This is a genomic window from Aminobacter sp. HY435 (genome assembly GCF_027568395.1).
In the GTDB taxonomy this organism is placed as follows: Bacteria; Pseudomonadota; Alphaproteobacteria; order Rhizobiales; family Rhizobiaceae; genus Aminobacter.
Genome location: NZ_JANKZL010000013.1, coordinates 113202 through 170647, shown reverse-complemented (window position 1 = coordinate 170647; position 57446 = coordinate 113202). Strand labels below are relative to the sequence as shown.

50 protein-coding genes and 1 pseudogene (2 of these 51 cut by a window edge) are annotated in these 57446 nt (G+C 64.4%); 32 read left to right on the top strand and 19 right to left on the bottom strand.

Annotated features, from left to right (window positions below):
• Both PCJ21_RS19610 and PCJ21_RS19605 read right to left on the bottom strand, forming a co-directional pair.
• Nucleotides 1-1498: the 5' portion of a hypothetical protein gene (locus PCJ21_RS19610; protein ID WP_269933117.1), read on the bottom strand. It extends 224 nt beyond the left edge of the window; 1498 of the gene's 1722 nt are visible here — the first part of the coding sequence; its start codon is at nucleotides 1496-1498; its stop codon lies off the left edge, out of view.
• A 1-nt stretch (nucleotide 1499) separates the two neighbouring features.
• Nucleotides 1500-2216 (bottom strand): IclR family transcriptional regulator, encoded by a 717-nt coding sequence (locus PCJ21_RS19605; RefSeq protein ID WP_269933116.1) that lies wholly within the window; start codon nucleotides 2214-2216, stop codon nucleotides 1500-1502.
• A gap of 225 nt (nucleotides 2217-2441) precedes the next feature.
• Between PCJ21_RS19605 and PCJ21_RS19600 the strand changes: the two genes are divergently transcribed.
• The 4 genes from PCJ21_RS19600 (at nucleotide 2442) to PCJ21_RS19585 (ending at nucleotide 7568) form a co-directional block, all read left to right on the top strand.
• Nucleotides 2442-3086 carry a cupin domain-containing protein gene (locus PCJ21_RS19600; RefSeq protein WP_333474414.1) on the top strand — a complete coding sequence of 215 codons (645 nt, stop codon included), beginning with the start codon at nucleotides 2442-2444 and terminating at the stop codon, nucleotides 3084-3086.
• A 76-nt stretch (nucleotides 3087-3162) separates the two neighbouring features.
• The gene (gene gabT / locus PCJ21_RS19595; RefSeq protein WP_269933115.1) at nucleotides 3163-4452 is read left to right on the top strand and encodes a 4-aminobutyrate--2-oxoglutarate transaminase; all 1290 of its coding nucleotides are present in this window, start codon (nucleotides 3163-3165) and stop codon (nucleotides 4450-4452) included.
• Between the two features lie 96 nt (nucleotides 4453-4548).
• Nucleotides 4549-5988: an NAD-dependent succinate-semialdehyde dehydrogenase gene (locus PCJ21_RS19590; RefSeq protein WP_269933147.1), complete on the top strand. Its 1440-nt coding sequence runs from the start codon at nucleotides 4549-4551 to the stop codon at nucleotides 5986-5988.
• Between the two features lie 29 nt (nucleotides 5989-6017).
• Nucleotides 6018-7568 carry an acetolactate synthase large subunit gene (locus PCJ21_RS19585; protein ID WP_269933114.1) on the top strand — a complete coding sequence of 517 codons (1551 nt, stop codon included), beginning with the start codon at nucleotides 6018-6020 and terminating at the stop codon, nucleotides 7566-7568.
• 77 nt (nucleotides 7569-7645) lie between these two features.
• On the opposite strand, the gene PCJ21_RS19580 is transcribed toward PCJ21_RS19585, so the two are convergent.
• The 3 genes from PCJ21_RS19580 to PCJ21_RS19570 form a co-directional block, all read right to left on the bottom strand.
• Nucleotides 7646-8344, bottom strand: coding sequence for an IS6 family transposase (locus PCJ21_RS19580; protein WP_269933113.1), 699 nt, complete (start codon nucleotides 8342-8344; stop codon nucleotides 7646-7648).
• A gap of 199 nt (nucleotides 8345-8543) precedes the next feature.
• Nucleotides 8544-10340: a DegT/DnrJ/EryC1/StrS family aminotransferase gene (locus PCJ21_RS19575; protein WP_269933112.1), complete on the bottom strand. Its 1797-nt coding sequence runs from the start codon at nucleotides 10338-10340 to the stop codon at nucleotides 8544-8546.
• A 70-nt stretch (nucleotides 10341-10410) separates the two neighbouring features.
• Nucleotides 10411-12060 (bottom strand): B12-binding domain-containing radical SAM protein, encoded by a 1650-nt coding sequence (locus tag PCJ21_RS19570; protein ID WP_269933111.1) that lies wholly within the window; start codon nucleotides 12058-12060, stop codon nucleotides 10411-10413.
• 88 nt (nucleotides 12061-12148) lie between these two features.
• Between PCJ21_RS19570 and PCJ21_RS19565 the strand changes: the two genes are divergently transcribed.
• The 5 genes and pseudogenes from PCJ21_RS19565 to PCJ21_RS19545 all read left to right on the top strand — a co-directional run.
• Entirely contained in the window at nucleotides 12149-12811 is a 663-nt protein-coding gene (locus PCJ21_RS19565) for an acetyltransferase (RefSeq protein WP_269933110.1), read from the top strand.
• Nucleotides 12812-13007: 196 nt separating this feature from the next.
• On the top strand, nucleotides 13008-13850 hold the full coding sequence (locus PCJ21_RS19560) for a hypothetical protein (RefSeq protein ID WP_269933109.1): 843 nt from the start codon (nucleotides 13008-13010) through the stop codon (nucleotides 13848-13850).
• Entirely contained in the window at nucleotides 13847-14800 is a 954-nt protein-coding gene (locus PCJ21_RS19555; RefSeq protein ID WP_269933108.1) for a hypothetical protein, read from the top strand. Before PCJ21_RS19560 ends, PCJ21_RS19555 begins: the two co-directional genes overlap by 4 nt.
• Before the next feature lie 60 nt (nucleotides 14801-14860).
• Nucleotides 14861-15478 carry a WbqC family protein gene (locus PCJ21_RS19550; protein WP_269933107.1) on the top strand — a complete coding sequence of 206 codons (618 nt, stop codon included), beginning with the start codon at nucleotides 14861-14863 and terminating at the stop codon, nucleotides 15476-15478.
• A 49-nt stretch (nucleotides 15479-15527) separates the two neighbouring features.
• Nucleotides 15528-15686 (top strand): annotated as a pseudogene (locus PCJ21_RS19545) (IS6 family transposase); the annotation flags it as partial.
• Nucleotides 15687-15757: 71 nt separating this feature from the next.
• Here PCJ21_RS19545 and kynU read toward each other — a convergent pair.
• The 4 genes from kynU to PCJ21_RS19525 form a co-directional block, all read right to left on the bottom strand.
• Complete coding sequence (gene kynU, locus PCJ21_RS19540; protein ID WP_269933106.1) at nucleotides 15758-17005, bottom strand: kynureninase; 1248 nt, start codon at nucleotides 17003-17005, stop codon at nucleotides 15758-15760.
• Nucleotides 17006-17023: 18 nt separating this feature from the next.
• Nucleotides 17024-17947, bottom strand: coding sequence for an ABC transporter permease (locus PCJ21_RS19535; RefSeq protein WP_269933105.1), 924 nt, complete (start codon nucleotides 17945-17947; stop codon nucleotides 17024-17026).
• A gap of 5 nt (nucleotides 17948-17952) precedes the next feature.
• On the bottom strand, nucleotides 17953-18732 hold the full coding sequence (locus PCJ21_RS19530) for an ABC transporter ATP-binding protein (RefSeq protein ID WP_269933104.1): 780 nt from the start codon (nucleotides 18730-18732) through the stop codon (nucleotides 17953-17955).
• Between the two features lie 65 nt (nucleotides 18733-18797).
• On the bottom strand, nucleotides 18798-19784 hold the full coding sequence (locus PCJ21_RS19525) for an ABC transporter substrate-binding protein (protein ID WP_269933103.1): 987 nt from the start codon (nucleotides 19782-19784) through the stop codon (nucleotides 18798-18800).
• A gap of 151 nt (nucleotides 19785-19935) precedes the next feature.
• Between PCJ21_RS19525 and PCJ21_RS19520 the strand changes: the two genes are divergently transcribed.
• The 3 genes from PCJ21_RS19520 (at nucleotide 19936) to PCJ21_RS19510 (ending at nucleotide 22309) form a co-directional block, all read left to right on the top strand.
• Nucleotides 19936-20715, top strand: coding sequence for a GntR family transcriptional regulator (locus tag PCJ21_RS19520; protein ID WP_269933102.1), 780 nt, complete (start codon nucleotides 19936-19938; stop codon nucleotides 20713-20715).
• Entirely contained in the window at nucleotides 20712-21680 is a 969-nt protein-coding gene (locus PCJ21_RS19515; RefSeq protein WP_269933101.1) for a threonine ammonia-lyase, read from the top strand. The genes PCJ21_RS19520 and PCJ21_RS19515 overlap by 4 nt, the downstream gene beginning before the upstream one ends.
• A gap of 98 nt (nucleotides 21681-21778) precedes the next feature.
• The gene (locus PCJ21_RS19510) at nucleotides 21779-22309 is read left to right on the top strand and encodes a MarR family winged helix-turn-helix transcriptional regulator (protein ID WP_269933100.1); all 531 of its coding nucleotides are present in this window, start codon (nucleotides 21779-21781) and stop codon (nucleotides 22307-22309) included.
• A gap of 16 nt (nucleotides 22310-22325) precedes the next feature.
• On the opposite strand, the gene PCJ21_RS19505 is transcribed toward PCJ21_RS19510, so the two are convergent.
• Complete coding sequence (locus tag PCJ21_RS19505; protein WP_269933099.1) at nucleotides 22326-23300, bottom strand: GlxA family transcriptional regulator; 975 nt, start codon at nucleotides 23298-23300, stop codon at nucleotides 22326-22328.
• Between the two features lie 105 nt (nucleotides 23301-23405).
• Between PCJ21_RS19505 and PCJ21_RS19500 the strand changes: the two genes are divergently transcribed.
• From PCJ21_RS19500 to PCJ21_RS19465, 8 genes are all read left to right on the top strand, one after another.
• A complete protein-coding gene (locus PCJ21_RS19500; protein WP_269933098.1) occupies nucleotides 23406-23954 on the top strand; it encodes a cysteine hydrolase family protein in 549 nt (182 codons plus the stop codon).
• Between the two features lie 198 nt (nucleotides 23955-24152).
• Complete coding sequence (locus tag PCJ21_RS19495; protein ID WP_269933097.1) at nucleotides 24153-26480, top strand: bifunctional salicylyl-CoA 5-hydroxylase/oxidoreductase; 2328 nt, start codon at nucleotides 24153-24155, stop codon at nucleotides 26478-26480.
• Nucleotides 26477-27268, top strand: coding sequence for an SDR family NAD(P)-dependent oxidoreductase (locus tag PCJ21_RS19490; RefSeq protein WP_269933096.1), 792 nt, complete (start codon nucleotides 26477-26479; stop codon nucleotides 27266-27268). Before PCJ21_RS19495 ends, PCJ21_RS19490 begins: the two co-directional genes overlap by 4 nt.
• 2 nt (nucleotides 27269-27270) lie before the next feature.
• Complete coding sequence (locus PCJ21_RS19485; protein WP_442866051.1) at nucleotides 27271-28113, top strand: enoyl-CoA hydratase family protein; 843 nt, start codon at nucleotides 27271-27273, stop codon at nucleotides 28111-28113.
• Between the two features lie 3 nt (nucleotides 28114-28116).
• Nucleotides 28117-29310, top strand: coding sequence for an acyl-CoA dehydrogenase family protein (locus PCJ21_RS19480; RefSeq protein WP_269933094.1), 1194 nt, complete (start codon nucleotides 28117-28119; stop codon nucleotides 29308-29310).
• Nucleotides 29311-29320: 10 nt separating this feature from the next.
• Nucleotides 29321-29737: an acyl-CoA thioesterase gene (locus tag PCJ21_RS19475; protein WP_269933093.1), complete on the top strand. Its 417-nt coding sequence runs from the start codon at nucleotides 29321-29323 to the stop codon at nucleotides 29735-29737.
• Nucleotides 29730-30125, top strand: coding sequence for a RidA family protein (locus tag PCJ21_RS19470; protein WP_269933092.1), 396 nt, complete (start codon nucleotides 29730-29732; stop codon nucleotides 30123-30125). The genes PCJ21_RS19475 and PCJ21_RS19470 overlap by 8 nt, the downstream gene beginning before the upstream one ends.
• 6 nt (nucleotides 30126-30131) lie before the next feature.
• Nucleotides 30132-32105 (top strand): 3-hydroxyacyl-CoA dehydrogenase NAD-binding domain-containing protein, encoded by a 1974-nt coding sequence (locus PCJ21_RS19465; RefSeq protein WP_269933091.1) that lies wholly within the window; start codon nucleotides 30132-30134, stop codon nucleotides 32103-32105.
• 36 nt (nucleotides 32106-32141) lie between these two features.
• Here the strand turns inward: PCJ21_RS19465 and PCJ21_RS19460 are convergent, their stop codons facing one another.
• The 6 genes from PCJ21_RS19460 to PCJ21_RS19435 are packed head-to-tail and all read right to left on the bottom strand — an operon-like array spanning nucleotide 32142 to nucleotide 38666.
• Complete coding sequence (locus PCJ21_RS19460) at nucleotides 32142-33056, bottom strand: carbohydrate kinase family protein (protein WP_269933090.1); 915 nt, start codon at nucleotides 33054-33056, stop codon at nucleotides 32142-32144.
• Entirely contained in the window at nucleotides 33053-34090 is a 1038-nt protein-coding gene (locus PCJ21_RS19455) for an ABC transporter ATP-binding protein (protein WP_269933089.1), read from the bottom strand. The genes PCJ21_RS19460 and PCJ21_RS19455 overlap by 4 nt, the downstream gene beginning before the upstream one ends.
• A complete protein-coding gene (gene argH / locus PCJ21_RS19450) occupies nucleotides 34090-35604 on the bottom strand; it encodes an argininosuccinate lyase (RefSeq protein WP_269933088.1) in 1515 nt (504 codons plus the stop codon). Before argH ends, PCJ21_RS19455 begins: the two co-directional genes overlap by 1 nt.
• 3 nt (nucleotides 35605-35607) lie before the next feature.
• The gene (locus PCJ21_RS19445) at nucleotides 35608-36459 is read right to left on the bottom strand and encodes a carbohydrate ABC transporter permease (protein WP_269933087.1); all 852 of its coding nucleotides are present in this window, start codon (nucleotides 36457-36459) and stop codon (nucleotides 35608-35610) included.
• On the bottom strand, nucleotides 36456-37400 hold the full coding sequence (locus tag PCJ21_RS19440; RefSeq protein WP_269933086.1) for a carbohydrate ABC transporter permease: 945 nt from the start codon (nucleotides 37398-37400) through the stop codon (nucleotides 36456-36458). Before PCJ21_RS19440 ends, PCJ21_RS19445 begins: the two co-directional genes overlap by 4 nt.
• A 12-nt stretch (nucleotides 37401-37412) precedes the next feature.
• Complete coding sequence (locus tag PCJ21_RS19435; RefSeq protein WP_269933085.1) at nucleotides 37413-38666, bottom strand: extracellular solute-binding protein; 1254 nt, start codon at nucleotides 38664-38666, stop codon at nucleotides 37413-37415.
• 303 nt (nucleotides 38667-38969) lie between these two features.
• Between PCJ21_RS19435 and PCJ21_RS19430 the strand changes: the two genes are divergently transcribed.
• From PCJ21_RS19430 to PCJ21_RS19420, 3 genes are read left to right on the top strand one after another with little or no spacing between them, the layout of a single operon-like run.
• Nucleotides 38970-40184, top strand: coding sequence for an ROK family protein (locus PCJ21_RS19430; RefSeq protein WP_442866050.1), 1215 nt, complete (start codon nucleotides 38970-38972; stop codon nucleotides 40182-40184).
• A gap of 25 nt (nucleotides 40185-40209) precedes the next feature.
• The gene (locus PCJ21_RS19425; RefSeq protein ID WP_269933083.1) at nucleotides 40210-42615 is read left to right on the top strand and encodes a PIG-L family deacetylase; all 2406 of its coding nucleotides are present in this window, start codon (nucleotides 40210-40212) and stop codon (nucleotides 42613-42615) included.
• Nucleotides 42599-43519, top strand: a complete 921-nt coding sequence (locus PCJ21_RS19420; RefSeq protein ID WP_442866049.1) for a DMT family transporter — start codon at nucleotides 42599-42601, stop codon at nucleotides 43517-43519. Before PCJ21_RS19425 ends, PCJ21_RS19420 begins: the two co-directional genes overlap by 17 nt.
• Before the next feature lie 170 nt (nucleotides 43520-43689).
• Here PCJ21_RS19420 and pdxR read toward each other — a convergent pair whose 3' ends face one another.
• Complete coding sequence (gene pdxR, locus PCJ21_RS19415; protein ID WP_269933082.1) at nucleotides 43690-45171, bottom strand: MocR-like pyridoxine biosynthesis transcription factor PdxR; 1482 nt, start codon at nucleotides 45169-45171, stop codon at nucleotides 43690-43692.
• 160 nt (nucleotides 45172-45331) lie between these two features.
• On the opposite strand from pdxR, the gene tauA reads away from it, so the two are divergent.
• From tauA to PCJ21_RS19370, 9 genes are all read left to right on the top strand, one after another.
• The gene (gene tauA / locus PCJ21_RS19410; RefSeq protein ID WP_269933081.1) at nucleotides 45332-46351 is read left to right on the top strand and encodes a taurine ABC transporter substrate-binding protein; all 1020 of its coding nucleotides are present in this window, start codon (nucleotides 45332-45334) and stop codon (nucleotides 46349-46351) included.
• An 80-nt stretch (nucleotides 46352-46431) separates the two neighbouring features.
• A complete protein-coding gene (locus tag PCJ21_RS19405; RefSeq protein ID WP_269933080.1) occupies nucleotides 46432-47244 on the top strand; it encodes a taurine ABC transporter ATP-binding protein in 813 nt (270 codons plus the stop codon).
• On the top strand, nucleotides 47237-48064 hold the full coding sequence (locus PCJ21_RS19400) for an ABC transporter permease subunit (RefSeq protein ID WP_269933079.1): 828 nt from the start codon (nucleotides 47237-47239) through the stop codon (nucleotides 48062-48064). The genes PCJ21_RS19405 and PCJ21_RS19400 overlap by 8 nt, the downstream gene beginning before the upstream one ends.
• A gap of 153 nt (nucleotides 48065-48217) precedes the next feature.
• Nucleotides 48218-48604 (top strand): nuclear transport factor 2 family protein, encoded by a 387-nt coding sequence (locus PCJ21_RS19395; protein WP_269933145.1) that lies wholly within the window; start codon nucleotides 48218-48220, stop codon nucleotides 48602-48604.
• Nucleotides 48605-48626: 22 nt separating this feature from the next.
• Nucleotides 48627-50027: an NAD(P)/FAD-dependent oxidoreductase gene (locus PCJ21_RS19390; protein WP_269933078.1), complete on the top strand. Its 1401-nt coding sequence runs from the start codon at nucleotides 48627-48629 to the stop codon at nucleotides 50025-50027.
• A gap of 145 nt (nucleotides 50028-50172) precedes the next feature.
• Nucleotides 50173-51948: a sulfoacetaldehyde acetyltransferase gene (gene xsc, locus PCJ21_RS19385; protein ID WP_269933077.1), complete on the top strand. Its 1776-nt coding sequence runs from the start codon at nucleotides 50173-50175 to the stop codon at nucleotides 51946-51948.
• 66 nt (nucleotides 51949-52014) lie between these two features.
• Nucleotides 52015-53049: a YeiH family protein gene (locus tag PCJ21_RS19380; protein WP_442866048.1), complete on the top strand. Its 1035-nt coding sequence runs from the start codon at nucleotides 52015-52017 to the stop codon at nucleotides 53047-53049.
• Nucleotides 53049-54047, top strand: a complete 999-nt coding sequence (gene pta, locus PCJ21_RS19375) for a phosphate acetyltransferase (RefSeq protein ID WP_269933075.1) — start codon at nucleotides 53049-53051, stop codon at nucleotides 54045-54047. The genes PCJ21_RS19380 and pta overlap by 1 nt, the downstream gene beginning before the upstream one ends.
• A 177-nt stretch (nucleotides 54048-54224) precedes the next feature.
• Nucleotides 54225-54506, top strand: a complete 282-nt coding sequence (locus PCJ21_RS19370) for a hypothetical protein (protein WP_269933074.1) — start codon at nucleotides 54225-54227, stop codon at nucleotides 54504-54506.
• Nucleotides 54507-54530: 24 nt separating this feature from the next.
• On the opposite strand, the gene PCJ21_RS19365 is transcribed toward PCJ21_RS19370, so the two are convergent.
• Nucleotides 54531-57074 (bottom strand): DNA translocase FtsK, encoded by a 2544-nt coding sequence (locus PCJ21_RS19365; protein WP_442866047.1) that lies wholly within the window; start codon nucleotides 57072-57074, stop codon nucleotides 54531-54533.
• A 352-nt stretch (nucleotides 57075-57426) separates the two neighbouring features.
• On the bottom strand, nucleotides 57427-57446 hold the final stretch of the coding sequence (locus PCJ21_RS19360) for a GMC family oxidoreductase (protein WP_269933072.1). Its footprint extends 1609 nt past the window's final position; only the last 20 of its 1629 coding nucleotides appear in the window; the start codon falls outside the window, past its right edge — the gene reads right to left on this strand; its stop codon occupies nucleotides 57427-57429.

Below are 57446 nucleotides of genomic sequence, written 5' to 3'. Positions count from 1 at the left end.
GCAGGCTCTGGATACGGGCGACGAGGAAGCGGTGCTGCGGATACTTGAGCAGGAAGCGCGCGACTGTCATGCCGGCGTCTTCGTCGGCCATGTCGGCCGTCAGCGCCTGGATGCCGCCGCAGACGTCTAGTCCGAGATCGAGGGCCTCCGGCACCTCTTCGCGCGCGCCGCGCCTCGGCTCCTCGGCTGTCTCGGACTTGTACCAGACATACTTATAGGCATCGGGCGAAGACATGTCCGTCTTGAGCGCCCAGTCGTAGTCCTTGCGAATGAGTGCGCCCAGGCTTTCCAGTGTCTCGCTTGGCGAGACGACGAACTCGTCGGGGGCGTCGATTTCGGCAAACAGCTTGTCCGCCTCTTCCGGCACCAGTTCGATCAGCAGCGACAGGAACGTTTCCATCGATTCCGGCTTGATCCGGCTTTCGAAACGGCCAACCAGCGCGTCGAACGGATAGACGGGACTTTCGCCGTCCAGTGTGCCGCTCTCTTGCATCCGGGCCACGGTCTCCTTGATCTCCTCGAGATCGGCGGCAACCTCGTCGCTCGAGGTGAATGCCTCGTAGACCATGCGATCCTGGCGGCGGAAGGTGATCGCTGTCTCCAGCAGATCGGCCAAATAGGAGAAGCGCGTGGCGGCAACGCCCTTTTCGAGCGAACGCGCCGCGGCAATGGCCGTCTCGCGCGCGCCGATGAAAGCATCAAGCAGGCGTGGGTGGCGGTGCACGAAGAAGATCAGGCCAAGCGCCGAGCCGTTGCCGACGCCGATATAGCTGCGGATCGACGGGTCGAGCGGCACGGCCTTGTCCGACTTGAGACGGGCAAGATGCTCCACCAAGTCGCACGAGTATTCACGCATCATATATGCGGTGAGCAGCTGCGCCTGCAGCACGCCGCCGAGCGGATGATCGCGACCAAGCGTACGGAACGACCGCGTGCCGAAGGTGCCATTGCCGTCGAGACCGGTGTTGCGCATCAGGTAGCAGACCTTGGACAGGTCCGCGACCGACGGCTGCACACCTGACGCCAACGCTTCCAGCGTCTGGTCGAAGACCCGCATCGAACGGTTGGAACGGCACCAGATCAGCGCGTTGGGCGAGGCGCGGCCGGTGTAGAGCTTGGGGATTTCGCGGCGGGCAAGGTCGATGTCGGCTTCGGTGGCAGGCCCCTCGTTCAGCGTCCCCATCATATCCCAGGCCTGGCCGATGATGCGCCCGGTGCGTGCGGTGCGGCTCGGCGGCCGCGAAAACCCGATGAAGCTGAATTCCCGATCCTGGGCCTTGATCGAGTAGACGACGGTGCCGGAGGCGTCGGCGTCGACATCGAAACGCTCAATCGCAATGTCCCAGCGCTCGCGCAGCATCTTGTTCATGAAGGCGCGGGCGCCGCTGAGGCGCGACGGCTGGATCGCGGCGAGGCTTTCCGGCCGCATCACCTGCGCGCCTGCCCGCCGAGCCACGGCCATGGCGGCCGGCTCGCTGTGTTGCGGATTGTCGGTCATCTTACCGATGTTTCCCCTGCTGCATGCTGGTAATGGCGTTCGCGGCGTCGAGCAGCGGCTGCTTGAAGGTTTCGAGGTCGAACCGGGTTTCGGGCATGACCAGCGACAGCGTGGCAAAGCACTTGCCGTGCAGGTCGAAGATCGGCGCGGCGATGGCGATAACGCCGGTGTGGGTATAGCCGCTGGAGACTGCGTAGCCATTGGCGCGCGCCTCGGCGAGGATCTCATCGGAGGCGAAGACGCCGCCGCCCTGCTTCAGCCGCTCAAGCGTCGCCTCGTCGGCAAAGGCGGTGAGCACGCGGCCCGACGCCGAACCTTCGAGCGACATGGTGGTGCCGATCTTCTGTTCGGCGCGCAGCAGGCTTTCGGAATCGACACGCGAGACGATGTAGGGCTGGCCGCCATTGAGCACGGCGACGGAGGCCGTTTCCTTGGCCTTGGCGACAAGCGCCTCGAGCACCGGCTGCATCCTGGTGCCAAGGTCGGCCTGCTCGAGCGCCGCCGCCGCCAGACGGCAGGACGACAGCGACAGGCGGTAGCGCATCTCTGCGTCCTGCTCGACCCAGCCCGCCTCGATCAGCGTCAACAGTCGCTGGTAGGCGGTCGGCCGCGACAGCTCCATCGCCGCAGCGATTTCCGGCAGGCGCATTCCCCGGGCGCTGGAAGCGAGGATGTCGAGCACCGCCAGCGTCTTGATGACGGTGGACAGCGGTCGCACTCCGCCTTGCTCTTGTATTCTATCTGAATATGACGTATCCATGTCGAATATACTTCCGTTGACAAGGGTCTGTGTCAACGGGGTGCGGACGCTGCGGCAGCCGCATTTGCCTCCATTTCAGCGACATCCGATTGGAATCGTTCGCGATAATTTTTTTCCGCTCAGTCATGTTTTGGATCGCCAACAGGCGATTTTTGGCTAATATATTGATCTTCAAGCGGTCATATGGACAGACATCCATCGCCTGTCCGACGTGGCTCGCCAGCAGTGGGATTTGATGAACCAATGGACGTTCAATTCGATATCGGCGCTCGCCTCAACGCGATGCGCAGCGCAGCCGGCATGTCCCAGCGCCAGCTTGCGGAGCGGGCCGGGGTCCCCCATGCGCAGATTTCGAACGTTGAGAACAACAAGGTCAGCCCGTCGATCTCCACCCTGAGAAAGATCCTGAACGGCCTGGGCGTCAACATGGCCGACTTTTTCGAGCCGGAACGCAGTCCACCTACAGGGCCTTTCTTCGACGCCGATCAACTCATTGATCTGACCTCGAAAGTCGCGACAACGACGATGGGCGACGGACTCGGGCGTATGGTTTTCAGGCAAATTGGCGATGCCCGCGGCCACAATCTCCAGATCCTGCACGAAGTCTACGACCCCCAGGCCGACACCGGCCAGACCCTGCTGCAGCACGCCTCCTCGGAGGGCGGCTATGTCGTCGAAGGCGAGCTCGAGGTGACGGTCGGCGACGAGGTTCGTGTGCTCAAGGCTGGCGAATCCTACCTGTTCGACAGCCGCATTCCCCACCGCTTCCGCAACATCTCCGGCAGCCGGACCGTGGTCATCTCTGCCTGCACTCCGCCCTATCTGTAGCGATCAGCATGGACGCTATTGCTCAAAATAATGAGCAGTGCTAATCCGCCTCTGACTTTCTTCAGGGGTGACCAGAATGACCAGAGCAGCAGAATTGCAAGGCCGCCAGAAGGCCGCCGTCGCCGGCGGCGTGGGCACGCGCGGCATCTATGCCTCGCGCGCGGAGAATGCCGAGCTCTGGGACGTCGACGGCAAGCGCTACATCGACTTCGCCGCAGGCATCGCCGTCAACAACACCGGCCACCGCCACCCGACCGTGATGCGGGCAGTACAGGAGCAGGCGCAGCTCTTCACGCACACCTGCTTCCACGTCGCGCCCTATGAAGGCTATGTGCGCCTCGCCGAACGCCTCAATGCCATGGCGCCCACCGGTGCCGAGAACCGCACCATGCTGGTTACCACCGGCGCCGAGGCGGTCGAGAACGCGATCAAGGTGGCGCGGGCCTACACCCGGCGCGCCGGCGTGATCGCCTTCGCCGGAGCCTTTCACGGCCGCACCATGCTCGGCATGGCGCTGACCGGTAAGGTCGCGCCCTACAAGAAGAACTTCGGCCCGTTCCCGGCGGAGATTTACCACGCGCCGTTCCCGAACGAATTCATGGGCATCGGCGTCGACGATGCGATCGAGGCGCTGGAGCGCCTTTTCGCCGCCGACATCGATCCCGAGCGCATCGCAGCCTTCATCGTCGAGCCGATCCAGGGCGAAGGCGGCTTCAATGTCGCGCCGAAAGAATTCCTCGTCCGGCTGCGCGAGATCGCGGACCGCCACGGCATCGTGCTGATCGCCGACGAGGTCCAGGCAGGCATGGCGCGCACAGGCAAGATGTTCGGCTTCGAGCATGCCGGCGTGCGGCCTGACATCGTCACCATGGCGAAGGGACTTGCCGGCGGCTTCCCGCTGTCCGCCGTCACCGGCAAGGCCGAGATCATGAACGCCGCCCATCCCGGCGGGCTCGGCGGTACCTATGCCGGCAACCCCCTCGCCGTTGCCGCTGCCAACGCCGTGCTCGACGTCATCGACAGCGAAAACCTGTGCGCGCGCGCCGCAATGGTCGGCGACCGCATGACCGCGCGCCTGCACGGCATTGCTGAACGCCAGGGCATGGAGCGCATCGGCGATGTTCGCGGCCTGGGCGCGATGGTGGCCTTCGAACTGGTCGAGGACCGCCAGTCGAAAAAGGCTGCCCCTGAACTGACCGGCCGCATCGTCGCCGAAGGCGAAAAGCGCGGTCTCATCCTGCTTTCCTGCGGCACGCGCGCCAACGTCATCCGGCTTCTTGCACCATTGACCATCGGCGAGGACACGCTCGACGAAGGCCTCGACATCCTCGAGGCCTCGATCGAAGCGGCAGTCGCCGCAGCCTGATCACGAGCGATGCGCGGCGGCGACATGCCGCGCATCGCCCGACAACCGGGCCTAGACGTGAGCGCCCGACCGAACGCCGAAGCGGAGCAGCAGATCATGACGACCTATCCCGACACACCGCTCCTTATCGACGGCGTCTGGCGCGGCGGGGCCGAAGGCCGCGCCATCGCCGTGGTCGATCCCGCCACCGGCGAGGCGATCGGCAAGGTGGCCCATGCCACCCGGGTCGATCTCGACGCCGCGCTTGAGGCAGTGGATCGCGGCTTCGGCGTCTGGAGCGCGGTTTCGGCCTACGAGCGTTCGAAGATCATGCGCCGCGCGGCCGATCTTTTGCGCCAGCGCGCCGACACGATCGCCACCATCATGACCCGCGAGCAGGGCAAGCCTGTCGCCGAGGCGAAGGGCGAGGTGATGGCCGCGGCCGACATCATCGACTGGTTCGCCGAGGAGAGCCGCCGCACCTATGGCCAGATCATCCCTGCCCGCGCGCCCGGCGTCACCCAGATGGCGATCAAGCTCCCGGTCGGTCCGGTGGCGGCCTTCACGCCGTGGAATTTTCCCATCAATCAGGTGGTGCGCAAGCTTTCCGCGGCGCTAGCCGCCGGCTGCTCGATCATCGTCAAGGCGCCCCAGGAAACACCGGCCTCCCCGGCCGAGCTCATCCGCGCCTTTGTCGACGCCGGCGTGCCGGCAGGTGTCGTCAACCTGGTCTACGGCGTTCCGGCCGAGATTTCGGAATACCTCATCGCCCATCCAGTCATCCGCAAGATCTCCTTCACCGGCTCGACACCCGTGGGCAAGCAGCTTGCCGCCCTTGCCAGCCAGCACATGAAGCTTTCGACCATGGAGCTCGGCGGCCACGCACCCGCCATCATTTTCGACGACGCCGACATCGACAACGCGGTCAAGGTCCTTGCCGCCTCCAAGTTCCGCAACGCCGGCCAGGTCTGTGTGGCACCGACACGCTTTCTCGTGCAGGAAGGCGTCTACGACCGCGTGCTCACCGCCTTCACCCGGGCGGCGGAGACGATCAAGGTCGGCAACGGACTGGACGCCGGAACGCAGATGGGGCCACTGGCCAACGAGCGCCGCATCCCTGCCCTGGAGGCGCTGATCCGCGACGCCGTCGACCACGGCGCCGACCTCAGGACCGGCGGCCGGCGGATCGGCAACACCGGCTATTTCTTTGCCCCCACCGTTCTCTCGAACGTGCCGCGCCACGCCCGCATCATGAATGAGGAGCCGTTCGGCCCGGTCGCCGTGTTCGCGCCGTTCTCGACGCGCGACGAGGCCATCGCCGAAGCCAACCGCCTGCCCTTCGGCCTCGCTTCCTATGCCTTCACGCGCTCTTCCGAGACGGCGCACCAGCTTGGCCTGCGCATCCAGGCCGGCATGACGACCATCAACCACAACGGTCTGGCCTTGCCTGAAGTGCCGTTTGGCGGGATCAAGGATTCCGGCTACGGCACCGAGGGCGGCTCGGAAGCCATAAATGCCTACCTGACGACCAAGTTCGTCTCCCACATGGCGGCTTGACCGCAGGCTCGATCAGCGAGGAGTACCCCATGAACGGTGCCGACATGCTCTGCGATGTCCTTCTTATTAATGGCGTGGACGTCTGCTTCGCCAATCCCGGTACGTCGGAGATGCATTTCGTCGCCGCGCTCGACCGCAAGCCCCAGATGCGATGCGTCCTGGGTCTCTCGGAAGGCGTCGTGACTGGCGCTGCCGACGGCTATGCCCGCATGGCCGACAAGCCGGCAGCCACGCTCCTGCACCTGGGACCGGGCCTCGCAAACGGCCTTGCCAATCTGCACAACGCCCGGCGCGCGCGTACGCCGATGGTCAACATCGTCGGCGATCACGCCTCCTACCACCTGCAGTACGACGCGCCCCTGACCAGCGACATCGAAGGCCTGGCGCGCCCGATGTCGCATTGGGTCGGGCGTGCCGGCGGCGCGCGCGACGTCCGCGCTCGCACGGAAGAAGCGTTCGAGGCTGCTCTGATGAAGCGCGGCGTCGCGACGATGATCCTGCCCGCCGACGCTGCCTGGAGCGAGGTCCAGCCGGAACCGCTCCAACCGGTGACGCTGCCGGCGCGTCCGGCGCTTTCTCCCGAGGCGCTCAAGGCCGCGGGCGCGGCCCTGCGCAGCGGCAAAACTACGGTGATCATCCTTGCCGGGCGCGCCCTTCGCGCCGCCGCCCTCGAAACCGCCGGCAGGATCGCCGCGGCTACCGGTGCTGCGCTCTTCTCGCAGACTTCGGACCGCACCGAGCGCGGCGCTGGCCGCGTGGCGGCAAGGCCGGTGCCCTACAACATCGATCTCGCCGTCGCGGCATTGAAGGAGTTCGAGGTCGCCATCTGCCTTGGCGGCAGGCAGCCGGTCGGCTTCTTTGCCTACCCGCACAAGCCAAGCACGATGCTTCCGCCCGGCTGCGAGGTGATCGAGCTCGCCGGCCATGAACATGACCTCGGCGAAGCGCTCGAGCTGCTTGCAGAGGAGGCCGGCATCCGCGCAGACGCACCGTTCGTGCCCAACAGGTTCGTGCAGCCCGAGATCGCCGCGCCGACCGGGGCGCTGAACGCGGATTCAATTACCATCGCCGTGGCGCGATCCCTGCCGGAAAACGCCATCATCTGCGAGGAATCGATCACCTCCGCTGGCAAAATGGCGGTGCTCGCCCCCGGCCTCAACCCGCATGACCACATTCCGTTGACCGGAGGCGCCATCGGCGAAGGCATTCCACTCGCCACGGGCGCGGCGATCGCCTGCCCGGACCGGAAGGTCATCGCCCTTCAGGCCGACGGCAGCGGCATGTACACCCTGCAGGGGTTGTGGACCCAGGCGCGCGAGAACCTCGATGTCGTGACCATCATCTTCGCCAACCGCGCCTATGCGATCCTGCAGGGGGAGATGCGCAATGTCGGCGTCAACGATTTCGGCCGCAATGCGCGGCGCATGCTCGATCTCGACAATCCCGAGCTGGACTGGTGTTCGCTCGCGCGCGGCATGGGCGTCGAGGCAGGCCGCGCCTCGACCATTGAACAATTCACCCGCCTGTTCGACACCGCCCTCGCCCGCAAGGGACCGTTCCTCATCGAGGCGATCATCTGAAGAAGTATGATGGGAGCACCCAAGGTTGTGTTGCAAACTTTTTGATAGCCGCAGAATGGCCGATCACTTGGCGGATTTCAGGCGGCGATCGTCTCGAACTGCTCTTTCAGCGAAGGGGCTGAATTGCAGGCGAAGCGGCCCTGCAGCTTTCGCATCATCTGAACCATCTCGATGCCAGCCAGAGTAGCGGTTGCTGCCACGAACACCTTGAAACCCAGCATCGGACGGACCCGCCGCTTGATGCGCCGATGATCCTGCTCTATCCGGTTATTGAGGTACTGGCTCTGGCGGATGCAAATCAGCTTCAGTGATTGCCGCGACCGATCTCGTAGACGGTTCTGTGCATCGCAAGAGATGATCGCTTCCCGATTGGTCTGGCTGCCGTCGATGACGATACGATCCGGTCGCCCATGGCGCATCAAAGCCTTGCGTAGAAAGCGCTTGGCCGCAGGCAGATCACGTTGCTCGCTGAACCAGAACCCGACCATGGCGCCGGCGCTATCAATGGCTCGGTACAAATACATCCACTGGCCTCGAACCTTGATATACGTCCCATCCATATGCCACTTGCAGTGGACTGCTCGTTTGCGCCTATTGAAACGATCTAGCAGCACGGGCGAGAAGTGGATTACCCAGCGATGGATTGTCGAGTGGTCGATGCTGATGCCGCGCTCAGCCATTATCTCCTTCATATCCCGTAGGCTCAAGCCGTAAGCCAGAGACCAGCGAACGCACAGCAAGATCACCGATTGGTCGAAATGTCGGCCTTTGAACATGCAGCGATCTCCAGAGATCGGAGATGTCCTCATGCCAGCCGGTCGTTACCGAAGAGTTTGCAACACAACCCAGCCAATTGCTCTAGGAGAGACTCGGGTGAACTAAACTGAAACCAACACGATCTCCGGCAGACCCGCCACGGTTCATTGGCTGAGCGCGCCCTGTTCCCCGTCATCAAATTGGCGCGAGCTCACCCAGTCACCACATTGGGCCAACGCCACTCGCTACGGCATTGACGACACGGCTGATATCCACATCAGAAAGATCGGGGGCCACCGGCAGGCCAATCAGGCGACTGGCGACATGCTCCGTATTAGGCAGCGGGTCGCGAGGGGCACGGCTGAGATAGGGCTCACGATGCAGACCAAGCCCATACCAGAAACGACAGCCAATTCGCGCGTCGCGCAGCATCCGTTCGACCGCTGCCACCTCCTCGGCACTGTCGCTTTCGAACAATGCGTAACACGACCCGATCTCCGGGGCCGCGACGATCCTGCCAGCGAGGCCGCAGCGTTCGGACAGCCGACGGTATGTCTCGGCGACCCGGCTGAAGCCGGCCGCCTTTGCACCCCAGCCATCGAGTTCCGCAAGGCCGACAGCAGCATGGTATTCGCTCATCTTGCCATTGGTACTTGGCAGCCGGCTTTCACGAGAGCCGAGGAAGCCGAAATTGAGCGAGGCGTGAAAGCAATCGAGGAACTCAGCGTCCGTGCTCAACGCAGCCCCGCCCTCTGCGGTCCCAAAGGCCTTTGTCGCGTGGAAACTCACGACAACCGGAACATTGCCGAGGAACTCCGCGGGCGACTCGAGGATGCGGTCGAAAGCTGCGGCAGCGTCGATGATGACCGGTATTCCGGTGGCTTGCGAAAACTCCTGCCACGGCGCTTGTCGTACGGGACGGCCATAAGGTGCCGTGACCAGGACAATCCCTGTCTTGCCGAGCATCGGATGGTTTCTGAGCATCGCTGGTTCGAGCGCCCAGGAAGCCGGATCTACGTCGACGAGATATGGCTGGTAGCCGGCCTGTTCGGCAGCAGCCGCCGTCGCCACGAAGGTATAGGCAGCACAAAGCGCCAGCGGTCGGGCAGAGTGCGCGCGGCCCGCCGTTGCGAGAATCGCGCCATGAAGCGCCGAGGTTCCGGACGAGGCAAGCCGCAAGCAGTCGGGGCTTGCGCCGACGAAACTTGAAAGTCGTTTCGTCAGAAGTCTGACCATATCGCCGGTGTTGGAGTACCAGCGGTTGCGATCAATCATCGACAGATAGGGCCGAAGACGCTCGGCAGAAGGCAATTTCGGGCGGCTTACGGGGATTTTGTTGTCCGTTTCCGCTCGAATTTCCTCTGTTCGATCATTGGAAATCTCGGACAAGCCGACGTGCTGTCTGAGGGCATAGGCCATCAGTTCGTAGAGCCCATAGTCGGCCCGAAAGCCGATGGAGCGCCCCGCCAGTCCCGTGAGAAATCGCGCCAGATCGTCGTAGGAAACATGAAACAGATCGTCCCGCTCCCAGTCGACGATCTTTGACATCACATTGAACACGATTCCGCCCCGTGCCTTGCTCCAGAGCACATCCAAGGTGGCTGTCATGTAGCGCCACATGGCGTCATGATCGAGCGTGTGCTTGACGTTGAAAAGGCCGTTGGCGAAGACATAATCGCACGACAGAACGTCCGGGGCACTGTCTGGACAGTCGAGTATGTCCGAGGCGTGAAAGGGCACGCCCGGGAACTTCGTTCTGGCCATGGCGAGAGCCGACTCGGACCGATCCACGCCGATGTAAGTGATGTGGTCTAGGCCCCGGTCACGGATATGCCGGTAAAGCTCGCCGGTCCCGCACCCGAAATCGACCAGGGTAATCGGACGTCCTCGACTTGCCCTGTCGATGATCTCTAGGCCAACGGCGAAGCGCACCGTTCGGCCTTGCTCGTCCGGCCATGCCGCGCCGCGGGCCGTGTCGCCATGGAGCGCGAGACGGCTATCATAATAGTCAAGCAAGATACGGGAAGCGTCCATCGACCGGCTAGGCACGTACTAAGCGAATGGCGTGGGACGGCATGATTGAAGCTTATTCGGCCGCCAGTGGAAACTCGCCCGGCTGCGCTATGCCGAACGTCTTACGCTCTTGCCTGGCGATGTTGTAGTAATGCCAGTGAATTGCGCAAAGTTGTACGAAACTCGGAAACGGAATGGCGTCACCGCCCAGCCGCAGATTGTCGCCAACATAGGAACGAAGATAGGCGAGGCCCACTTCGCGCAGACGTCCATGCCTGGCCAACTCGCGGACCAGCTTCGCGGCCATCATCCAACCGCCAACACGCCGCGCCATGGCTTCGGTCAAAGTCGGCCGGCGAAACGTCGCCGCTAGCGCCGCCCGCCGCTTGCGGAACGAGTCCGATGCCTTGTAGCCGTGCAGCAGACGACCGAAAAAGGCATTTGGTTCAAACAGCCTGAGCATCAAGGCTTCGTGCCCGCTGGCAAGCTCTTCGCGGCTCATCTGCTTTGGCAGGAATGCCACTTCGGGGTGGCCGAAGTCGAGACGGCCTTCCGCCTTCAGCCTGTCATAGAGCGGAGTGGACGGAATCGGCGTGAGGATGCCGACGATCGCCTGGGCGATCCCCATCTCCTGGATGAAAGCATACTGCTCGTCGAAAATCTGCGCGTCGTCATTGTCGAACCCGACGATAAAACCTGCCGTGATCACGAAGCCGCTGTCACGGATGCGCCTCAGCTTGTCCACCAGGCCGTCGCCCCGCGTGTTCTGGGTCTTCAGCGTCTCGTTCAGCGAGGCAGCGCGAGGCGATTCAACGCCGGTGAATATCTGCAGGAAATTCGCTTCCAGCATCAGGTCCATGAGTTCCTGATCGTCCGCCAAATTGATGCTGACCTCGGTGAATAGCTGCAGCGGGTAGTCATTCTGCTGCTGCCATTCAATCAGCTTGCGCAGGAACTTCTTGGCCTCGACCTTGTTGCCGATGAAGTTGTCATCGACGAGGAAGCAGACGCGAAATCCTGCCCGCCGCACGCCTTCCAGCTCCCGGATGAGCTGTTCGGAGGTTTTCAGGCGCGGACGCCGGCCGAACACCGTGATGATGTCGCAGAATTCACAACGGAATGGGCAGCCGCGTGAAAACTGTATCGAGGCCATCATGTAATGCTGCGACTTGATGAGGTCGTAGCGCGCCGGCGGGACCGTCGACATGTCGGTCCGGTCCTTCTGCCGGTACAACTCAAGCGTCGGGGCGCCCTCGGCAAGCGCGTTTATGAAGGCTGGCCAAGTCTCTTCAGCCTCGCCGACGAAGCGGACATCGCAAAGGCCGGCAAACGATTCGGGCTGGACCGACACATAGGGGCCGCCGACCACCACGACCCCTGGCATGCTTTTGAGCTTGTGCAGCAGCTCCTTCATCCGCTTGTCCTGGATGATCATCCCGGTCAGCCCGATGATATCGAAGCGGCGCAGGTCGTCGAAGTCGATTTCCTCGATGTTTTCGTCGATCAGTTCGATGTGATGACCCTGCGGCACGAGGCCTGCCAGCGCCGGCAGGGCGCCAGTGACCATCCAGCAGCGCTTGTCGCCATGCATCAGCGGCAGCGCATGGTCGTGCCCCCAGAAGGATGGTTCAAATTTCGGATTTATCAGACAAATAGCAAGAGTTCGCCGCCTGGTTGCGGCGCCATCCCATTGAAACTCTACGCTGCTTTTGATCACACTCACGGTTTTCTCTTGGCATGCGTGCCTGTCATATGCAACGACGGCGCCAGTAAATCCCACCGGTATTACACTTGAAAGAAGTGTCCAGCGCATGGCTGATATCGTTATTTTCGGCGCCGGCCAGATTGCCGAGGTAGCGAAGACCTACATCGACGCACATGGCCCGGACCGGGTCGTCGGCTTCACTGTCGATGCCAGCTATAGAACTATGGGCAGCTTTGCGGGCCTACCGCTGGTGTCGTGGGAAACACTTGAGCAACATTATCCGCCGGGCCAGGCGAAGCTCCTGGGGCCGCTCAGCTATCGTCGCCTGAACGAATTCCGTCGCGACCGCCATCTGGAGGGAGTGAGGCGGGGCTATTCCTTTGCAAGTTTCATACATCCCGCATGCCACATCTATACGACGGCGATCGGCGAGAACTGCTTTATCCTCGAAGGCAACACGCTGCAGCCGTTTGTCCGGGTCGGCGCAGGCGTCATGATGTGGAGCAACAACCACATCGGACACCACAGCGTGATCGGCGACTATAGCTTTCTGGCATCCCATGTCGGGCTGGGCGGCAGCACGAGGATCGGCGAGCGTTGCTTCCTGGCTGGCAAGGTCGGCGTCGAGAATGGCGTGACTGTCGGCGACGGCTGTTTTCTCGGCAGCCGGGTTCTGGTGACCCGCGACTTGCCGGCTGAGAGCGTCATCCCGGCTCGAGGCGATCCGGTCGGGCCCTATCCTGCGTCGCGCATCAAGAGACTGATCTGAACACATGGCTGGTGGAGATAGTAGAGCCGCAGCGTTGCGGACCAACCCGTGGCGTCGCGAGGGTCTTGTATTGGCGCCGCCTCGTGAGCACCGATGGTGGCTGAGCCATGCGCAAGCGCCTACCATACTCCGTCTGAGCGACCGCCATTGGCGGGTCTACTTCGCCGCCAGAGCAGAGGGCCCTCGAAGCCGCATCATGTATGCGGATCTTGACCCATTGGACGAATTTCGTGTCCTGGGCGTTTCCTCGGAACAGGTGCTGGAGGATGGACCGCCGGGAGCCTTCGACAGCCACGGCATGGGGCCAGCAACGGCATTGATGGTCGGCTCTCAGGTCTACCTCTATTACACCGGGATGGTTCGCGGGGCCGATCTGCCTTACCAATTGGCAATTGGGCTGGCTGTCAGCGATGACAATGGGCACAGCTTCAGGCGAGTTACCGACGGGCCGCTTTTGGCCACCGGCCCGCATGATCCGTGGTTCATGTCGACGCCATGCGTTCGCCAGACATCCAGCGGGTTCGAGATGTGGTACTCCAGCGGCGTCGGCTGGCGCGAGACCGATGGGCAGTTGGAACCGCACTACGCTTTGCGACATACGCGTTCGGACGACGGTATTTTCTGGAGCCTGAACACACGGCTGGTAATCGGTCTCACAAGAGAGAGCGCCGGCTTGACACGGGCTTCGGTTCTGCACGGAGGCAGTAGCCGGCATCTATGGTTCTGCAGTCGTGGCGCGCAACGCTTTCGAGAGCCTGGCCAGACTGCCTATCGCCTGCAGGGAGCCACCCTTTGTGAGCGAGGGCTGGCCGAGATAGGGCGCCAGGAAGTTGCATTTGCGAACCCTCCGTCCAGGGAGGACTGGGACGAATGGATGCAGGCCTACCCCGCGGTCGAGGCCTTGGGAGAGGATCTTGTCATGCTTTACAACGGCAACGGGTTTGGCCGCGGCGGCTTCGGTCGAGCCAGGCTTCCAGGTGGCGCACTGCTGGTCGGGCCCAACTCCAGCACCCCCAGCCACAACAAGATGCACGCATGACCACCGTCGAGTTCCGCATTCCGATTTCGGCCACCACCGGCATGTTTTCGATGGTACGCTTGGCAGCCATGTCCCTGGCGCGGCTTGGCCCTCCTTTTTCGAGCGCGCGGATTATCGTGTCGGTCGGCGACGGTGCAGACTACGAGACGGTGCTGCGGCAGGTGCCATGGAGCCATGACTATCCGCTGGAGTGGCGCATCGCCGATCACGAGAGCGTTCGGGTCAACCCGCTGATTGCATCGGGCAATGATCGCTATGAGGAAAGCCCGCGAGCCGATGTTGTCGTCATGTGCGATGCCGACACTTGCGTGGTCAATCGCTTCGACAATCTGCTCGCGGCGCTTGTCAGTGCACCGCCAAGCGTAGCCGGACTGCAGGCGCATTTCCAGCCGTGGCCCAAACCGATTGCAGCCATCAACGATGCGCTTTGGAACAGTTTGCTGGCGAGGATCGGCGTTGTCGGAGAGTGGAAAGACTTGGGCTATTCGCTGGCATCGGACGGCAGTCGGGGTCGTTGTCCCGCCTATTTCAATTACGGCTTCGTCGCATTCAACCGGCTTGCTTTTCAACGGATCGCGCCACTTGCCGCAAAATATTCCGAGATTGCCCGCGAGTTCCTGATAAGCGAGTATCCAGAAGGCATCGGCTTTCAGGCACAAATCGGGTTGTCCCTGGCCATCGCCGCCAGCGGCACCAACGTCATCCAACTCGGCCACGCCTACAATTGCGCGAACGACGATCTCGTACTCGCCAACGGTCTCGGCGACCTAGATGAGGTCAAGGTGATTCACTATTTGAGAACACAGGAATTCGATCGAAACAGATTCTTGTGTGACCGCCAGAGCTTTCAATCATTCACCGCGGTACCGCTCAAAAACCCGATATCGGAGAAGTTGCGGCGGCACGTAGTCGGCCTTGCCAATGCGTTCTACCCAAATGTCGGAGGGTGAGAGGCGTTGCAGCGCAGTCCGGCATTTGACACTTCAGCGAGGGACGGCGTCGTCGCCGTCATGCAGCCCTATTTCTATCCGTATGGAGGGTACTACCGGCTTCTGGCTGAGGCAGACTGGTTCGTCATCTTTGACTGCGTGCAGTTCAACCGCCGCGGCCGCGTGCACCGCTGTGAGGTCCATGGTCCGCAGGGCAAGCCCGAATGGCTCACCTTGCCACTTGCCCACCAGCCACGGGATGTATTGATCAGGAACCTGGCTTTCGCCGGCCCTGCCAGGGCCGAACTGGATCGACGGTTGCGGCGCCACGAATGGTTGACGGCAGGCAGGGGCTACGCGGCCGAAGCGGTCTTGGATCACCTCCATCAGCCGTTGTCCGGGGTGGTCGATTTTCTGGAAGCGGGGCTGCGGCTGGTTGCGGATCTTCACACCTTGCCCGCAAAGATCGTGCGAAGCTCCAGTCTCGCAATCGATACTTCGCTGCGCGGCCAGGATCGGGTAATCGCGATCGTCCAGGCGCTGAACGGCAGCGCTCATCTCGCCTCACCAGGAGGCCGGAAACTATATTCACAAGCAGTTTTTGCTGAAGAAGGGCTGTCGCTTGACTTCCTGGCACCCTATCACGGGCCGCATGTCAGCGTTCTACATGCGCTTCATGCAGGAACGAACATATCTTAGCACTGCGCTTCGCGCGCCTGCCGACCGTCTGTTTGGATGGACCGCCATCCGGCGGGTCCGTCCGATGCTGGGTTTCAAGGCGTTCGTGGCAGCAACCGCTACTCTGGCTGGCATCGAGATCGTTCAGATGATGCGAAAGCTGCAGGGCCGCTTCGCCTGCAATTCAGCCCCTTCGCCGAAAGAGCAGTCCGAGACGATCGCCGCCTGAAATCCGCCAAGTGATCGGCCATTCTGCGGCTATCAAAAAGCTTGCAACACAACCTTCTGATGCGCTTCTGATCACGTCACCGCCGACCTGACGGCGAAGCGGGGATCCTGCCAGGCGCGGCTGCGTAGGATGTCTTCGAGCACGGCGACCGCGTTCCAGACGTCCTTGAAGCCGATATAGAGCGGCGTGAAGCCGAAGCGGATCGTTGCCGGGGCGCGGAAATCGCCGATCACGCCGCGCTCGATCAGCGCCTGCATGATGGCGTAGGCGTTTTCGTGCTCGAACGACACCTGGCTGCCGCGCTTGTTGCCGTCACGCGGGCTTTCAAGCTTGAGCCCGAAACCGGCGCACTTCGCCTCGACCAGATGGATGAACAGATCGGTCAAGGCGATGCTCTTCTTGCGAAGAGCCTGCATGTCGACGTCCTTCCAGGTGTCGAGCGCGCCCTTCAGCGCGCGCATCGACAGGATACCTTGCGTGCCGCACTGGAAGCGGCGGATGCCGGGATCGCCGGCATAGCCCTGCTCGAAGGCGAAGGGCCGGGCATGGCCCCACCAGCCGCTGAGCGGCTGCCGTGCTTCGGCCAGATGGCGCGTGGCGACATAGATGAACGCCGGCGCACCGGGGCCGCCATTGATGTACTTGTAGGTACAGCCGACGGCAAAGTCGGCATTGGCCCCGTCGAGATCGACAGGCAGCGCACCCGCCGTGTGGCAGAGATCCCAGACCACCAGCGCGCCAACGTCATGGGCGCGCTTGGTCAGGGCCTTCATGTCGCGCAATTCACCCGACTTGTAATTGACGTGGTTGACCAGGACCACGGCGACGCTGTCGTCGATCAGTTCCTCGATCGCCGGGGCATCCACCCCTTCGAGCCGCAGCACCGCCCCCGGACGGGTCGAAGCCACGCCTTCGGCCATGTAGAGGTCGGTCGGGAAGCTGCCGCCTTCAGCAACGATGACGTTACGGCCCGGCCGCAGCCCCATCGCCGCGTGCAGCGCCTTGTAGACGTTGATCGAGGTCGTGTCGGTGACCACGGTCTGGCCGGGGGCAGCGCCGATCAGGCGGCCGATCTGGTCACCCAGTTCGACAGGCATGTCGAACCAGCCGGCAGTGTTCCAGCTGCGAATGAGGCCATGGCCCCATTCGTCCCTGGCGGCCTTGTCGAGTTCGCCGTAGGCGGCGGCAGACGCCACGCCCAGCGAATTGCCGTCGAGATAAATCAGCCCCTCGGGCAGGACAAAGCGGTCGCGCATCGGACGCAGCACGTCGGCAGCATCCATCGCCTCGATCGCGGCGAGATCCGGAATTCCACTCATGATGCAGGCAGTCCTCGATTATTCGCGGATGGTTTCGCGTGCTTGTGCGGGTCCGCGGCTGCGGCGCAGGCTCGGCAGGGCCAGCATGGCCAGAACGAACAGGCCGGTCGCGAGCTTGAGATCGGGGGGCGGCATGCCGGCGGCCAGACAGAACGACACCAGCTGATAGTAGACGACCGCACCGACGAACGGAGCCGCGAGTTGGCGCAACACCGTCTGCTTGCCGACGATGGCTTCGCCGATCATCAGCGCCGCAAGGCCGTTGATCAGGATGCCGAGGCCCATGTTGACGTCGGCGAAACCCTGCGACTGCACCATCAGCGCACCGCTGGTCGCCGAAAAGGCGCTGGCCATGCCGACGCCGCCGATGGTGGCGACCCAGACATTGATGCCCTGTGCCTCGGCCATGTCGGGGTTGGCGCCAACAGCGCGGATGGCGGTGCCCTTCTCGGTCTTGAAGAACATGTTGAGCAGGATGAAGACGATCGCGCCGATCAGGCCGGCGACGATGATCTTGCTGGCCGGGAAACCCGGCTGCACGAACGGCGCCCAGTCGAATACGGTGGGCGCGCCGAAGACCGACAGGTTCGACTTGCCCATGATGCGCAGGTTGATGCTGTACAGCATCGTCATCATCAGGATGCCGGCGAGCAGCGTGTGGATGCGGAAGCGCAGGTGGATGAAGGCGGTGCAGCAGCCGGCCAGGAAGCCGGCGATGATCGCCACTGCTATGGCCGTCAGCGGGGAAGCGCCAGCGGCCAGCAGCACGCCGCAGACGCAACCGCCGAGCGGAAACGCGCCTTCGCTGGTCAGATCCGGGAAGTTCAGCGTCCGGAACGGAATCATGATGCCGAGCACGACGAATGCCAGGATCAGGCTCTGCGCCAGGGTGACGGGGATTAGCGAGACGAAGCTCGAAAAAACAGTCTGGATAAAGTCCATGATGATCAGCTCGCCAGCAGCATGCGGTCGGTTTTCACGGAGAAATGGCCGATCAGGTCGACGACCGTGACGTTGGCCTTTTCCTCGCCGGAGATCTCGAGCCGAAGCTTGCCAGCGTCGAGCATGATGACGCTGTGTCCGAAATCGACGGCGTGCTGCATGTTGTGGGTCACCATCAGCGTGGTGAGCTTGAGCGCTTCGACGGCGCGAACGGTGGCCTGCATGACGATGTCGGCGGTGCGCGGGTCGAGCGCAGCGGTGTGTTCGTCCAGCAAGAGAACATCGGGCTGACCGCCAACCGCCATGATCAGCGACAGCGACTGGCGCTGGCCGCCCGACAGCAGTTCGACGCGGGTGTCGAGCCGATTTTCCAGGCCGAGGCCAAGCAGCGCGAGGCGCTCCTTATATTCGGCCATGCGCCTGGCGTTGAGGCCTTGGCGCAGGGTGCGCTTCTTGCTGCGCAGATCGGCAAGCAGCATGTTTTCGGCGACCGTCATCGAGGCGGCCGTGCCCTTCATCGGATCCTGGAAGACGCGGGCCAGGCGCATGGCGCGGGTATGGACCGGAGTGTCGGTCACGTCGTCGCCATTGATCAGTATCTTGCCGGAGTCGAGGACCAGGGCGCCCGAGATGGCATTGAGCATGCTGCTCTTGCCCGCGCCGTTGGAGCCGATGACGACGCCGAACTCGCCGGTCGCCAGTTTGAGATTGAGATCGTCCAGCGCGACTTTTTCGTCAGCCTGGCCCTTGTAGAAGACTTTACGCGCAGATCGGATTTCGAGCATCCGTCCCTCCCGAGGACGACGACGGCGTCCATGACGCCGTCGTCTCGTTTGAAGAAGATCGAGGATCAGTCGACGATGCAGCCGCACTCGGCGAGCGAAGCCGGGATTTCGATGCCGAATGCCGCCATCGCCTTCTTCGAGATCAGCGCGGCATGGTCCTCATAGGCCGGACGCGAAGGCGCGATGGTCTTGGGGTCCTTGCCCTTGAGGATTTCGGCAGCGATCTTGCCGGCGTTGACGCCAACCTGCTCGTAGTTGACGGCGAAGCTTGCCGGCACGACACCGTCGCGCACGGCGTTGTCGTCGGCATTGACGACCGGGATGCCCGCCTGGCGCGCCGCAGCCGACACTGCCGGGATCGCCGGCTGGATCAGGTTCGAGGTCGGGCCGTAGATCACGTCGACCTTGCCAGCCAGCGAGGCGATGCGCTGCTGGATGTCGTTGACGTTGTCGATGCCGACTTCAACCACTTCGAAGCCTGCGGCAGGTGCTGCTTCCTTGATCTTCTCGACCAGCGCGACGTCATTGGCTTCGCCCGGATTGTACGGCACGCCGAAACGCTTGGCGTTCGGCAAAAGCTTCTTGGTGAATTCCATCACCGCCTTGACGTCCTGCAGATCGGTTGCCCCGGTCATGCCTTCATCGCCAGCTTCCCACGACGGGACCAGCTTGGCGGCGACCGGGTCGGTCACGGCGGAAAAGACGATATTGATGCCCGAACCGGCGAGCGCCTTCTTGGCGATCTGCGACACCGGGGTGGTGACGGTGTACATCAGCTTCGGCTGTTCGGCCTGAAGCTTGGCGATCATCTGGGGAACCAGCGACGCATCGAAATTGGTATGGCTTTCGGTGAAGACGACGTCCTTGCCTTCGACATAGCCATTGTCGGCCAGCGCCTTCTTGAAGCCGGCGACAGCAGCGTTGAGTTGCGGGTGCTCGCCGAAATTGGCGATGCCGATCTTGATCGGGTCAGCGACGGCGGCACCAAGGCTGACAGCGAGCGCGCCAGCGAGAACCAGGCCCGACATCAGACCGGACTTCAAATTTCTCATCTATTCCTCCCAGATTGACAAGCACCGCTCCCCTGAACGGCAGCATGGGACAATCATGAGCAGTCCCGAGAGGTCTGTCAAACATTATATATAATTCTTGCCACGCGCTCCCATGATATATAATTTTTGCAGCAGACACGGATGGACAGCGATGCAGGACGACGAGCACTCCACCAAGACCGAAGCGGCCTACCGGCTGCTGCGACGCGATATTCTGACAACGCGACTGCTGCCTGGAGCCCCGCTCAAGTTGAGCGCGCTCCGCACCGCCTATGGCGTCGGCTGGACGCCGCTGCGCGAAGCTCTGTCGCGGCTCGAGGCCGAGCGCCTGGTGACCGCGATTTCCAATCGCGGCTTTGCCGTTGCCCCGGTATCGCGCGGAGAGCTCGAAGACCTCGCACGAGCGCGCATGGTCGTTGAAATCCCGTTGCTTGTTGAGGCCATGGAAAAGGGCGACAGCGAATGGGAAAGCGCTGTCGTCACCGCCCATTATCGCCTGTCGCGCTGCAAGACCGCCGTCGAAGACCCTTCGGACGAAGCCGTCGACGCATGGGACGAACGGCATGAAGCGTTTCACTCGGCGCTTTTGAGCGCTGCAGATTCGAACTGGTTGCTGCGCTTTCGCTCGACCATTTCCGACCAGTTGCGCAGGCATCATCGCTTTCTCGGGCTGGCACCGACGTTGCGCGCCGCCGAGGGACAAAAGGACGGCTACGAAGAGGCGATGGCGGCACTGCAGGAAGCCCAGTCCATCGGCCCGCACACGGCGCTGATGGAAGCGGCGCTCGACCGGAATTTCGACAAGGCAAAAGCTTTGATGGCGGACCACATCGGCTACACCGTGCACGTTTATGTCCACACCGAAGACAAGAGCGGCAACAGGCATGCTGCCCGCGCCGGCTCGCTGAAATCGCGGACGGCAGCAGAGTGAACGCGCCTCGTCGCCCGACCATTTCGGAGATAGCCGCAGCCCGCAGCCGCATCGCCCCCTACATGCCGCGCACGCCGCTTGTGCGGCTCGATCTCGGCCTGCCCGACCGGCAGATCTTCCTCAAGCTCGAAACGCTGTCGCCCATCGGGGCGTTCAAGCTCAGGCCGGCGCTCAACGCGCTGCTTTCGCGTGATGCGGATGCCCTCGCCAATGGCGTGGCCACCACCAGCTCCGGCAACATGGCCTATGGCATGGCCTGGGCCGCCAACAGGCTTGGCGTGCCGATGGCCGCCTACATGTATTCAGGCGCGCCGCAGACCAAGATATCAGGCGTCCGCCGCCTCGGCGGCGAGGTCCGCTTCATCTCCATGGAGACATGGTGGCAGTACATCATCGGCGCCGATCGCCCGGATTTCCCGGAGCTGCTGATCAACCCGGTGACCGACCAGGCCGTGCTTGCGGGCAACGGCACCATCGGCATGGAAATCATCGAGGACCTTCCCGAGGTCGACGTGGTGCTTGCGCCCTATGGCGGCGGCAGCATGACCACGGGCGTCGCCAGCGCGGTGAAGACCCTCAAGCCACAGGCAAAGATTTTCGCCGTCGAGGACGAGAACGCCGCGCCGGTGACGGCAGCACTTGCCGCCGGCCGTATCGTCGACATCGAAACACGCCCCTCCTTCATCAAGAGCATCGGCGGGCCATCGCTCGTGCCGCAACTCTGGCCGGTGGCGCGTGAGCTGGTCGACGGCGCCGTGACAGTCAGTCTCGACCAAGTGACCGAAGCGATGCGGCTGTTGTTTTCCAAGGCCAAGATCGTCGCCGAAGGCGCCGGCGCAGCATCGCTCGCGGCGGCCATCACAAGCGAGCATGCAATCGGCAACGTCGTTTGCGTCATTTCGGGCGGCAACATCGACGCGACGGCCTATGCCACCGTGCTGGCCGGCGGCATCCCCGAGCCTTGAATATTTCAAGCTTGTACGACCGAACGAAACGGCACTACAAAAGCTGTTCGGGCCGGCACGTCTCATGCCGGGCCGCGGGAGTGAGGAATGACCGCCAGATGACGCCTGAGCAGGACAAGACGAACGAGATTGCGACCGAATGGGTCGACGGCGAAACCAAGGTGCTGGAGGCTCCCGGCGACCATGGCGCCGAACTGCGCCTGTGGCTGCGCCTGCTGACCTGCTCGACGCTGGTCGAGACCGAAGTGCGGCGACGCCTGCGCGAGGAGTTCGATTCGACCCTGCCGCGCTTCGACCTGATGGCGCAGCTCGAAAGGGCAAAGGACGGAATGGTACTTGGAGAGGTTTCCAAGCGCATGATGGTCTCGCCCGGCAACATCACCGTTCTGGTCGAACGGCTCGCCGAAAGCGGCCACATCAGCCGCACGACCTCGCCCACCGACCGTCGCGTCCAGATCATCGCGCTGACCCCGTTCGGGCGCGCCGAGTTCGAAAAGATGGCCGCCGCCCATGGCGACTGGATCGCCGACCTGTTCGGCGGCCTGGGGGCACACGACAGCGCGGTCCTGCTCGACGAACTCGCCAAGCTCAAGCGCTCGATCGTCGCCTCGCTCGGCAAAGGCGCATAGGCCAGCGGGCGACCGTCTATGCCCTGAACCTGCCCCGGTAGTCGCTCGGTGTCAGGCCGACGATGCGCGTGAACACCTTTCGGAACGCGCCGGCGTCGCCATAGCCGACCTCCCAGGCGACCTTGTCGACCGACTGCGCGGTGAACTGCAGCAGTTCGCGTGCCTTGCCGACGCGCAGGCGCTGGCCGTATTCGGTCGTCGTCAGCCCGGTCGCCTTCTGGAAACGGCGCAGGAAGGTGCGTTCCTCCAGCCCCGCGAGCCCAGCCAGGGTGGCGAGACTGAAATCCCTGCCCTCGCTCGCCTGCAGCCAGTGCTGGACCTTGAGGATGGCCGCGTCGCCATGGCTTAGCCGGGGCGCAAAGGCACTGTAGTAGCGCTGCTCGCGTCCGGGCGGATCGAGCGCCAGCACCCGCGCAGTCTCGATCATCACGGTCGAGCCCAGGAAGCGGTCGACCAGCCTGAGGCCCAGGTCGGTCCAGGCCATCAGGCTGCCGGCGGTGATGATGTCGCCGTCGTCGATGAGCAGCCTGTCGGTGTCGAGCCTCGCCTCGGGAAAGCGCAGCCGGAACGCCTCGTCATAGACCCAGTTCGTCGTCACCGCCCGCCCGGCCAAGAGCCCGGTTTCGCCGAGCACGAAAGCCCCGGCGCAGACCGACGCCAGCACCCCGCCGGCAGCATGGCGCTGGCGCAGCCAGCCGGCGACAGGAGCCGCAACTTCTGGCGCTATCGGATCACCCAGGGCCGGCGGCGCGACATAGACCGCCGGCACGCCCGGCGCGCCTGGATGGCTGTCGAACACACGAACCGGCGCCTGCTCCAAGTGCTCGGCGCGCCAATGGCTGACACGCAGTTGGTTGGGCGCTGCGGCGCGGCTCTTGCGAACGGCGGTGCGGTTGGCCAGTTCGAAAAGATCGGTCATGCCGAGCACCGCCGACAGTTGCGCGCCCGGATAGAGCAGCAATCCGATCTCGATGACCTCGCCTGTCGTCATTTGTCGAAATCACCCCTGTTTATGTCGATATCGCCAATTGATGCTCACCATAATCCATCGCATCTTCGGTGCAACATTTCCCCACACAGCAAAGGCATCAGGGATATGAGCAAGCGCGCGGTGATCGCCATCGACATCCAGAACGAATATTTTCCCGGCTGCAGGATGCCGCTCGTCGGCATCGAGCAGGCAACTGAAAACGCCGCCCGCGTGATCGAGGCCGCGCGCGCCAAGGGCGATGCCGTCATCCATGTCCGTCACCTGTCAAAGGCGGCGGACGCGCCGATCTTCGCGCCCGGCACCGCAGGCATCGAGATCAACGCCGCGGTACAGCCGGCCGACGGCGAAAAGGTCATCACCAAGAATTACGTCAACTCGTTTCGCGAAACCGACCTCAAGGCAACGCTTGATGCCAAGGGCATCGAGGAAGTGGTCATCGTCGGTGCGATGAGCCACATGTGCGTCGAAGGCGCCAGCCGCGCCGCAGCCGACTTCGGCTACAAGACGACGGTTGTTCACGACGCCTGTGCCACCCGCGACCTCGAATTCAACGGCCAGACGGTTGCCGCAGCCCAGGTTCATGACGCCGTCATGGCGTCGCTCGCGTTCGGCTATGCCGAGGTCACCGATACCGTGAGCATCCTTTCCCGATAACGCAATCAGACCGGCTCCGAGCCACCCCGCGCTCAGCCCCGTCGTCGCCTGCGTTCATTGCCGGCAGCGGGGTATTCTCATGCCCGGTGGAAAATAACTTTAAGCTTGAAGTTTTTTTGAAACCCGTTCATGGTGCCCTGGCGATCAAGGTCGGGCGCCCCCTGCCCGGACCTGCGCAAACCGCGGGAGGAGAACGGCATGCGGATTGTCTGTATCGGTGGCGGACCAGCCGGGCTCTATTTCGCGCTTTTGATGAAGAAGCAGCACCCCGAACACCATGTCACCGTCGTCGAGCGCAACCGTCCCTTCGACACCTTCGGCTGGGGCGTGGTCTTCTCCGATGCCACAATGCAGTCGATGCGCCAGTGGGACCCGGCGACCGCCGAGACCATCGAAGTCGCCTTCAATCACTGGGACGACATCGAGCTGGTGTTCAAGGGCCGCAAGATCCGCACCACCGGCCACGGCTTCGTCGGCATCGGCCGCAAGAAGATGCTCAACATCCTGCAGGAGCGCTGCCTCGAACTCGGCGTCGAGCTGGTGTTCGAAACCGATGCTCAGGGCGACCAGGATTTTCCGGATGCCGACCTGATCATCTCCGCCGACGGGGTGAACTCGCGCATCCGCCACAAATACGCAGACATCTTCAAGCCCGACATGGTGATGCGGCCCAACCGCTACATCTGGCTCGGCACCGACAAGCGTTTCGACGCCTTCACCTTCGACTTCCAAAAAACCGAACACGGCTGGTTCCAGGCCCATATCTACCGCTTCGACGAGAACACCTCGACCTTCATCGTCGAAACAACCGACGACGTGTTCAAGGCGCACGGCATCGACGAGATGGACCAGGACCAGTCCATCGCCTTTTGCGAGAAGCTGTTTGCCGGAACGCTCGATGGCCACAAGCTGATGACCAATGCGCGCCACCTGCGCGGCTCGGCCTGGCTGAATTTCGGCCGCCTGATCTGCGACAAGTGGAGCCATTTCAATGGCCAAAGCCACGTCGTCTTGATGGGCGACAGCGCCCACACCGCCCATTTCGCTATCGGCTCGGGCACCAAGCTCGCCATCGACGACGCCATCGAGCTGACCCGCCAGTTCGACATCATCGGCCACGACAAGGCCAGCATCCCGGCCGTGCTCCAAGCCTATGAGGAAGTTCGCCGCGTCGACGTCGCCCGCATCCAGAACGCGGCGCGCAACGCCATGGAGTGGTTCGAGGTCGTCGGCACGCGTTACGCCGACACGCTCGAACCCGAGCAGTTCATGTATTCGATGCTGACGCGCTCGCAGCGCATCAGCCACGAGAATTTGCGCCTGCGCGACAAGGACTGGCTGGAAGGTTTCGAGCGCTGGTTCGCCGAGCGCGCCGGCGTCGATCCCGCGCCCAACGGCTCGGTGCCGCCGCCGATGTTCACGCCGTTCACGATCCGCGGCCTGACGCTGAAGAACCGCATCGTGATGTCGCCGATGGCGATGTACTCGGCGACCGACGGAGTGCCCGACGATTTCCACCTCGTCCATATCGGCGCGCGCGCCATGGGCGGTGCGGCGCTGGTGTTCCCCGAGATGACCTGCGTGTCGCCGGACGCGCGGATCACGCCGGGCTGCCTGGGCCTGTGGAACGACGAGCAGGCGCAGGCCTTCAAGCGCATGGTCGATTTCGTCCATAACCAGACCCAGGCCAAGATCGGTATCCAGATTGGCCATGCCGGCCGCAAGGGGGCGACCAAGCTCGCCTGGGAAGGCATCGACCAGCCGGTCGAGAACGATGGCTGGCCACTGATCTCGGCCTCCGCCCTGCCCTATCTCAAGCATTCGGACATGCCGCGCGCCATGACCCGCGAGGACATGGATCGTGTGCTTGCCGATTTCGTCAGCGCCACGGAACGCGCCCGCGACCTCGGTTTCGACATCCTCGAACTGCACGCCGCCCACGGCTACCTGCTGTCCTCCTTCCTGTCTCCGCTGACCAATCTGCGTGACGACGAGTATGGCGGCAGCCACGAGAACCGGGCGCGCTATCCGCTCGAAGTGTTCCGCGCCATCCGCGCCGTCTGGCCTGAAGACAAGCCGATCTCGGTGCGCCTCTCGACGCACGACTGGTACGAAGGTGGCAACACGCCCGAGGATGCGGCGATCTTCGCCGGGATGTTCAAGGATGCCGGCGCCGACATGATCGACTGCTCGTCGGGCCAGGTGGTGAAGGAAGAGCAGCCGGTCTACGGTCGTCTGTTCCAGACGCCCTTCTCCGACAAGATCCGCAACGAGATCCAGGTGCCGACCATTGCTGTGGGTGCGATCTCGGAAGCCGATCACGCCAACTCGATCATCGCCGCCGGCCGCGCCGATCTCTGCGCGGTTGCCCGCCCGCATCTCGCCGACCCGTCCTTCGTCATGCATGAGGCGGCGAAGATCGGCTATGCCGAGCAAGCCTGGCCGAAGCAGTATCATTCGGCCCGGGCGCAATATGTGAACAACCTGGCGCGCGCCGCCACAGCGGCCCCGGCAGGCAAGGCGTGAGCGATCAGCGCAAGAATGGGCGCCACGCCCTTGTCACCGGTGCCGGCAGCGGCATCGGCCGCGCCATCGCCGTTGCGCTGGCAGCTTGCGGCCATCGCGTCAGCCTGTGCGGACGGCGGGCGCCGCCGCTGGAGGCCGTTCGCGACGAGATTGCCGCTGCGGGCGGCGAAGCCTTCGTGCTCGACGGCTTCGACGTCACTGATGCGCAGTCGGTTGAGACAGGCGTCGCCAAGGCGATTGCCCAGGCAGGCGACATTGCCGTGTTGGTCAATTGTGCCGGAGAAGCACCCTCCGCGCCATTCGACAAGACCGATCTTGCGCTATGGAGCCGGGTGATAGGCATCAATCTCACCGGCACGTTCCTGGTCACACAGGCAGCTCTTGCCTCGGTCAAGCGCGCCGGCAACGGCCGGATCGTCAATATCGCCAGCACCGCCGGCCTGACCGGTTATGCGTACGTCTCGGCCTATTGCGCCTCCAAGCATGGCGTCGTCGGCCTGACCCGCGCGCTGGCGCTGGAACTCGCTCGCACCGACGTCACCGTCAATGCGGTCTGCCCCGGTTTCACCGACACGCCGCTGCTCGACAATGCCGTGGAAACCATCACCGGCAAGACCGGACGCACGAATGAAGAGGCGCGTGCTACGCTCGCCCGCGCCAACCCGCAGGGGCGGCTGGTGACGCCACAGGAAGTGGCCGACACCGTGCTCTGGCTCGCCTCGGAAAAAGCCACCGCGATCACAGGCCAGGCGATACCAGTCGCCGGCGGCGAGATTTTGGGAGGATGACAATGACCAATCCGATGCAGGACAAGAAGCGTCCGTTCAAGGACCACAAGGCCAAGCACTTCCTGTTTGAGACGGATGCCGACGGTCGAGTTGCCACCATCACGCTCAACCGCCCCGAGAAGAAAAACCCGCTGACCTTCGAAAGCTATGAAGAGCTGACGGATCTGTTCCGGTCGCTGGCGCGCGCCAGCGACGTGCGCGCCGTGGTGCTGACCGGGGCCGAGAACAACTTCTCCTCGGGCGGCGACGTGTTCGACATCATCGAGCCGCTGACGCGCATGTCGATGCCTGATCTGCTCGACTTCACCCGCATGACCGGCGACCTGGTGCGCCAGATCCGCACCTGTCCGCAACCGGTCATCGCCTCGGTCGACGGCATCTGCGCCGGCGCCGGCGCGATCCTCGCCATGGCCGCCGACTTCCGCGTAGCCACACCCGAAGCCAAGACAGCCTTCCTGTTCACCCGCGTCGGCCTGGCGGGTGCGGACATGGGCGCTTGCGGCATTCTTCCGCGCATCATCGGCCAGGGCCGCGCCGCCGAACTCCTGTTCACCGGCCGCGCCATGACGGCCAGCGAAGGTCATGCCTGGGGTTTCTACAACGCGCTGCACGAGCGCGGCGCGCTTCTCGCCGAAGCGCAGAAATTCGCCCGGACGATCGCCGACGGTCCGTGGTTCGCCCATGCCATGACCAAGAAGATGCTCGACCAGGAATGGGCGATGGGCATCGACCAGCTCATCGAGTCCGAAGCGCAGGCCCAGGCGATCTGCATGGCGACCGGCGACTTCCGCCGCGCCTTCGAGGCGTTTGCCGCCAAGGCCAAGCCCGAATTCAAGGGGAACTGAACCATGGCCGCGCATTTGATGCCGACCATTGCGCCTGCCCGCGACCACCTCGACTGGCCGTTCTTCGCCGACAGCCACCGTGCGCTCGCGGCCGAGCTTGACGGCTTCATCGCCAAGGGCGGGCTGGGCGAGATCGACCATGCCGATGCCGACGCGGCCTGCAGGAGGCTGGTGAAGGCGCTCGGCAATGCCGGCATCCTGCGCAACTGCGTGCCTGCAGCCTTCGGCGGCGCGTCGGACGAAATCGACAGCCGTTCGCTGTGCCTGATCCGCGAGACGCTGGCCTATGCCGACGGCCTCGCCGACTTCGCCTTCGCCATGCAGGGCCTGGGCACCGGCGCCATCAGCCTGTCCGGCACCACCGAGCTCAAGCAGGCCATCCTGCCGAAGATCGCCCGCGGCGAACTGATCTCGGCCTTTGCGCTGACCGAGCCGGACGCCGGCTCCGACGTTGCGGCCATGGCCACCGCTGCCCGCCGCGACGGCGACACCTATGTGCTCGACGGCGAGAAGATCTTCATCTCCAATGGCGGCATCGCCGACGTCTACACGGTCTTTGCCCGCACCGGCGAAGCCCCGGGCACGCGCGGCATCTCGGCCTTCGTCGTCTATGCCGACACGCCGGGCTTGTCGATCGCCGAGCGCATCGAGACCATTGCGCCGCATCCGCTGGCGCGGGTGCGCTTCGACAATTGCCGCATCCCGGCCACGCAGCTTCTGGGCGAGCCCGGCGAAGGTTTTAAAATTGCCATGCGCACGCTCGACATTTTTCGGCCCTCGGTGGCGGCGGCGGCAATCGGCTTCGCCCGCCGCGCGCTCGATGAAGCGGTCGCCCACGCCAAGTCGCGAAAGATGTTCGGGGCGACGCTGTCCGACTTGCCGACCGCGCAGAGCACGCTGGGCGAGATGGCAACGGCCATCGACGCGGCATCGCTGCTGACCGTGCGCACGGCCTGGCGGCGCGACGTGCAGAAACTGCCGATCACCCGCGAGGCCGCGATGGCAAAGATGACGGCGACCGAAAACGCCCAGTGGGTCATCGACCAGGCGTTGCAGCTGTTCGGCGGCCGCGGCGTGCGCGTCGGCGAGATCACCGAGCGGCTCTACCGCGAAATCCGGGCGCTGCGCATCTATGAAGGCGCCACCGAGGTGCAGAAGCTGATCATCGGCCGCGAGCTGATGAAGGCCGCGAAGTGAGGGACAGGCCATGACCTTCCACACCAGCCGACCGTTGCGTTTCGGGGACTGCGATCCCTCAGGGATCGCCTACTTCCCGTCCTATCTGAACATCCTCGTCGGAGTTCTGGAGGAGTTTTTCGCTTCCGTTGGCGCACCGTGGAGGCAGCTCGTCGCCGAGCGGCGCATCGGCACGCCGACTGTCCGGCTCGACCTCACCTTCGTTCATCCGGGCTTCCATGGCGACATGCTCGATTTCGAGCTTTCGGTGCGGCGGGTGGGCCGCTCTTCGCTCGACCTGGAGCACAAGATCTCGGCGGGAAACGTCCTCCTCTGGAGCGCCAGCCACAGCGTCGTTGCGACCTCGCTCGACACGCACAAATCGACTGCATGGCCGGACGACCTCCGCGCCGCCCTCGAAAATCATCTGGAGACGACCGATGCATGAAGTTCTGCAGCCTGAGGGCTGGACCAAGCCGATCGGCTATGCCAATGGCGTCGCCGCAACAGGCCGCACGATCTTCGTCGGCGGCCAGATCGGCTGGAACGGCAATTGCGAATTCGAGACCGACGATTTCGTCGGCCAGGTCCGCCAGACGCTGGAGAATGTGGTCGCAGTGCTGAAGGCCGGCGGCGCCGAACCGCACCACATCACGTCAATGACCTGGTACTTCACCGACAAACAGGAATATACGCAAAACCTGCGCGGTCTCGGCCAGGCCTATCGCGACGTCATCGGACGGCATTTCCCGGCGATGGCGGCGATGCAGGTGGTGGCTCTGGTCGAGGATCGCGCAAAGATCGAGATCCAGGCCACAGCTGTAATACCGGAATAGAATTGCATGAGCGCGACGCGGTTTTCTGAGAGTGTCACCGGCAGCATCAAGGACAGCGTCCTCGTCGTCACCATCGACAATCCGCCGGTCAATGCCATCTCGGCTGATGTCAGGCAGGGCCTGATCGCGGCGCTCGATCACGCCGCGGCGCACGGCATGGTGGCCGGCGTGGTGATTACCGGAGCCGGACGCACCTTCGTCGGCGGCGCCGACATCAAGGAATTCGGCAAGCCGCCGGTCGGGCCGACCTTGCCGGAAGTCATCGACCGCATCGAAAGCTTCAGCAAGCCGGTCATCGCCGCGATCAACGGCGCGGCCCTTGGCGGCGGCTGCGAGATAGCGCTCGCCTGCCACGGCCGCATCGCCGGCGAAAAGGCCGCCTTCGGCATGCCCGAGGTCAAGCTCGGCATCGTGCCGGGCGCCGGCGGCACCCAGCGCCTGCCGCGCCTGATCGGCCCTGTCGCCGCCATCGACCTGATCGGCAGCGGCCGCACGATCAGGGCCGAGGAGGCGCTTGCGCTCGGCCTCGTCGACGGCGTCTCTGAAGACCCCGCCACCGCCGCCGCCCTGATACGGGCCATGGCGGCCGCGCCGCTGCGCCGTACGGGCATGATTGCGGTGCCGGTCGCCGACCCCCTGGCTGTCGAAGCGGCGGCAAAGAAGGTGCTCGCCAAGGCGCGCGGTCAGGCCGCGCCCGCCGAAGCTGTCCGCCTGGTCAGGCTTGCCGGCGATGTCGACCTCAAGTCCGGCCTCGCCGATGAACGCGCCACCTTCATCCGGCTGCGCGACTCGCAGGAGGCGGCAGCGCTGCGCCACGTGTTCTTTGCCGAACGATCCGCCGGCAAGGCCGACAAGCTGGAAGGCATAGCGCCGCGCAAGATCGAAACCGTCGGCATCGTTGGCACCGGCCTGATGGGTACCGGCATCGCGGTGGCCACGCTCATCGCCGGCTGTCGCGTCATCGGCGTGGAGCAGACTGCGGACGCAGCCGTCAAAGGACGCGAGCGCATCGCCGCGACACTCGACAAATCCGTGCAGTCGGGCCGCCTCTCAGCCGCCGTCCGCGACGCTTGCCTGGCACGGCTCGAGGTTGCCGCCGACGCCAACGCGCTGGCCGCGGCCGATCTCGTTATCGAGGCGGTGTTCGACGATCTCACCGTCAAGACCGAGCTGTTCCAGCGTCTCGACGGCATCGTCCGGCCCGACGCCATCCTCGCCACCAACACCAGCTACCTCGACCCCGACCTGATCGCCGCCGCGACAGCGCGGCCCGACCGCGTCGTCGGCCTGCACTTCTTTTCCCCGGCCAACATCATGCGCCTGGTCGAGGTCGTCGATTGCAAGGCGACCGCACGCGATGTGCTGGCCAGTGCGCTCGCCTTTGCCAAGCGCCTGGGCAAGCTGGCGGTCGTCTGCGGCGTGACCGAAGGCTTCATCGGCAACCGCATCTATTCGGCCTACCGCAGCGAAGCCGAATACATGGTCGAGGACGGCGCCCAGCCCGAACAGGTGGATGCGGCGCTCGAAGCCTATGGCTTCCCGATGGGCATCTTCACCGTCAACGACATGGCCGGGCTGGAAATCGCCTGGGCCCGGCGCAAGCGGCAGGCGGCGACCCGCGATCCAGGCGCGCGCTATGTCGAAATCGCCGACAGGCTGTGCGAGGCTGGACGCTTCGGCCGCAAGACCGGCAAGGGTTGGTACGACTACTCCACTGGCGACAAGGTCGTCGACCCGGAGGTCACGGCCCTGATTGCGGCTGCACGCGCGGCCAGGGGCATCGCGCCGCGCAACTTCAGCCGGGAGGAAATAGTCGGCCGCCTGCTCAAGGCGATGGCCGACGAGGGCAAGGCCTTGCTTGCCGAAGGCATCGCCGCAAGCGCCGGCGACATCGATCTGGTGATGATCAACGGCTACGGCTTCCCGGCCCATAAGGGCGGACCGATGTTCGTCGCCGAGACCGTCGGGAAGGCGGCGTAAAGGTCAACGGCCGGGCCACCACACCGACCGGCCGGCTCAACCCGCCGCGCGCGCCGGTGGCTGTCGCAGGATCGCCGAGCCTCCAGCCGCCTGCACGGCGAGGCTGCCATAGGTGATGCCCGCGGCAAGGCAGGCCTCATCGGATCCGCCGGCAAGCCAGGCGTCGATGAAACCGGCGTTGAAAGCGTCTCCGGCGCCTGTCGTGTCGATGACCGGCACCACTTCCGCACGCTTGTGCAGGAGCTGCCCTTGCGACTTCAGCCATGCGCCGTCGCCACCGGCCTTGAGCGCGACAACCGGAAACGCTTCCGACAGCATGGCGATTGCCGCCACGGGATCGTTCTCACGGGTGATCGCCGTCGCTTCCTCCATGTTGGGCAGGAAGATGTCGACGCCTTCGCAGCGGTCCAGCAGGTCGGCCTCGTAGATCAGGGTCTCGTCCCAGCTCGGGTCGAGCGACACCGTCAGTCCCTTGGCCTTGGCACGGCTGACGAGACCGGGGATTTCATGCAGCGTGGCGTATTCGGCGATGTGGAGATGGCCCGCAGCTGCCCAGCCGAGGGCTTCGTCCAGCGTTGCCGGAAGCGCTGGCCCGGCGCGTCGCGACAGGAAGGCGCGGTCGTTGCCGATGACGGAGGCCACGGTCACCTGCGGCCCGGCGCCCGGCGATTGCTCGAGGAAGCGCAGGTCGACATTGGCGCCGCGCAACTCCGGCTCGATGCCGCGTGAGAGCGCGTCCGTGCCGAGCCGCGCCACGAGCGCAACCTGCCGCCCGGCATGGGCCATGTGCGCGGCTGCTATGAAGGCGCCGCCGCCGGCAGCCATCTTCATGTCCTGGGCGAACACCTCCCGTCCCGGCTCCGGCAGCGAGGCCAGCCCGGTGAAGATGAGATCGCAGTAAATCCGCCCGATGCTGAGCACCGCCGGTCGCGTGGCATTTCCCGATGTCATAGACGGCCCAGGCTCTTTTCGGTCTTGGCGTCGAACAGATAGAGGCTGCCGGGCGCGGCGCGGCAGGTCAGCATGCTGCCGGGAGCGGGAATGAACTTGCCGGGCGCCGTGGCGATCACCGCATTGCCGTCGACGTCGAGATGCACGAGCGTTTCCGGCCCGAGTGGTTCGACCGCCGTCACCGTGCCGGTGAGCTCGAGCCCGCCCTCGGCCTTTTCGATGGCCGCCGTCAGTTCGTGCGGACGTATGCCGATCAGGAGGTCGCCGCCCACCGAGGGCTCGACGCCCTTGCCGTTCTTGTGGCCCGGCACGAGATTCATCGACGGGCTGCCGATGAAGCGCGCCGTGAACACATCGACCGGATTTTCGTAGAGATCGGTCGGCGTGCCCACCTGCAGGATGTGGCCGTCCCTCATCACCACGATGCGGTCGGCCATGGTCATCGCCTCGACCTGGTCGTGGGTGACGTAGACGGTCGTCGTCTTGAGCTTCTGGTGCAGCCGCTTGATCTCGATGCGCATCTGTGCGCGCAGCTGGGCGTCGAGATTGGACAGCGGTTCGTCGAACAGGAAAGCCGACGGGTTGCGCACCATGGCGCGGCCGATGGCGACGCGCTGGCGCTGACCGCCCGACAACGCCGCCGGACGACGGTCGAGATACTTTTCCAGGCCGAGGATCTTGCCGGCCTCCTCGATGCGCTGGTCTTTCTCGGCCTTCGACAGCTTCGAGGTGTAGAGCCCGAAGCCGATGTTCTGGCGCACCGTCAGATGCGGATAGATGGCGTAGTTCTGGAACACCATGGCGATGTTGCGCTGCTTGGGCTCGCGCTCGTTGACCACCTCGCCGTCGATCTTCAGATTGCCACCCGAGATATCTTCCAGGCCGGCGATCATGCGCAACGTGGTCGACTTGCCGCAACCGGACGGCCCGACGAACACGACAAATTCGCCGTCGGCGATCTCAAGGTCGATACCCTGGACAACCTCCACCTTGCCGTAGCGCTTGACCAGCTTTTCAAGTTCGATCGTCGCCATCAGAGCGCTCCCGCCAGTGCCTTGAATTTTTCGTCGAGTTGTTTCGCGGCCTTCGCCTCGTGCCCGGCGTGTTCGTTCGCGGCGGCTTCGAGCGCCGCCGCCTTGTTCCTGTAGACGCCCAGCGCCTCGGCCATCGGTTCCGGCGCCGGACCGCCGAAACGGCCGCGCACGGCGACAAAATGCTCGGGCGAAACGATCTCTTCGAACTTGTCCCGGCCGAAGGAAGGATCGCGCCCTGTCGAATGCCTGAAGGCGTCGAGGAACGGGCCGTAGCCGTCCTTGGCGAGCCCGCCACCGGCGGCCACCACAGACCTGGCGACGGTCGCCGCGATCTCGTGCGCCTCGCGGAACGACAGGCCTTCGATGCGGACCAGCGAATCTGCAAGCTCGGTGATGGTGATGCAGGAGCGGCGGATATTGTCTGCCACCCGCTCCGGATCGATCTTGATCGCGGCGACAAAGGCGGCGAGCAGATCGAGCACGCGGCCAGCGGCGGTGAACGCCTCATAGCCCATCGACTGCGTCTCGCCCTCGCTGTCGTTCATGTCGGTGAACGGCGTGTTGTGGATGACGTTCAGCACCGTGCGGGCACGCCCCATGGTCTGGCTGGCGAGATGGCGCATGTGCTCGATCGGCACCGGATTGCGCTTCTGCGGCATGATCGACGAGATCTGCACGAAGGCGTTGGGCACATAGATCTGGCCAACCTCGAAGGCGGTCCAGAACTGGAAGTCCTGGATCAGGCGGCCGAGATGCAGGAACATCAGTTCGATGGCCGAATAGGTCGAGGTGATGTAGTCGGACGCGGCGATGCAGCTGTAGGAATTGCGCAGCGGCGCAGCAAATCCAAGCAGGTCGGCGACGCGCTGGCGATCGATCGGGAAACCCGAAGTGGTGATAGCGGCAGCGCCCATCGGCGACAGGTCGACGATTTTCCGCGCCTCTTCAAAGCGCTCGATGTCACGGACCAGCACCTCGATGGCAGCCGACAGATAGTGGCCGAAGGTCGAGGGCTGCGCCGGCTGGCCGTGGGTATAGGCGACGACCAGCGTTGCCTTCTCGCGCTCGGCGGTGTCGATCATCGCCAACAGCAATGCCCGCGCCTTGAGCATCAGCGCATCGATGCGCTGCTTGAGGCCGAGCTTGAACAGCGTGTGATCGATGTCGTTGCGCGACCGCGCCGTGTGCAGGCGGCCGGCGACGTCGGGTCCGAGACGTGCCTTCAGTTCCTTCTCGATCAGGAAGAAGAAGTCCTCGACCTCGCCGGTGTATTCGAGCTTCGACGGGTCGACTTCACGGTCGATCGCCTCCAGCGCCCCGGCGATCGCCTGGGCTTGCTTGGCGTCGAGGATGCCGGTCTCGACCAGCATCACCAGATGGGCGCGGTCGATGGCGCGAAAGCCGTCGACATGGTGGCTCTTGGCGCCGTCGAAGAGCGGCTTCAGCACCGTTTCCTTGTAGACCGGATCGGGGAAGACAGATTTGTCGGAGAGCCTCGGGTTCAGTTCAGGCATGTCTTATCCCTTGAGCCCGGCGAGCATGACGCCGCGGACGATGTAGCGCTGGAGCACGAGGAAGACGATCAGCGTCGGCAGGGTAGCTATCGCCGCACCGGTCATGATCATTTCCCACTGGATGGACTGTTCGACGGCGAAGCTCGAGAGGCCGACCGGCAGGGTGTAGAGCTCCTTGCTGGTGGTCACGATCAGCGGCCAGAAGAACGCCGTCCAGTTGCCGAGGAAAGTGAAGATGGCGAGCGCCGAGAGTGCGGGCGTCACCAGCGGCATCGCCACCTTCCACCAGATCTGGAACTCGTTGAGCCCGTCGACGCGCGCTGCCTCGAGGAAGTCGTTGGGCACGCCCTCGAAGAACTGCTTCATCAGGAAGGTGCCGAAGGCCGTCATCATGCCGGGGAACATGATGCCCCAGTAGCTGTCGATCCAGCCGAGATTGGCCGACATCAGGTACCACGGGATGACCAGCATCTCGGTCGGGATCATCAGCGTCGACAGGATGGCGAGGAAGATGAAGTAGCGGCCGCGGAACTCGAACTTGGCCAGCGTGTAGCCGACGAGGCTGTCGAAGAACACGTTGGAGACGGTGACGGCGACCGCCACGATCATCGAGTTCATGAACCAGCGCACGAAGCGCCCGTCGGAGAGGATGGTGATGTAGTTCTGCAGTGTCGGCGCCGAGGGGATCAGGCGGAGGTCATAGACCTGGCCGGCCGTCTTCAGCGACGTCGAGAACATGAAGGCCAGCGGCGTGACCATGATCAGGCCGCCGATGAACAGCAGCGTCCAGGCGACGATGCGGCCGGGGCGGAGATTGGCGTGGGACAGCGCCGGGGTTTCGGTGACGGCGCTCATTTCTTTTCCCTCAGGATCCACAGCTGCAACAGCGACACGCACAGCAGGATGGAGAACAGCACGACCGTCTGCGCGGCGGCATAACCCATGGCGTAGGACGAGAACGCGGTCTGGTAGATCATCAGGACCAGCGGCTTGGTCGAGCCGAGCGGCCCGCCCGGATCGTTGGTGGTCATGTTGTAGACCTGGTCGAAGATGCGCAGGAAGCCGATCGACGAAAACACCACCAGGAACACGGTGGTCGGCTTCAGCAGCGGCAGCGTGATCTTGCGCAGGATCGCCCATTCGCCAAGGCCATCGATGCGGGCGGCCTCGTAGAAGGTGTTGGGGATCGAACGCAGGCCAGCCATGAAGATGATGATCTGGAAGCCGAGACCGGCCCAGATGGCAGTGACCATGATCGACGGCAGCGCCTGGTCGACCGAACGGATGAACGGCTGCTGCGGGATGCCGATGACGCCGAGCGCGTTGTTGATGACCCCGATCGGCGCCGGCTGGTAGAACCAGCGCCAGACCCAGGCCATCGCTGCCGCGGTGGTCAGGTAGGGCAGGAAGTACAGGCCGCGGATCAGCCCGTGCATGACACGCACGCGGTCGAGATAGAACGCGATGACGAACGAGATCAGCAGGCTGATCGGCGTGCCGATGACGAGATAGGCGAAGGTGTTCTTGAACACCTTCCAGAACTGCGGGTCGGCAAACAGCTTTTCGTAGTTCGCCAGCCCGATGAACTGTGGCGGCTTCAAAAGGTCCCAGTTGGTCAGCGAGAGCCAGAAGGCCTCGATGGTGGGGTAAAAGCGGATGACCGAATAGAACAGGATGGGCAGGGCAAGGAAGCTCCAAACCCAGACCAGCCGCTTCGTCCGCATGGAACGGCGGTCCCAGAAAGTCCCGCCGGGGCGGCTCACCGCCGCCCCCTGTCTATCCGCTGCCACAGTCATTGATGCCCGGCCTTACTTGGCCGCGCCGTCGATGATCGCCTGCTCGGCGGCGGCGCCGGCGGCGAGCGAGTCCTTCACCGACTGGCCTTCGAGCAGGATGCGGTTGGCCATGTCGATGGTGTTCTGGCGCTGGGCCGCCTCGTCGACGAACATCGTGGTGTGGGCGTATTCCAGGCCCTTCAGGAACGGACCGTAGATCGGGTCGGCGAGGTTGGCGTCGGTCATCGCGGCCGAGCGGCGCGCCGGCAGCTCGCCGACGGTCTTCAGCCAGACATCCATGGCCTCGGGCGAGGAGATGTAGGCAAGGAACTTCTTGGACGCCTCGAGCTTCTCGCCCTCGGTCTTCGAGCTGATGCCGTTGGCGAAGTAGCTGGCATAGTTCGAACGCACGCCCTCGGCATTGGCCGGAAGCTCGGTCACGCCCCACTCGAAGCCCTCGATCGACTTGAAGGCGCCGAGACGGAAGGTGCCGTCGATGGTCATGCCGGCCATGCCGGCGCGGAATGCCGCCTGGCCTTCGTCCATGAAGCCGGCCTGGCCGATCTTCTTTTCGGTCTGCAGGTCGGTGTAGAACTTGAGCGCCTTTTCGCCGGCCTCGGTGTTGTAGGCCACCTTGCGGTCACCGTCGGTGTACGGCTCGCCGCCGAACTGGCGGACCAGCACTTCACGCCACCACTGGTGATCCTGGCCGCCCATGTCGAGGGTGGAGCCGGCGACGATCAGGTTGCCGCTGCCGTCGCGCTTGGTGAGCTTTTCAGCCGCTGCGACGAACTCGTCGAGGGTCTTGGGCGGGTTGGCCGGATCGAGGCCGGCTTCGGTGAACAGCTTCTTGTTGTAGAACAGCGCCAGCGAGCGAACCGCCGTCGGCAAGCCGTAATAGTCGTCGCCGCGCTTCATGGCGCTGACGATCGGGAAGAATTCGCCTTCGATCTTGTCGTGCGGGAACGCATCGGTCGGCAGCGGCTGCAGCAGGCCACCGGCCACGAACTTGTCGAGCCAGCCATAGAACAGCTGCATGACGTCCGGGCCCTGCCCGCCCATCTTCGCCGCGATCACGCGGGTCTGGTAGTCGGCGTAGGGGAAGGTCGTGTGCTTGACGGTGATGTCAGGATTGGCCTTTTGGAAATTGTCGATGAGTTGGTCCATCGCCTTGACGCGGGTGTCGAAGACATACTGCCAGTACTCGATCTCGACGGCCTGGGCCGCGTTCATTGCCAGCGTGCTGAAACCTGCGATCAGTCCGGCAAACAAGGTTGCTTTGCGCATATTAGCCTCCAAAAAGCGCCCGCCGGATTGTCCGGACACGGACGACCATTATCCCCTTGGCCCGGCTCTTCTCGTGCAGTCGAGAAGCGGGCCACTCGCCTAGAATTCATGGGTCATCAAAGGCAGGCGGACCACGCCCGGACACATCCGACACCAACGAGCTGCGGATCCTCCCCGCATACCTCCCCCTACGGTTCCCCGGCAGCGCGCGTTTGTCAATAAGATAATTTACTTGAATTAATCTATTGCGATGAAGATCGCTTCCGCGTTATCAATTTTGCGAAGCAGGTCAGGATGAGCGAAATGGCGTTTCAGCCGGGCAGCACACATCAGGTCACCTTGGGGAAGAACCCGGAGCGCAGCCGCGACCACAACCGGCGCGTGGTGCTCGACGTGGTGCGCCGCAACGGCTCGCTCGGACGCATGCACATCGCCCGGCTGACGCATCTGACGGCACAAGCCATCGCCAACATCGTCGACGAACTGGTCCGCGAAAACCTGTTGATGGAGACCGGCCGCCTGCGTTCCGGCCGCGGCCAGCCGCCGATCCAGTTCGCGGTCAACCCCGACGGCGCCATGACGATGGGCATCGAAGTCGCTTCCGACCACATGGTGGCGACGGTCCTCGACCTCTCCGGCCAGCCCCGGTCCAAGCGCATCACGCCCGTGCGCGACACCAGCCCGCCGCAAGTCGTGGCGCACATCAGGTCCGAACTCGAATCGGTGCGCAGGGATTTCAAGGCACCGCTGCTCGGCATCGGCGTCGTCATGCCCGGCCCTTTCGAGATCGAGGGCATGACCTCTGTCGGCCCGACCACCCTGCCCGGCTGGGCCGACATCGACGCGGCGAGCCTGCTGAGCGAAGCCTGCGGCGAACCGGTGACGGTGGAAAACGACGCCAACGCGGCTGCCGTCGGCGAAAGGCTGTTCGGCGCCGGCCACGCGATCTCCAGCTTTGCCATGATCTATTTCGGCGCCGGCATCGGCCTTGGCATGATCCAGGACGGCGTGCCCTTCCGTGGCGCCTTCGGCAACGCCGGTGAAATCGGCCATGTCGTGGTCGCGCCGCGCGGGCGTGCCTGTCCGTGCGGCCAGCACGGCTGCCTCGAGCGCTACGCTTCGGCCTATGCGTTGCGCGAGAGGCTGTGCGACGCCGGCATCGAAGACTGCGACTTCGCAGATCTCGAACGCCTTCACGGCGAACGCCACCCGGTGCTCGTCGAGTGGATGGACGAGGCCGCGACCTATCTCGCGCCGATGATCGCGATGATCGAGAACATTCTCGATCCGGAGACGGTGATCCTCGGCGGCATGCTGCCGGACGCGATTATCGACGAGCTGATCGACCGCATGGGCCAGCTGCCGATCTCGGTCGCCAGCCGCCGCGCCCGCGCCTTGCCGCGCGTCGTGCGCGGCCAGACCGGGCAATACACCGCGGCGCTTGGCGCCGCCGCACTGCCGCTGTTCGAGGTGGTGACCCCTAAGCTCGAAACAGTGGCGACCACGCCGACCGACTAGCCGACTGAAATACCGGAGGACATGAATGCTGAGCGCCCGCCAACGTATCGAGAGACAGAAATCCAGTCCCGCGCTGCTCAGGCTTCACAGGTCGCTCAGCCGACTTGCCTCCACAGTCACCATGATGAACACCGGCGCCCACCCCGACGACGAGCAGAGCGGCATGCTCGCCTGGTTCCGGCTCGGCCTTGGCATGCGCGTCATCGTCGCCTGCTCGACACGTGGCGAAGGCGGCCAGAATGCACTCGGGCCGGAGCGGCTCGGCGTGCTCGGCATGATGCGCACCCGCGAGATGGAGGAAGCGGCGCGCGAACTCGACGCCGACGTGGTCTGGCTCGGACACGGCCCCGATGACGCCGTGCACGACTTCGGATTCTCCAAGGACGGCGACCAGACCTTCGACCGCTGGGGCGAGATGCGCACCGTCGAGCGGCTGGTCCGCGCCTATCGCAGCGAGCGTCCCGACATCGTCATCCCGACTTTCCTCGACGTTCCTGGCCAGCACGGCCACCACCGGGCGATGACCCGCGCCGCCGAAAAGGCGATCCGCCTCGCCGCCGATCCCGAGGCGTTTCCGGAGCATTTCCAGGAAGGCATGAGCCCCTGGCAGGTGGCGAAATATTACCTGCCGGCATGGTCTGGCGGCGGCGACACCTATGACGACGAGGTGCCGCCTCCCGACGCCACCGTGATCGTGGACGCACCTGGCCGCGAGCCGGCGACAGGCGCCGAATATGACCGGATCGGCGAATGGTCGCGCTACTACCACGCCTCGCAGGGCATGGGATACTGGCGCGAGCAGGTGAAGTCGCGCTGGCCGTTGCACCTGCTTTTGGCTGCAGATGGGACAAAGGCCGAAACGTCGGTGCTCGACGGCCTTCCCTCAACGCTTGCCGACCTCGCCAAGTCCAGGGACGCCTCGGGACAGGCGGCCGCGGCGCTGGAGACGGCCGCCAGGGCCATCGACGCCGCGATTGCAGCCTTTCCCAAAAACGACGCGATCATTGCCAGTCTGGTCGAGGCAGCGCAGCAGCTCGCCGTGGCGCGGGCCAATGCCTCGCCTGCCTTCCTCGCGCTTCATCGCCACCGGCTGGAGCGCAAGGCCAGGGAAATCGATGCCGCGCTGATCGAGGCCGCCGGAGTCTTCGACCGTGCCTGGCTCTCGCCGGCGACGCTTTCGCCCGGCGAAACCGCCACGCTGTCGATCGACCTTGCGCCCGGCATCGGCGCCCGCCCGGTCAGGATCGAGCCTGTCATGCCCGAGGCCCTCACGGTCAAGGTCGAGGCAACGTCCGGCCACCGCCGCAGCTTCACGGTCTCCGCTCCCGCCAACACTGCCTATTCGAAGCTCTATCCGCCGCATTGGTGGGCGCTTGGCGGCAACGGCGACGCCCATGTCATCGTCTCCGTCGAGTTCGACGGCCATAAGGCCCGCTCCGCCTATGATCTGGAAGAAGCTTTCGCCGTGCTGCCGGCGAGCTCCGTCGTCATGGAACCGGAAGCGATCATCGTGCCGCTCGACGGCAGCCGCCGCGAATGGCCGGTCATGCCGACGATGAGCGGCAGGCAGGCGCCGGTTTTGCTCGGCGTGTCCGGCGGCTGGTCGCTGGCGCAGACGCAAGGCGGACAGGCAATCCGCGCTCCCGAGGCCATCGAGGCCGGCCTGACGACCATCGTTCCCGAGGTCGACGGCCGACCGGCGTTACGCCTGACCCCGATTGCCTATCCGCATATCGGCCGCGTCACCCACCGCCAGCCTGAAGCGCTGAGCGTGCTTGCCCTCGACCTCAAGCTGCCGCAGGGCGCGCGGGTCGGCTATGCCGGCGGCGGGGCCGACCGTGTCGGCCTGTGGCTGCCACGGATGGGACTCGACGTCACCGAGCTGGACGCCAAGGCGCTGGCCGGCGACCTCTCCCGCTTCACGACCATCGTCGTCGGCATCTTTGCCTTCGGCATCCGCAAGGATCTGGCTGCCGCAACAGAGAAGCTGCATCGCTTCGTCGAAAATGGCGGCCACCTTGTCACGCTTTACCACCGCCCGACCGACGGTTGGGATCCACTAGCGACGCCACCGAGGAGACTCGAGATCGGCTCGCCGTCTTTACGCTGGCGCGTAACGGATCCGAACGCCGAGGTCACGGTGCTGGCGCCGGACCACGTCCTTCTCCAGGGCCCCAACGCAATTGGCCCGCAGGACTGGTCCGGCTGGAACAAGGAGCGCGGGCTGTATTTCGCCGCGCGCTGGGACGAGGCCTACCAGCCTTTGTTCGCCATGCACGACGTCAACGAGCAGCCGCTGATGGGCGCCTTGGTGTCGGCGCAGATCGGCAAGGGCCGCCACACCCACACCAGCCTGGTGCTGCACCACCAGATGGACAAGTTGGTCCCCGGAGCATTCCGTCTGATGGCTAATCTTGTCCAGCCAGCCTGACATCGCGGCAACGCCGGAGGCAGGCGAAGAGCGGCGCAAGGCCAACCGCGAAGGCGTGGCCTGGGTGCTCGCCGACATGCTGCTGGTTTCCGGCGGCATGACGGCGCTCGTCAAGGCGCAGGGCATGATCTACCCCGCCTTCCAGTTGGTCTTCATCCGGGCGATGATCGGCCTGATGTTCATCCTGCCGCTGATCTGGCGGCACCGTCACCACATCCGCCACACCAAGCACCCCTGGCAGAACATATCGCGCATCAGCTGCAACGCGATTGCGCTGACCAGCCAGTTCCTCGCCTACACGATGCTGCCGCTCGCCGTGGTCAACGCGCTCAGCTTTTCGAGGCCGCTCATCACCATGGCGATGGCCGCCGCCATCCTCGGCGAGACGGTCTCGCGGCTGCGCTGGATCGGCGCCGGCACCGCCTTCGCCGGCGTCCTGGTGATGCTGGCGCCTGGCGGCGTGGCCTGGAACCTTGGCCTGCTCGCAGTGTTCTGCACCGTTGTCTTCGGGTCGCTGGCGATCATCCAGACGCGTATGCTGCGCGACGAAAACACCACAGTCATGATGGTCTTCTACACCGTCGGCCTCGCTGTCATCACCGCCGTGCCCGCTATCTTCGTCTGGCAACCGGTCAAGGCGTTCGACTGGATTCCGTTGCTCGCCATCGGCTTCCTGGCCCAGGCAGGACAGTATTGCTTCCTGCGCGCCTACAGGCTTGCCGACGCCAGCGTGCTGGCCCCGATCGGCTATCTTTCGATCGTCGTGACGGCAGCAGCCGGCTATCTGTTCTTCGACGAGATACCCGAAACGCGCATCATCGTCGGCGCCGCCGTCGTGCTCGCGGCCCTGCAGGCCACCGCCTATCTGGAACGACGCGCCAAAAAGAAGCTCCGGCGCAACTGATCTCCCGACGCGATGCCCCGGGTGCAGGGGATCGTTCAGGTACATGCCAGTCAGCATCTTGAAAATGTCGGCCTGGATTGCCGCCATCAGCTGTGCCCTGCCGACAAGGCGCAACGGTACGGCCAGCACGAACTCTGCACCGCCCGCAGCCTCGGTGCGGCAATTCAGGTTCAGACCCCATGCATGCGCTTGACCCGTTCCGCCGTCCGTCGAACGCCTTCAACGATGTTGGCGCGGGGTATCGACGAGTAGCCCATGCGGAAGAAGCGGCAGGGGCCCTCATCGGCGGGAAAAAACGGCGACCCCGACTCGATCAGCACGCCGTCCTGGCGGAGCTCGTTCATCAAGAGGTCGGCATCCAGCCCTTTGGGCCCCTCGATCCAGAACGAGGTGCCGCCAAAGGCCGATGACCCGGCGATGGTGAAGCCCTCGTTCCGCAGCGCTTCGGCCATGACGATGTGACGCTTGTGGTATTCGCTGCGCATGCGGTGCAGCACGGCGTCGTGGTGACCGAGCGCCAGAAAGTAGGCAGCCGTGCGTTGCAGATGTCCGGGCGGATGGCGCAGCATCAGGGCGCGCAACGCCCGCGCTTCGCGAATGACCGGCGCCGGCGCCACCAGATAGCCCAGCCGCAGACCGGGAAACAACGACTTGGAAAAACTGCCGATGTAAAACACCCGGCCGCTGCGGTCGAAGGACTTCAGCGCCGGAGACGGCGGCGCAAGGAAGCTCATCTCGAACTCGTAGTCGTCCTCGACGATGATGAAATCCCGCTCTGCCGCTGCCGCGAGAAGTGATGCGCGGCGGTCGACCGGCATGGTCGCCCCGGTCGGCGAATGATGGCTGGGGGTGACGAAGACGGCGTCGATCCTGCCCGGCAGCGCCGCCGGCGGCAGCCCTTCCTTGTCGACGTCGATGGCGGTGACTTCGGCGCCGCTGAGGCGCAGCGACGCGCTCATGTCGGGATGGCAAGGATTCTCGCACACGGCATGCGCTCCGCGATAGAGCAGCAGCTGGGTGACGATCCACAGTGCGTTCTGCGCGCCGACGGTGACGAGGATCTCGTCCGGGCTGGCGCGGATGCCGCGGCTCGGCAAGGTGCGCGAGCAGATGTAGCTGACGAGCTGGACGTCGTCGGCCGCAGCGAAATCACCCGCCATCAGCTCGAAATCCTCGCGCGCCAGGGCCCGGCGGGCGCAGTCGCGCCAGGCTCCCAGGTCGAAGAGCGAGGGGTCCATCTGGCCGTAGAGGAACGGATAGGGGTAGCGCCGCCAGTCGAGCGGCTTGCGCATCTGCTTGGCGACGATGTAGCTGGAGCGCAGCTTGGACGACCAGTCGATCTCCTCGCTTCCCGCCTCTGCGGCCGTCGCCTCCAGGCCGCTTGTCGGCGGATTGCCGGCGACGCGATAGGCGCTGCGGCTGGCGGTCTCGACATAGCCTTGCGACGCCAGCTCCTGGTAGGCCAGCGTCACGGTGATGCGCGAAATGTTCAGGTATTCCGCCAGCTTGCGTGTCGAAGGCAGCTGCGCGCCCGGCTGCAGCCGCCCCGACAGCACTGCCGAGACCACTGTTTCGCGAACCTGCGCCTGAAGCCCGATGCGGCTTGTCCGGTCGAGAAAGAAGACCGTCTCCGAAACAATCGCCTGCGCCATGGCTCCCCGCACGCATGTTCAATCTGGATTCATTCAACTTCCAATCTGGATATAAGGCAATCGGTGTGTCTAATCTAACCCTGTTAGTCAGAACCAAGACCGGCATCAAAGCCGGCAAGTTTCCGGAACAACCGGTGGCTAACAAAACAAGAGGGTAACGATGATACACTTTAAGCATTTCAAGCGTTTAGCTGGCGCCGTTACAGTAGCGGCAGGCGTCTTCACTTCCTGCCTCGCCTATGCGGAAACATCCGTCGTGGTCGGCTACCAGCAGATCGTCGGGCCGTTCGTCACGGCCATCGCCGACGGCCGTTTCGATGCAGCCGCGAAGGAGGCGGGCTACACCATCGACTGGCGCCAGTTCAGCTCGGGCGGCGACATCTCGACCGCACTCGCCTCGGGCAACGTGCCGATCGGTGTCATCGGCTCGACCGGTACCACCGCCGCCGCGACCCGCGGCGTCGATCTCGAACTGTTCTGGATCCTCGACAATATCGGCAAGTCGGAAGCGCTTGCCGTGCGCAATGGCTCAGGCATCGAAAAGCCCGAAGACCTGAAGGGCAAGAATGTCGGCGTGCCGTTCGTCTCGACCTCGCACTTCCACCTGCTCGTCGGTCTCGAAAAGGTGTGGAAAGTCGACCCCCGCGAGGTCAACATCCTCAACATGAAGCCGCCGCAGATCATCGCAGCCTGGCAGCGCGGCGACATCGACGCGGCCTATGTCTGGCCGCCGGCCCTGTCGGAACTGCTCAAGAACGGCAAGGTGATCTCGGATTCCGAAGTCATCGGCGCAGCCTCGGTTCCGACCTTCGACGGCCTTGTCGCCGACAAGAAGTGGGCTGCGGAAAATCCGAAGTTCATGGCCGCCTTCACCAAGGTGCTGGCCGACTCCTATGCCGACTACAACAAGAACAAGGCGGCGTGGACGGCTGACTCGCCGCAGGTCGCAGGCATCGTCAAGCTGATCGGCGGCGACGGCGCCGGCGCTGTCGAAGCGCTCAACCTGCTGTCGTTCCCGAATGCCGACGAGCAGGCTTCGGACACCTGGCTGGGCGGCGGCGCGGTCCGCGCGCTCAACGAAAGCGCCAAGTTCCTGGTCGCCCAGAAGCAGATCGACAAGGCGCTCGACGACTACGCGCCCTTCGTCAACAGCAGCTACGCCAAGGACGCATCCAAGTAGCATTGGATTGGCCGCCGGCCGCATGCCGGCCGGTGGCTTCCCCGGATATCTGCTGCATCAGTTCTGAAAGGCTCGACGCGATGGAAACGCTCAATGTCAGCAATGTCAGCCTGACCTATCCAGGCCTCTACACCGACCAGGCGGTCATTGCCCTCAAGGGCGTGAATCTCGAAGTCAAAAGCGGCGATTTCGTCGTCGCGCTCGGCGCCTCGGGCTGTGGCAAGACCACCTTGCTCAACCTGATGGCCGGGTTCATGTCGCCGACGGCAGGCGACATCACGCTCGGCGGGCGCCAGGTCGTCGGCCCCGGCGCGGACCGCGGCGTCGTCTTCCAGAAGCACGCGCTGCTGCCGTGGCTCAACGTCATCGACAACACCGAATTCGGGCTCAAGCTGCGCGGCGTGGACAAGGCGACCCGGCGCGAGCTCGCCACCAAGAACCTGGCGCTGGTCGGCCTGCAGGATTTCCACCGCCACATGATCTACCACCTGTCAGGCGGCATGCAGCAACGCGTCGGCATCGCCCGCGCGCTGACCTGCGACCCGGCGATGCTGTTGATGGACGAGCCGATGGCAGCGCTCGACGCGCTGACCCGCGAGACCATCCAGGAGTTGCTGCTCAAGGTCTGGCAGCTGACCAACAAGATGTTCTTCTTCATCACCCACAGCGTCGAAGAGGCGCTGTTCCTCGGCTCCCGGCTGATCGTCATGTCGCCGCGCCCGGGCCGCATCACCCACACCTATGAGCTCGATTTCAATCGGCGCTTCCTTGAGGAGGGCAACGCACGTGCAATCAAGTCCAGCCGCGATTTCATCGACATGCGCGAACAAATCCTCGGCATCATCTATGGCGACGAGCGCCAGTCCGGCAATCCGGAACTCATCCATGCTTGAGCGCATTTCCCGGGCAAAATCCGCTCGCCCCGGCAAGATCTACGGCGCCCCCGGTGAAGGCATGAGCGGGCACATCAGCCTGATCACCGCACTCGTGTTGTTTGGCCTATGGCTGCTTGTCACCGAAATGGGCTGGGTCAAGCCACTGTTCCTGCCCTCGCCGCTAGCCGTCTGGGACAAGTTCGTCGTCGCCATGACCGAGGGCGTGTCCAATTCGACCCTCATCCAGCATACGCTGGCGAGCCTCGGCCGCGTGCTCGGCGCCTTCTTCCTGGCGCTGGTGACCGCCGTGCCGGTCGGCATCCTGATGGGCGTCAACCGCACCGTACGCGGCCTGTTCGACCCGATCATCGAGTTCTACCGGCCGCTGCCGCCGCTTGCCTACCTGCCGCTGATCATCATCTGGCTCGGCATCGGCGAATTTCCGAAGGTCTTCCTGATCTACCTGGCGATCTTTGCGCCGATGGCGATCGCCGCCCGCGCCGGCGTCCGTTCGGTGTCGACCGAACAAATCCACGCCGCCTATGCCATGGGCGCAACGCGCATGCAGGTCATCACCCATGTGATCCTGAAGGCGGCGCTGCCCGAGATCTTCACCGGCATGCGCATCGGCATCGGCGTCGGCTGGACCACGCTGGTGGCCGCCGAGATGGTCGCCGCTCACAGGGGTCTTGGCTTCATGGTGCTGAATGCCGCCGAATACCTGGCCAGCGACACCGTCATCATGGGCATCATCGTCATCGGCATCTTCGCCTTCGCCTTCGACCTTATGCTCCGCTATCTCGAAAAGATCCTGATCCCCTGGAAAGGCAAGATCTGATGGCAGGAAACGCGCACCTGGCGACCTCGCCACCCGGCTAGGCAAGACCCGAACGCCCCGGAACACCAGAACTGCAATCGGCCGGCTTGCCGGCCATGGCGGAGCCATGCCCGAAGGCAGGCCGCCAGAGATACGAGGACCCACGACATGGTGATCACCGCCGACGACCTTGCCAAGCTGTTCGATGCCTTCAACCGGCACGACATCGACGGCGTGATGAGCTTCTTCGCCGAGGACTGCGTCTTCAACGGCGTGGCAGGCCCTGAAGCGTACGGCACGCGCTTTGTTGGAACCGCCCCGATCGCCGCCGCCTTCAGCGGCGTCTGGACGGCGATGTCCGACGCGCACTGGGCGCATCACGGCCACTTCGTCCACGGCGACCGCGCCGCTTCGGAATGGACGTTCACCGGTACCAATGCCGACGGCAGCCGCGTCGAGGCCGAGGGCTGCGACCTGTTCACGCTGCGCGGTGGCAAGATCGTGCGCAAGCAGGCCTTCCGCAAGAACCGGCCGCTGATTCCGGCGCCGGCCAAGAGCTGAGCAAGGTCGAAAGGAGCGGCAGATGGAACATCAGCTGACACGGCCAAGCCCCGCCAGGAAGCCGTTCGATCCGGCCTACGATCCGGTTCACGCGGCCACCCCCGGCGACGGCAAGGACTATGCGCCGACCTACTGGATCGCCACCGCAGGCGTGCCGCCCGAAGACGACGGCCCCGTCACGCAGGACATCGACGTCGATGTCGTGGTCATCGGCTCGGGCTACACCGGCCTGTCCTGCGCCATCCACCTGGCCAGGGAGCATGGCATCAAGGCGACCGTTCTGGAGGCCAACGGCGTCGCCTGGGGCTGTTCGACACGCAACGGCGGCCAGGCGCAGATTTCCGCCGGCCGGCTCAAGCGCTCGCAGTGGATCGATCGCTGGGGCGTCGACGTTGCCAAGAAGATGCATGCCGAGATCGCCGAAGGCTTCGACCTGTTTCGCGACCTGATCCGCTTGCCTGAGATCGATTGCGACCCACAGGATGGCGGCCACCTCTACATCGCCCATCGCGACAAGGTGATGCCGTCGCTGGAAAAGGAATCGCGGCTGCTCAACGAGGTCTTCGGCTACCCGACCCGCATCGTCGGACGCGACGAGATCCATCGCGATTTCGTCCGCGACGCCGAAGCGAAGGGGGCGATGTACGAGCCCGACGGCATGGGCGTGCATGCCGCCAAGCTCGCCTTCGGCTATCTCAGGCTGGCGCGCGCTCTCGGCGCGAAGGTCCACACGGCCAGCCCCGTGCTCGACTGCCGGCAGAAGGGCGGTGCTTATCTGTTGCGGACGCCCGGGGGGACCGTGCGGGCGCGCGCGGTGTGCATCGCCACCGGCGGCTACACCTCGCCCGGCCTGCATGACCTGACCAGGCACCGGCTGATGCCGATCCTGTCGAACTCGATCGTCACGCGCCCGCTGTCCAAAAGCGAGCAGGAAGCGCTCAACTTCCAGACCCGCATTCCGCTCACCGACACGCGCACGTTGCGCCACTACTATCGCATGCTCCCAGATGGGCGTGTGCAGATCGGCAGTCGCAGCGCCATCACCGGGAGAGACGCGGTCAATTCGAAGCATCTCGACCGCCTCGTTGAAGGGCTCTACCGCAAATTCCCGGTGCTGCGCGGCATCGAGGTCGACTACTCCTGGTGGGGCTGGGTCGATGTCAGTCACGACATGATGCCCCGCATCTTCCGGCCCGACCCCAAACAACAGCTGTTCTACGCGCTGGGCTATGGCGGCAACGGCGTCATGTACTCGGCCCAGGCCGGACGGCGCATGGCCCAGATGGTGGCCGGCAAGGGCGGCACCCTCGACCTGCCGATCTTCGCCTCGCCTCTGCCCAGCCACGGCCTGCTGACGCCGTTCAGGCGCCTAGGCCAGTGGGGAATGTACCGCTGGTATTACCTCAAGGACGAAATCCTCTAGCGCATCGATCCGAAAATCGGACCCGATTTTCGGAAAGCACGATGCGCCAACTCAGTAAGTCAGAGCGTCCTTGGTGCGTCCATTCGGATGCACGGTGCTCTAATCCTCCCAAGGCCGGACCTGCCCCATCGAAAGGAACCAAGAAATGAAAATGACCACCGAAGAAGCATTCGTCAAAGTGTTGCAGATGCATGGCATCGAGCATGCGTTCGGCATCATCGGCTCGGCGATGATGCCGGTGTCGGACCTGTTTCCCAAGGCTGGCATCAGCTTCTGGGACTGCGCCCACGAGACCAATGCCGGCATGATGGCGGACGGCTTCAGCCGCGCCACCGGCACCATGGCCATGGCCATCGGCCAGAACGGCCCGGGCGTCACCGGCTTCATCACTGCCATGAAGACGGCCTACTGGAACCACACGCCGCTGCTCATGGTCACCCCGCAGGCGGCCAACAAGACCATCGGCCAGGGCGGCTTCCAGGAAGTCGACCAGATGGCCATGTTCGAGGAAATGGTCTGCTACCAGGAAGAGGTCCGCGATCCCTCACGCATTCCCGAAGTGCTCAACCGGGTGATCGAGAAGGCATGGCGCGGCTGTGCCCCCGCGCAGATCAACATCCCGCGCGACTACTGGACCCACGTCATCGACGTCGACCTGCCGAGCATCGTCAGGCTGGAGCGGCCGTCAGGCGGACAAAAGGCGATCGCCGAGGCGGCGAAGCTCCTGTCCGAGGCCAGGTTCCCGGTCATCCTCAACGGCGCCGGCGTCGTCATCGGCGACGCCATCCCGGAATCGATCGCACTTGCCGAACGGCTCGACGCGCCGGTCTGCTGCGGCTACCAGCACAACGACGCCTTCCCCGGCAGCCATCGCCTCGCCGCCGGCCCGCTCGGCTACAATGGCTCGAAGGCGGCGATGGAACTGATCGCCAAGGCCGACGTGGTGCTGGCGCTCGGCACCCGCCTCAATCCGTTCTCCACCCTCCCCGGCTACGGCATCGACTACTGGCCGAAGAACGCCGCGATCATCCAGGTCGACATCAATGCCGACCGCATCGGCCTGACCAAGAAGGTCTCCGTCGGCATTTGCGGCGACGCCAAGCAGGTGGCGCGCCAGATCCTCGAACAGCTGACACCGTCGGCCGGCAATCAGGGTCGCGAGGAGCGCAAGGCAGCCATCCACCAGACGCGTTCGGCGTGGCTGCAGCAGCTGTCGTCGATGGACCACGAGGACGACGACCAGGGCACTGAATGGAACGCCAGCGTGCGCCGCCGCGAGGCCGACCGCATGTCGCCGCGCCAGGCCTGGCGAGCGATCCAGGCGGCCCTGCCCAAGGAAGCGATCATCTCGACCGACATCGGCAACAACTGCGCCATCGGCAACGCCTATCCGAGCTTCGAGAAGGGCCGCAAATACCTTGCGCCCGGCATGTTCGGCCCTTGCGGCTACGGTTTCCCGTCGATCGTCGGCGCCAAGATCGGCCGTCCCGACGTGCCGGTGGTCGGCTTTGCCGGCGACGGCGCCTTCGGCATATCGATGAACGAAATGGGCGCCATCGGCCGCAAGGGCTGGCCGGCGATCACCATGGTGATCTTCCGCAACTACCAGTGGGGTGCGGAAAAGCGCAACACGACGCTTTGGTACGACAACAACTTCGTCGGCACCGAGCTCAACCCGAACCTCAGCTACGCCAAGGTGGCCGAGGGCTGCGGGCTGAAGGGCGTCGTCGCCGACTCGCCGGCAGCACTGACCGCCGCACTCGGCAAGGCCATCGAGGACCAGGCCAAGGGCGTGACGACCTTCGTCGAGGTCATCCTCAACCAGGAACTCGGCGAACCCTTCCGCCGCGACGCGATGAAGAAGCCCGTGGCCGTCGCCGGCATCGACCGCTCGGACATGCGCCCGCAACAGCGCGCCTGAGCTTGAAGACTGGCCTGCCCGGGAGCCGGGCGGGCCAAAGCCTGCAGCAACAATGACGGGAATGACATGATGAATACCGCTGCCGCGACCCAACGACTGAACGGCATGCCCACTGCCTTCGCCACCTACTGGCCTGGCGTGGCGGTCACCGCAGCTGTTGCGCTTGCGGCGCAGTTCCTGTCCGACCACTACGGCGCACCCGCAATGCTGATGGCGCTGCTGCTCGGCATCGCCTTCAACTTCCTGTCGGAGGAAGGCCGCTGCGTCGCCGGCGTCGACCTGTGCGCCAAGAAGGTGCTGCGCATCGGTGTCGCGCTGCTCGGCATGCGCATCAGCGTCGACCTGCTGATCGGGCTCGGCGCCGGCACCATCCTGCTGCTCGTCTCGGCGATTGCCGCGACCATCGTCTTCGGCCTGATCGCCGCGAGACTGCTCGGGCGCGGCTGGCGACTGGCGCTGATCACCAGCGGCTCGGTCGCCATCTGCGGCGCCTCCGCCGCCATGGCGATCGCCGCCGTGCTGCCCAAGAACGAGTTCTCCGAACGCAACCTGATCTTCACCGTGCTGTCGGTGACGGTGCTGTCGACGCTCGCCATGATCGGCTATCCGATGATCGCCGAGGCCATCGGCCTCGACGCGCGGGCAACCGGCATCTTTTTCGGCGGCACCATCCACGACGTCGCCCAGGTCGTCGGCGCCGGTTTTTCGGTTTCTCCCGAGGCCGGCGAAGCCGCCACGCTGGTCAAGCTCATCCGCGTCACCATGCTGGCGCCGGTGGTTCTGGTCTTCTCGCTCGCCACCCGCAACGTCGGTTCGGTCGGCGAGACCGGCAAGCGCCCGCCGCTGCTGCCGGGCTTCGTCATCGCCTTCCTGATCCTCGCCGCAGCCAACTCCTTCGGCCTCGTGCCCGAAGCTGCCTCGAAGGTCGGCATGGAAGCGTCGCGCTGGGCGCTGCTCGCCGGCATCGTCGCCGTCGGCATGAAGACCTCGCTGCGCCGGGTGCTCGACGTCGGCGGCGACGCGGTCGCCCTGATCGTCGCCGAGACAATCTTCATCGGCCTCTTCATCCTCGCCGGAATCTACTATCTGGGGCACGCCTGATGAAACCGCTCGAACGCATCATCGCCACCGCGAAACAGGCACCCAGGCGCATCGTGCTCGCCGAGGGCGAGGACCCGCGCATCGTCGAGGCGGCGGTCCGGGCCAGGCGCGAAGACATCGCCGAAATCACCCTGGTCGGCAATCGCGGCGTCATCGAACGGCGGCTGGCCGACGTTGGTGCGGACCCGCAGGAATTCCGTATCGAGGACCCGGAAGCTTCGCCCCTCGCCTCCCGGCTGGCTGCTGCCTACCACGAGCTGCGCAAAGCCAAGGGCGTCGATGCCGCTGCGGCAGCGGAAGCGCTGCGCTCGCCATTGATCTTTGCCGCCATGATGGTGCGCGAGGGCGAGGCCGATGGGACAGTCGGCGGCGCCGTTGCCACCACCGCCGATACCGTGCGGGCGGCGCTTCAGACCATCGGCCGCGCGCCCGGCGTCGGCCTCGTCTCGAGCTTCTTCCTGATGATGCTGTGCCAGCCGCACCACGCCAGGAAGGGCGCGTTCGTGTTTGCCGATTGCGGCCTGGTCGTCGACCCGGATGCGTCGGGCCTCGCCGACATCGCCCGCATGTCGGCACGCTCCTACGAGGCGCTCGCGGCGGCGCCAGCCAAGGTGGCGATGCTGTCGTTCTCGACCAACGGCAGCGCCGCCCATGAACGCGTGTCCAAGGTGGTCGAGGCGACCCGGCTGGCACATGCCGCCGACCCGGACCTCGTCATCGACGGCGAATTGCAGTTCGACACCGCCTTCGTCGAAGCAGTCAGTGCCTCCAAGGCGCCCAACTCTGCGCTGCATGGCGAAGCCAATGTCTTCGTCTTCCCCAATCTCGACGCCGCCAATATCGGCTACAAGATCGCCCAGCGCATCGGCGGTGCGGATGCCATCGGCCCGATCCTGCAAGGCCTGGCCAAGCCTGCGAACGATCTGTCGCGCGGCTGTTCGGCGGATGATGCGTTCCATATGATCGCAGTAACGGTCGTCCAGGCCGCCCAGGCCTGAACAGACCCGGCGGCACCAGCTTATGTTGCGCGAGCAGGGAGGCTCGCCCAACAATCATGCTTTGGACAGATTTGCTTTTATGTTGAAGCTATCCTTGGCAACACATGCCCGCAATCTTGTCGACCTGTGGGCACGAACCACAACTTCCCAGGACAGGCTGCGGTCTTTTGTAAGCTTATGAAATATCATGATGTATTCGCCGAACTGGAACGGCAAATCGAAAATCCTTCAGCCCCGCTGCAGGAAACGATCAAGCGAGTGATGCAACTGGTGTGCCGTACATGCGCACCAGGTTCGTCGGCAATCAAACGTTTCCACGAGAGTTTCGCGCTGCTGTGCTTTTTTGCCGGCATGGATGCCCCGGCCCACACCATGGCCGAGGCGCGCAAGGAAGCGCGGGAACAGCTCAATGCGCTTCGCAGCGTCTGCGCCAGTGTAGCAACCGAAACCGTCCACTAATCCGCAAACAGCCTGCGGCTTCGCTCAATCCTCACGATCGGTCGGATTGCCGACATCGCGGCGGCCGGTCATGATCTCGCGCTTGCCGACATGGTTCGGCGCACCGACGAGGCCTTCCTTTTCCATCCGTTCGACCAGTGACGCGGCACGGTTGTAGCCGATGCCGAGGCGGCGCTGGATATAGGAGGTCGAGCACTTCTTGTCGCGCTGCACCACCTTCACTGCCTCCTCATAGGTCGTGTCGCCATCTTCGGACGCGACGGCGCCCTTGTCGAAAACAGGACCCTGATCGGCTTCTTCTTCCTCTTCGTCGGCCGTCACCGTTTCCAGATATTCGGGGCGGCCCTGCGCCTTGAGGTGCGCGACGACATGTTCGACCTCGGCGTCCGAAACGAACGGCCCGTGGACGCGGGCGATGCGGCCGCCGCCAGCCATGTGCAGCATGTCGCCCTGGCCGAGCAGCTGTTCGGCGCCCTGTTCGCCCAGGATGGTGCGGCTGTCGATCTTCGACGTCACCTGGAACGAGATGCGGGTGGGGAAGTTGGCCTTGATGGTGCCGGTGATGACGTCCACGGACGGGCGCTGGGTGGCCATGATCAGATGGATGCCGGCAGCGCGCGCCATCTGCGCCAGCCGCTGGATGGCGCCTTCGATCTCCTTGCCGGCGACCATCATCAGGTCAGCCATCTCGTCGACGATGACGACGATATAGGGCATCGGCGCCAAGTCGATTTCCTGCTCCTCGAACAGCGGCTCGCCGGTGCCCTTCTCGAAGCCGGTCTGCACCTGCATCACCACGGTCTCGCCCTTGTCGCGGGCGACGGCGGCGCGCTCGTTGTAGCCGTCGATGTTGCGCACGCCGAGCCGAGCCATCTTGCGATAGCGGTCTTCCATCTCGCGCACCGCCCACTTGAGCGCGGTGACCGCCTTTTTCGGATCGGTGACGACCGGTGTCAGAAGATGCGGAATGCCGTCATAGATCGACAGCTCGAGCATCTTCGGGTCGACCATGATCAGGCGGCATTCCTCCGGCTTCAGCCGGTAGAGCAAGGACAGGATCATGGTGTTGATGGCGACCGACTTGCCGGACCCGGTGGTGCCGGCAACCAGAAGATGCGGCATCTTGGCGAGTTCGGCGATGACCGGTTCACCGCCGATGGTCTTGCCAAGGCACAGCGCCAGCTTGCAGCTGCTTTCGCGGAAATTGGCGGATTCGATCAGCTCGCGGAAATACACCGTTTCCCGCGTTTCGTTTGGCAGCTCGATGCCGATGACATTGCGGCCCGGAATGACAGCCACGCGCGCTGAAACCGCCGACATGGACCGGGCGATGTCGTCGGCCAGGCCGATGACGCGCGACGACTTGACGCCAGGAGCCGGTTCGAACTCGTACAGCGTGACGACAGGACCGGGCCGGACATGGATGATCTCGCCGCGCACCCCGAAATCCTCGAGAACGCTCTCCAGAAGATCGGCATTCTGCTCGAGCCGCTCCTGCGACATGTAGAAGCCCTGCCCTTCCGGCGGCAGTTGCAGAAGCTCTTCCGGCGGCAACGTGTAGTCATCGCCATAGCCGGCTTGAACGACGCGCCCGGCAACGGGCAACGAAGGCGCGCGCGGCGCCGGCATGGTGATCTCGACGCTCTTTGCGGCAGGCGCAACAGGGGCTGCGTCGTTGGCGGCCACGCGCGAGACGACGCGCGGCGTTGCCAGCGCGGCGACGGGCTGCTCGATAACGGTTTCAGCCGGCGCTGCCGGTTCGGCTTCCGCTTTTGCAATCGGCTCGGCGGCAGGCGCTGGCTGTGCTCCCGGTGTGCACTCGATCACGCGGAACATTGCCGTGATCTCGGCTGGATGGATTACCGCGGGAACGGCTGGAACCTGCCCGGCTGCGGCTGGCATGGCCGCAGCGGACCTGGTTGGCTGCAGCACGGGCGCAACGCGCGGCGCCGGGGCAACAGGTGCAGCGCTTGGCGGTGCAGCGGCCTCCGCGCCGCACGGCGCACCGAACTCGAAGAATGCGTGGTCGGAAAGATAGGCCCAGTGTGACGGCGTTTCTGGCTGTGTCTGACCGTCGACGGCCGGCGAAGGATGCCGCGCTGCGGGCATGACTGGCGTCGCCACACTCGGCCTGACCGTCGGCGCCTGATATGGCAGGCCCACCGGGGCAGCAGTTTCCCTGTGCTGGACCTGCGGACGCGCCGGGCTGAACGGCTGGCGGACAGCCGGCGCCGGCGCGGCGGTCACCGGGTTCTGTGGCACGGCAGCAACGATTGGCGCGGCCGGGACGACCGGCGCTTGGGCAACCGTGGGCTCGGGGGCCTGCGCTTCCGGGCACTCGGCGTCGTGTTCCTCGCGCAGGCCGCGCTTTGCAGCATCGTAGTCGGGCGTGCGCGTGAAGCGCACATTCGGGGCAAGGAAGAAATAATCCTGCCAGCCTGGGCCGTCAGCGGCCGACAAAGGCTGCCCGCCAGACTTGTTGGCGCGGTCGTCGAATACACCCGACTTGGCGTCACCCTGCGAGGTTGTGTTCGAATGATTGGTACGTGGAAAGCGCATCGATGCCATACTCAAGACTCGCCGGTGAAACGTCCCCTGAGCAATAGGAACCGATGGTTAACAGTTCCTTCCGATCGTGGCCCCGGACGCGCGGTTTGAAGGGCGCTGTGGCAAAGAGGCCCAGCATTGTCAGGGGGTTCCGCGTGCCGATCCGCCCGGAATATTTTTCGTCGCCGGTATCGGCACATCAAAGCCCGTCAAGCGCGTCGCCGGTGCTCTCGATTCCCGGCAGCCGTGTACGCCCCGTGGCGCCGCCGAGCCCGCCGGGGAATCGCAGAGCAAAACACCGAAACGCCGCTCAACGGGATGCAGCTCAGCTTCCAGGGCGGCTGAGATCTGAAAGGCCGCGAACAGATTTGCCTCAGGCGGCGTCGGCGAGGA

Coding starts and splice junctions, on each gene's coding strand:
- PCJ21_RS19600 (WP_333474414.1), top strand. CDS start 2,442: ATGGACAGACATCCATCGCCTGTCCGACGTGGCTCGCCAGCAGTGGGA.
- gabT (WP_269933115.1), top strand. CDS start 3,163: ATGACCAGAGCAGCAGAATTGCAAGGCCGCCAGAAGGCCGCCGTCGCC.
- PCJ21_RS19590 (WP_269933147.1), top strand. CDS start 4,549: ATGACGACCTATCCCGACACACCGCTCCTTATCGACGGCGTCTGGCGC.
- PCJ21_RS19585 (WP_269933114.1), top strand. CDS start 6,018: ATGAACGGTGCCGACATGCTCTGCGATGTCCTTCTTATTAATGGCGTG.
- PCJ21_RS19580 (WP_269933113.1), bottom strand. CDS start 8,344: ATGTTCAAAGGCCGACATTTCGACCAATCGGTGATCTTGCTGTGCGTT.
- PCJ21_RS19565 (WP_269933110.1), top strand. CDS start 12,149: ATGGCTGATATCGTTATTTTCGGCGCCGGCCAGATTGCCGAGGTAGCG.
- PCJ21_RS19560 (WP_269933109.1), top strand. CDS start 13,008: ATGTATGCGGATCTTGACCCATTGGACGAATTTCGTGTCCTGGGCGTT.
- PCJ21_RS19555 (WP_269933108.1), top strand. CDS start 13,847: ATGACCACCGTCGAGTTCCGCATTCCGATTTCGGCCACCACCGGCATG.
- PCJ21_RS19550 (WP_269933107.1), top strand. CDS start 14,861: ATGCAGCCCTATTTCTATCCGTATGGAGGGTACTACCGGCTTCTGGCT.
- kynU (WP_269933106.1), bottom strand. CDS start 17,005: ATGAGTGGAATTCCGGATCTCGCCGCGATCGAGGCGATGGATGCTGCC.
- PCJ21_RS19535 (WP_269933105.1), bottom strand. CDS start 17,947: ATGGACTTTATCCAGACTGTTTTTTCGAGCTTCGTCTCGCTAATCCCC.
- PCJ21_RS19530 (WP_269933104.1), bottom strand. CDS start 18,732: ATGCTCGAAATCCGATCTGCGCGTAAAGTCTTCTACAAGGGCCAGGCT.
- PCJ21_RS19525 (WP_269933103.1), bottom strand. CDS start 19,784: ATGAGAAATTTGAAGTCCGGTCTGATGTCGGGCCTGGTTCTCGCTGGC.
- PCJ21_RS19520 (WP_269933102.1), top strand. CDS start 19,936: ATGCAGGACGACGAGCACTCCACCAAGACCGAAGCGGCCTACCGGCTG.
- PCJ21_RS19510 (WP_269933100.1), top strand. CDS start 21,779: ATGACGCCTGAGCAGGACAAGACGAACGAGATTGCGACCGAATGGGTC.
- PCJ21_RS19505 (WP_269933099.1), bottom strand. CDS start 23,300: ATGACGACAGGCGAGGTCATCGAGATCGGATTGCTGCTCTATCCGGGC.
- PCJ21_RS19500 (WP_269933098.1), top strand. CDS start 23,406: ATGAGCAAGCGCGCGGTGATCGCCATCGACATCCAGAACGAATATTTT.
- PCJ21_RS19495 (WP_269933097.1), top strand. CDS start 24,153: ATGCGGATTGTCTGTATCGGTGGCGGACCAGCCGGGCTCTATTTCGCG.
- PCJ21_RS19485 (WP_442866051.1), top strand. CDS start 27,271: ATGACCAATCCGATGCAGGACAAGAAGCGTCCGTTCAAGGACCACAAG.
- PCJ21_RS19480 (WP_269933094.1), top strand. CDS start 28,117: ATGGCCGCGCATTTGATGCCGACCATTGCGCCTGCCCGCGACCACCTC.
- PCJ21_RS19475 (WP_269933093.1), top strand. CDS start 29,321: ATGACCTTCCACACCAGCCGACCGTTGCGTTTCGGGGACTGCGATCCC.
- PCJ21_RS19470 (WP_269933092.1), top strand. CDS start 29,730: ATGCATGAAGTTCTGCAGCCTGAGGGCTGGACCAAGCCGATCGGCTAT.
- PCJ21_RS19465 (WP_269933091.1), top strand. CDS start 30,132: ATGAGCGCGACGCGGTTTTCTGAGAGTGTCACCGGCAGCATCAAGGAC.
- PCJ21_RS19460 (WP_269933090.1), bottom strand. CDS start 33,056: ATGACATCGGGAAATGCCACGCGACCGGCGGTGCTCAGCATCGGGCGG.
- PCJ21_RS19455 (WP_269933089.1), bottom strand. CDS start 34,090: ATGGCGACGATCGAACTTGAAAAGCTGGTCAAGCGCTACGGCAAGGTG.
- argH (WP_269933088.1), bottom strand. CDS start 35,604: ATGCCTGAACTGAACCCGAGGCTCTCCGACAAATCTGTCTTCCCCGAT.
- PCJ21_RS19445 (WP_269933087.1), bottom strand. CDS start 36,459: ATGAGCGCCGTCACCGAAACCCCGGCGCTGTCCCACGCCAATCTCCGC.
- PCJ21_RS19440 (WP_269933086.1), bottom strand. CDS start 37,400: ATGACTGTGGCAGCGGATAGACAGGGGGCGGCGGTGAGCCGCCCCGGC.
- PCJ21_RS19435 (WP_269933085.1), bottom strand. CDS start 38,666: ATGCGCAAAGCAACCTTGTTTGCCGGACTGATCGCAGGTTTCAGCACG.
- PCJ21_RS19430 (WP_442866050.1), top strand. CDS start 38,970: ATGGCGTTTCAGCCGGGCAGCACACATCAGGTCACCTTGGGGAAGAAC.
- PCJ21_RS19425 (WP_269933083.1), top strand. CDS start 40,210: ATGCTGAGCGCCCGCCAACGTATCGAGAGACAGAAATCCAGTCCCGCG.
- pdxR (WP_269933082.1), bottom strand. CDS start 45,171: ATGGCGCAGGCGATTGTTTCGGAGACGGTCTTCTTTCTCGACCGGACA.
- tauA (WP_269933081.1), top strand. CDS start 45,332: ATGATACACTTTAAGCATTTCAAGCGTTTAGCTGGCGCCGTTACAGTA.
- PCJ21_RS19405 (WP_269933080.1), top strand. CDS start 46,432: ATGGAAACGCTCAATGTCAGCAATGTCAGCCTGACCTATCCAGGCCTC.
- PCJ21_RS19400 (WP_269933079.1), top strand. CDS start 47,237: ATGCTTGAGCGCATTTCCCGGGCAAAATCCGCTCGCCCCGGCAAGATC.
- PCJ21_RS19390 (WP_269933078.1), top strand. CDS start 48,627: ATGGAACATCAGCTGACACGGCCAAGCCCCGCCAGGAAGCCGTTCGAT.
- xsc (WP_269933077.1), top strand. CDS start 50,173: ATGAAAATGACCACCGAAGAAGCATTCGTCAAAGTGTTGCAGATGCAT.
- PCJ21_RS19380 (WP_442866048.1), top strand. CDS start 52,015: ATGATGAATACCGCTGCCGCGACCCAACGACTGAACGGCATGCCCACT.
- pta (WP_269933075.1), top strand. CDS start 53,049: ATGAAACCGCTCGAACGCATCATCGCCACCGCGAAACAGGCACCCAGG.
- PCJ21_RS19370 (WP_269933074.1), top strand. CDS start 54,225: ATGAAATATCATGATGTATTCGCCGAACTGGAACGGCAAATCGAAAAT.
- PCJ21_RS19365 (WP_442866047.1), bottom strand. CDS start 57,074: ATGGCATCGATGCGCTTTCCACGTACCAATCATTCGAACACAACCTCG.